This window comes from Actinoplanes siamensis, from assembly GCF_016862395.1.
Lineage (GTDB): Bacteria > Actinomycetota > Actinomycetes > Mycobacteriales > Micromonosporaceae > Actinoplanes > Actinoplanes siamensis.
Genome location: NZ_BOMW01000020.1, coordinates 57,672 through 115,342, shown reverse-complemented (window position 1 = coordinate 115,342; position 57,671 = coordinate 57,672). Strand labels below are relative to the sequence as shown.

50 protein-coding genes and 3 pseudogenes (2 of these 53 cut by a window edge) are annotated in these 57,671 nt (G+C 66.4%); 16 read left to right on the top strand and 37 right to left on the bottom strand.

The features are described from left to right. The 3 genes and pseudogenes from Asi03nite_RS10815 to Asi03nite_RS10805 all read left to right on the top strand — a co-directional run. A protein-coding gene (locus Asi03nite_RS10815) for an RHS repeat-associated core domain-containing protein (RefSeq protein WP_203678581.1) crosses the window boundary here: on the top strand, nucleotides 1–735 show its 3' end. Its footprint begins 5,361 nt before the window's first position; the window shows 735 of its 6,096 coding nt (coding positions 5,362–6,096); its start codon lies beyond the left edge, outside the window; the stop codon is at nucleotides 733–735. Nucleotides 736–979: 244 nt separating this feature from the next. Continuing rightward, nucleotides 980–1,207 (top strand): hypothetical protein, encoded by a 228-nt coding sequence (locus Asi03nite_RS10810; protein ID WP_203678574.1) that lies wholly within the window; start codon nucleotides 980–982, stop codon nucleotides 1,205–1,207. A 506-nt stretch (nucleotides 1,208–1,713) separates the two neighbouring features. Beyond that, nucleotides 1,714–1,977, top strand: a pseudogene (locus tag Asi03nite_RS10805) (transposase family protein); the annotation flags it as partial. 84 nt (nucleotides 1,978–2,061) lie between these two features. Here the strand turns inward: Asi03nite_RS10805 and Asi03nite_RS10800 are convergent. From Asi03nite_RS10800 to Asi03nite_RS10740, 13 genes are all read right to left on the bottom strand, one after another. Next, nucleotides 2,062–3,267: a hypothetical protein gene (locus tag Asi03nite_RS10800; protein WP_373872102.1), complete on the bottom strand. Its 1,206-nt coding sequence runs from the start codon at nucleotides 3,265–3,267 to the stop codon at nucleotides 2,062–2,064. A gap of 62 nt (nucleotides 3,268–3,329) precedes the next feature. Beyond that, nucleotides 3,330–6,194 carry a BTAD domain-containing putative transcriptional regulator gene (locus Asi03nite_RS10795; protein ID WP_203678570.1) on the bottom strand — a complete coding sequence of 955 codons (2,865 nt, stop codon included), beginning with the start codon at nucleotides 6,192–6,194 and terminating at the stop codon, nucleotides 3,330–3,332. Between the two features lie 23 nt (nucleotides 6,195–6,217). Beyond that, nucleotides 6,218–6,676: a pilus assembly protein TadG-related protein gene (locus Asi03nite_RS10790; protein ID WP_203678733.1), complete on the bottom strand. Its 459-nt coding sequence runs from the start codon at nucleotides 6,674–6,676 to the stop codon at nucleotides 6,218–6,220. Next, nucleotides 6,673–7,116 (bottom strand): TadE/TadG family type IV pilus assembly protein, encoded by a 444-nt coding sequence (locus tag Asi03nite_RS10785; protein WP_239102607.1) that lies wholly within the window; start codon nucleotides 7,114–7,116, stop codon nucleotides 6,673–6,675. The genes Asi03nite_RS10790 and Asi03nite_RS10785 overlap by 4 nt, the downstream gene beginning before the upstream one ends. Beyond that, nucleotides 7,116–7,598, bottom strand: coding sequence for a TadE family protein (locus tag Asi03nite_RS10780; protein ID WP_203678731.1), 483 nt, complete (start codon nucleotides 7,596–7,598; stop codon nucleotides 7,116–7,118). The genes Asi03nite_RS10785 and Asi03nite_RS10780 overlap by 1 nt, the downstream gene beginning before the upstream one ends. 10 nt (nucleotides 7,599–7,608) lie before the next feature. After that, nucleotides 7,609–7,800 (bottom strand): hypothetical protein, encoded by a 192-nt coding sequence (locus Asi03nite_RS10775; RefSeq protein WP_203678566.1) that lies wholly within the window; start codon nucleotides 7,798–7,800, stop codon nucleotides 7,609–7,611. A 47-nt stretch (nucleotides 7,801–7,847) separates the two neighbouring features. Next, nucleotides 7,848–8,741: a type II secretion system F family protein gene (locus tag Asi03nite_RS10770; RefSeq protein ID WP_203678564.1), complete on the bottom strand. Its 894-nt coding sequence runs from the start codon at nucleotides 8,739–8,741 to the stop codon at nucleotides 7,848–7,850. Then, a complete protein-coding gene (locus Asi03nite_RS10765; protein WP_203678560.1) occupies nucleotides 8,738–9,640 on the bottom strand; it encodes a type II secretion system F family protein in 903 nt (300 codons plus the stop codon). Before Asi03nite_RS10765 ends, Asi03nite_RS10770 begins: the two co-directional genes overlap by 4 nt. Continuing rightward, on the bottom strand, nucleotides 9,628–11,016 hold the full coding sequence (locus Asi03nite_RS10760; protein WP_203678729.1) for a TadA family conjugal transfer-associated ATPase: 1,389 nt from the start codon (nucleotides 11,014–11,016) through the stop codon (nucleotides 9,628–9,630). The genes Asi03nite_RS10765 and Asi03nite_RS10760 overlap by 13 nt, the downstream gene beginning before the upstream one ends. A gap of 14 nt (nucleotides 11,017–11,030) precedes the next feature. After that, nucleotides 11,031–11,843: a hypothetical protein gene (locus tag Asi03nite_RS10755; RefSeq protein WP_203678555.1), complete on the bottom strand. Its 813-nt coding sequence runs from the start codon at nucleotides 11,841–11,843 to the stop codon at nucleotides 11,031–11,033. A gap of 1 nt (nucleotide 11,844) precedes the next feature. Then, nucleotides 11,845–12,438: an SAF domain-containing protein gene (locus Asi03nite_RS10750; RefSeq protein ID WP_203678554.1), complete on the bottom strand. Its 594-nt coding sequence runs from the start codon at nucleotides 12,436–12,438 to the stop codon at nucleotides 11,845–11,847. A gap of 167 nt (nucleotides 12,439–12,605) precedes the next feature. Then, complete coding sequence (locus Asi03nite_RS10745; protein ID WP_203678553.1) at nucleotides 12,606–13,511, bottom strand: PKD domain-containing protein; 906 nt, start codon at nucleotides 13,509–13,511, stop codon at nucleotides 12,606–12,608. Continuing rightward, a complete protein-coding gene (locus Asi03nite_RS10740) occupies nucleotides 13,505–14,047 on the bottom strand; it encodes a hypothetical protein (RefSeq protein ID WP_239102594.1) in 543 nt (180 codons plus the stop codon). The genes Asi03nite_RS10745 and Asi03nite_RS10740 overlap by 7 nt, the downstream gene beginning before the upstream one ends. A gap of 562 nt (nucleotides 14,048–14,609) precedes the next feature. On the opposite strand from Asi03nite_RS10740, the gene Asi03nite_RS10735 reads away from it, so the two are divergent. After that, the gene (locus Asi03nite_RS10735; RefSeq protein ID WP_307833995.1) at nucleotides 14,610–15,764 is read left to right on the top strand and encodes an SAM-dependent methyltransferase; all 1,155 of its coding nucleotides are present in this window, start codon (nucleotides 14,610–14,612) and stop codon (nucleotides 15,762–15,764) included. Between the two features lie 47 nt (nucleotides 15,765–15,811). Next, complete coding sequence (locus Asi03nite_RS10730) at nucleotides 15,812–16,477, top strand: prepilin peptidase (RefSeq protein WP_203678552.1); 666 nt, start codon at nucleotides 15,812–15,814, stop codon at nucleotides 16,475–16,477. A gap of 381 nt (nucleotides 16,478–16,858) precedes the next feature. Here Asi03nite_RS10730 and Asi03nite_RS10725 read toward each other — a convergent pair whose 3' ends face one another. Next, nucleotides 16,859–17,089: a GntR family transcriptional regulator gene (locus Asi03nite_RS10725; protein WP_203678550.1), complete on the bottom strand. Its 231-nt coding sequence runs from the start codon at nucleotides 17,087–17,089 to the stop codon at nucleotides 16,859–16,861. Between the two features lie 239 nt (nucleotides 17,090–17,328). Between Asi03nite_RS10725 and Asi03nite_RS38780 the strand changes: the two genes are divergently transcribed. Further along, complete coding sequence (locus tag Asi03nite_RS38780; protein WP_307833994.1) at nucleotides 17,329–17,772, top strand: helix-turn-helix transcriptional regulator; 444 nt, start codon at nucleotides 17,329–17,331, stop codon at nucleotides 17,770–17,772. Nucleotides 17,773–17,810: 38 nt separating this feature from the next. Continuing rightward, a complete protein-coding gene (locus Asi03nite_RS10715; RefSeq protein ID WP_203678548.1) occupies nucleotides 17,811–17,999 on the top strand; it encodes a hypothetical protein in 189 nt (62 codons plus the stop codon). A gap of 14 nt (nucleotides 18,000–18,013) precedes the next feature. On the opposite strand, the gene Asi03nite_RS10710 is transcribed toward Asi03nite_RS10715, so the two are convergent. The 3 genes from Asi03nite_RS10710 to Asi03nite_RS10700 form a co-directional block, all read right to left on the bottom strand. Beyond that, nucleotides 18,014–18,403: a hypothetical protein gene (locus Asi03nite_RS10710; protein WP_239102593.1), complete on the bottom strand. Its 390-nt coding sequence runs from the start codon at nucleotides 18,401–18,403 to the stop codon at nucleotides 18,014–18,016. Nucleotides 18,404–18,483: 80 nt separating this feature from the next. Further along, nucleotides 18,484–20,115, bottom strand: coding sequence for an alpha/beta hydrolase (locus tag Asi03nite_RS10705; protein WP_239102592.1), 1,632 nt, complete (start codon nucleotides 20,113–20,115; stop codon nucleotides 18,484–18,486). Continuing rightward, nucleotides 20,112–20,456: a hypothetical protein gene (locus Asi03nite_RS10700; RefSeq protein ID WP_203678544.1), complete on the bottom strand. Its 345-nt coding sequence runs from the start codon at nucleotides 20,454–20,456 to the stop codon at nucleotides 20,112–20,114. Before Asi03nite_RS10700 ends, Asi03nite_RS10705 begins: the two co-directional genes overlap by 4 nt. 877 nt (nucleotides 20,457–21,333) lie before the next feature. Between Asi03nite_RS10700 and Asi03nite_RS10695 the strand changes: the two genes are divergently transcribed. Both Asi03nite_RS10695 and Asi03nite_RS10690 read left to right on the top strand, forming a co-directional pair. Next, nucleotides 21,334–25,377, top strand: coding sequence for a hypothetical protein (locus tag Asi03nite_RS10695; RefSeq protein ID WP_203678542.1), 4,044 nt, complete (start codon nucleotides 21,334–21,336; stop codon nucleotides 25,375–25,377). Next, nucleotides 25,356–28,763 carry a helicase-related protein gene (locus Asi03nite_RS10690; RefSeq protein WP_203678540.1) on the top strand — a complete coding sequence of 1,136 codons (3,408 nt, stop codon included), beginning with the start codon at nucleotides 25,356–25,358 and terminating at the stop codon, nucleotides 28,761–28,763. The genes Asi03nite_RS10695 and Asi03nite_RS10690 overlap by 22 nt, the downstream gene beginning before the upstream one ends. 329 nt (nucleotides 28,764–29,092) lie before the next feature. Here the strand turns inward: Asi03nite_RS10690 and Asi03nite_RS10685 are convergent, their stop codons facing one another. The 3 genes and pseudogenes from Asi03nite_RS10685 to Asi03nite_RS10675 all read right to left on the bottom strand — a co-directional run bounded on the left by Asi03nite_RS10685 (nucleotide 29,093) and on the right by Asi03nite_RS10675 (nucleotide 32,578). After that, nucleotides 29,093–29,410 (bottom strand): hypothetical protein, encoded by a 318-nt coding sequence (locus tag Asi03nite_RS10685; RefSeq protein ID WP_203678538.1) that lies wholly within the window; start codon nucleotides 29,408–29,410, stop codon nucleotides 29,093–29,095. Nucleotides 29,411–29,578: 168 nt separating this feature from the next. After that, a pseudogene (locus Asi03nite_RS39085) lies at nucleotides 29,579–29,725 on the bottom strand (helix-turn-helix domain-containing protein); the annotation flags it as partial. Between the two features lie 141 nt (nucleotides 29,726–29,866). Further along, nucleotides 29,867–32,578, bottom strand: a complete 2,712-nt coding sequence (locus Asi03nite_RS10675) for an N-6 DNA methylase (RefSeq protein ID WP_203678529.1) — start codon at nucleotides 32,576–32,578, stop codon at nucleotides 29,867–29,869. A gap of 437 nt (nucleotides 32,579–33,015) precedes the next feature. On the opposite strand from Asi03nite_RS10675, the gene Asi03nite_RS10670 reads away from it, so the two are divergent. Next, complete coding sequence (locus Asi03nite_RS10670) at nucleotides 33,016–33,222, top strand: hypothetical protein (protein WP_203678527.1); 207 nt, start codon at nucleotides 33,016–33,018, stop codon at nucleotides 33,220–33,222. A 199-nt stretch (nucleotides 33,223–33,421) separates the two neighbouring features. Here Asi03nite_RS10670 and Asi03nite_RS10665 read toward each other — a convergent pair whose 3' ends face one another. From Asi03nite_RS10665 to Asi03nite_RS10625, 9 genes are all read right to left on the bottom strand, one after another. Continuing rightward, the gene (locus tag Asi03nite_RS10665; RefSeq protein WP_203678526.1) at nucleotides 33,422–34,642 is read right to left on the bottom strand and encodes a restriction endonuclease FokI C-terminal domain-containing protein; all 1,221 of its coding nucleotides are present in this window, start codon (nucleotides 34,640–34,642) and stop codon (nucleotides 33,422–33,424) included. 45 nt (nucleotides 34,643–34,687) lie between these two features. After that, nucleotides 34,688–35,017, bottom strand: a complete 330-nt coding sequence (locus Asi03nite_RS10660) for a transposase (protein WP_239102591.1) — start codon at nucleotides 35,015–35,017, stop codon at nucleotides 34,688–34,690. 256 nt (nucleotides 35,018–35,273) lie between these two features. Then, nucleotides 35,274–36,740: a restriction endonuclease gene (locus Asi03nite_RS10655; RefSeq protein ID WP_203678525.1), complete on the bottom strand. Its 1,467-nt coding sequence runs from the start codon at nucleotides 36,738–36,740 to the stop codon at nucleotides 35,274–35,276. A 49-nt stretch (nucleotides 36,741–36,789) separates the two neighbouring features. Further along, nucleotides 36,790–39,465, bottom strand: coding sequence for an HsdM family class I SAM-dependent methyltransferase (locus Asi03nite_RS10650; RefSeq protein WP_203678524.1), 2,676 nt, complete (start codon nucleotides 39,463–39,465; stop codon nucleotides 36,790–36,792). A 1,162-nt stretch (nucleotides 39,466–40,627) separates the two neighbouring features. After that, on the bottom strand, nucleotides 40,628–41,635 hold the full coding sequence (locus Asi03nite_RS10645) for an amidohydrolase family protein (RefSeq protein ID WP_203678523.1): 1,008 nt from the start codon (nucleotides 41,633–41,635) through the stop codon (nucleotides 40,628–40,630). Beyond that, nucleotides 41,632–42,411: an NAD(P)-dependent oxidoreductase gene (locus Asi03nite_RS10640; RefSeq protein ID WP_239102590.1), complete on the bottom strand. Its 780-nt coding sequence runs from the start codon at nucleotides 42,409–42,411 to the stop codon at nucleotides 41,632–41,634. The genes Asi03nite_RS10645 and Asi03nite_RS10640 overlap by 4 nt, the downstream gene beginning before the upstream one ends. Continuing rightward, nucleotides 42,408–43,403 (bottom strand): VOC family protein, encoded by a 996-nt coding sequence (locus Asi03nite_RS10635; protein ID WP_203678515.1) that lies wholly within the window; start codon nucleotides 43,401–43,403, stop codon nucleotides 42,408–42,410. Before Asi03nite_RS10635 ends, Asi03nite_RS10640 begins: the two co-directional genes overlap by 4 nt. Next, entirely contained in the window at nucleotides 43,400–44,461 is a 1,062-nt protein-coding gene (locus Asi03nite_RS10630; protein WP_203678513.1) for a PrpF domain-containing protein, read from the bottom strand. The genes Asi03nite_RS10635 and Asi03nite_RS10630 overlap by 4 nt, the downstream gene beginning before the upstream one ends. Then, nucleotides 44,458–45,300: a 4-carboxy-4-hydroxy-2-oxoadipate aldolase/oxaloacetate decarboxylase gene (locus Asi03nite_RS10625; protein ID WP_239102589.1), complete on the bottom strand. Its 843-nt coding sequence runs from the start codon at nucleotides 45,298–45,300 to the stop codon at nucleotides 44,458–44,460. Before Asi03nite_RS10625 ends, Asi03nite_RS10630 begins: the two co-directional genes overlap by 4 nt. 32 nt (nucleotides 45,301–45,332) lie before the next feature. Between Asi03nite_RS10625 and Asi03nite_RS10620 the strand changes: the two genes are divergently transcribed. The 6 genes from Asi03nite_RS10620 to Asi03nite_RS10595 all read left to right on the top strand — a co-directional run bounded on the left by Asi03nite_RS10620 (nucleotide 45,333) and on the right by Asi03nite_RS10595 (nucleotide 50,633). Then, nucleotides 45,333–46,295 carry an ABC transporter substrate-binding protein gene (locus Asi03nite_RS10620; RefSeq protein WP_203678511.1) on the top strand — a complete coding sequence of 321 codons (963 nt, stop codon included), beginning with the start codon at nucleotides 45,333–45,335 and terminating at the stop codon, nucleotides 46,293–46,295. Further along, nucleotides 46,295–47,089: an ABC transporter permease gene (locus Asi03nite_RS10615; RefSeq protein WP_203678509.1), complete on the top strand. Its 795-nt coding sequence runs from the start codon at nucleotides 46,295–46,297 to the stop codon at nucleotides 47,087–47,089. Before Asi03nite_RS10620 ends, Asi03nite_RS10615 begins: the two co-directional genes overlap by 1 nt. Continuing rightward, a complete protein-coding gene (locus tag Asi03nite_RS10610) occupies nucleotides 47,086–47,853 on the top strand; it encodes an ABC transporter permease (RefSeq protein WP_203678507.1) in 768 nt (255 codons plus the stop codon). The genes Asi03nite_RS10615 and Asi03nite_RS10610 overlap by 4 nt, the downstream gene beginning before the upstream one ends. A 1-nt stretch (nucleotide 47,854) precedes the next feature. Then, nucleotides 47,855–48,649: an ABC transporter ATP-binding protein gene (locus tag Asi03nite_RS10605; RefSeq protein WP_203678506.1), complete on the top strand. Its 795-nt coding sequence runs from the start codon at nucleotides 47,855–47,857 to the stop codon at nucleotides 48,647–48,649. Between the two features lie 88 nt (nucleotides 48,650–48,737). Beyond that, on the top strand, nucleotides 48,738–49,430 hold the full coding sequence (locus Asi03nite_RS10600; RefSeq protein WP_203678504.1) for a GntR family transcriptional regulator: 693 nt from the start codon (nucleotides 48,738–48,740) through the stop codon (nucleotides 49,428–49,430). Nucleotides 49,431–49,535: 105 nt separating this feature from the next. After that, a complete protein-coding gene (locus tag Asi03nite_RS10595; protein WP_203678720.1) occupies nucleotides 49,536–50,633 on the top strand; it encodes an IS701 family transposase in 1,098 nt (365 codons plus the stop codon). A gap of 21 nt (nucleotides 50,634–50,654) precedes the next feature. On the opposite strand, the gene Asi03nite_RS10590 is transcribed toward Asi03nite_RS10595, so the two are convergent. From Asi03nite_RS10590 to Asi03nite_RS10560, 8 genes and pseudogenes are all read right to left on the bottom strand, one after another. Beyond that, nucleotides 50,655–51,065, bottom strand: a complete 411-nt coding sequence (locus Asi03nite_RS10590; protein ID WP_203678502.1) for a hypothetical protein — start codon at nucleotides 51,063–51,065, stop codon at nucleotides 50,655–50,657. Then, nucleotides 51,062–51,598, bottom strand: a complete 537-nt coding sequence (locus Asi03nite_RS10585; protein WP_203678500.1) for a hypothetical protein — start codon at nucleotides 51,596–51,598, stop codon at nucleotides 51,062–51,064. The genes Asi03nite_RS10590 and Asi03nite_RS10585 overlap by 4 nt, the downstream gene beginning before the upstream one ends. 191 nt (nucleotides 51,599–51,789) lie before the next feature. Further along, the gene (locus Asi03nite_RS10580) at nucleotides 51,790–54,696 is read right to left on the bottom strand and encodes a glycosyl hydrolase family 95 catalytic domain-containing protein (protein ID WP_203678498.1); all 2,907 of its coding nucleotides are present in this window, start codon (nucleotides 54,694–54,696) and stop codon (nucleotides 51,790–51,792) included. 871 nt (nucleotides 54,697–55,567) lie between these two features. After that, a complete protein-coding gene (locus Asi03nite_RS38475; RefSeq protein ID WP_275409358.1) occupies nucleotides 55,568–56,008 on the bottom strand; it encodes a glycoside hydrolase family 30 protein in 441 nt (146 codons plus the stop codon). Between the two features lie 94 nt (nucleotides 56,009–56,102). Then, a pseudogene (locus tag Asi03nite_RS38470) lies at nucleotides 56,103–56,363 on the bottom strand (galactosylceramidase); the annotation flags it as partial. Between the two features lie 286 nt (nucleotides 56,364–56,649). Next, on the bottom strand, nucleotides 56,650–56,931 hold the full coding sequence (locus tag Asi03nite_RS10570) for a hypothetical protein (RefSeq protein ID WP_203678496.1): 282 nt from the start codon (nucleotides 56,929–56,931) through the stop codon (nucleotides 56,650–56,652). 252 nt (nucleotides 56,932–57,183) lie between these two features. Beyond that, on the bottom strand, nucleotides 57,184–57,510 hold the full coding sequence (locus tag Asi03nite_RS10565) for a hypothetical protein (RefSeq protein WP_239102587.1): 327 nt from the start codon (nucleotides 57,508–57,510) through the stop codon (nucleotides 57,184–57,186). Continuing rightward, nucleotides 57,468–57,671, bottom strand: the 3' end of a protein-coding gene (locus Asi03nite_RS10560) for a WXG100 family type VII secretion target (protein ID WP_203678494.1). It continues 945 nt past the right edge of the window; 204 of the gene's 1,149 nt are visible here — the last part of the coding sequence; the start codon falls outside the window, past its right edge; the stop codon is at nucleotides 57,468–57,470. Before Asi03nite_RS10560 ends, Asi03nite_RS10565 begins: the two co-directional genes overlap by 43 nt.

Here is a 57,671-nt window from a genome sequence, read left to right as displayed (position 1 = left end):
ATCAGCGGCCTAGACGGTCTTGCAGCCATCTACAACAGCGCCGGCTCGACCGTCCTGTGGCAGATCACGAACCTGCACGGCGATGTCGTGGCCACGCGTGTCAACGGGACAGTCGGACTCACCGCAACTTACGTGACCGACGATTACGGAGTGCCGGTTACCGGAACCTCGCCCAAGTACGGTTACCTCGGCAACGAGCAGCGAGCGGCCGATAACACCGGGGGCTTCATCTCCATGGGCGTCCGGACCTACAATCCGACGACTGGAAGATTCCTTTCAGTTGACCCCATCTACGGCGGAAACGCCAATCCGTATGACTACTGTTCTGGCGACCCCGCCAACTGCAGCGATATCTCGGGTCAATGGTCGGTGCAGTGCAAGTGGCAGAAAAAGAGGTACGCTCATGTTCCTGCTGGCTGGGCCTACAACTTTCAGGCTCGCTGCGATGTCGGGCACAGAACCATTAGAGCCATCACAAGTGCTGGTAATGTCCTCCTGGCCGGCCTGGTTGGAAGTGCCATTGCAGCTCTGTTCGGCGGTGTGACCATCCCGGTTGCAATTGAACTAGGTTTCATGGCCACATTCGTTTACATTATTAATGAAGAAATTAAAGGAAGTTACGGTGATTATTGCAAGAGGAATCGGGGCGCCTACATCGTCAGTCACATCTGGAATAACACCAACGGGCATACCCTATTTAAGCGAAAGAGGGTAACCTTCTGGGGCTGTCGATAACCTTGGGGGTCTCCCGCGCTGTGCGTCGGGCACTCTTTCGGAACTGATGTAGCCTGGGAGCCGCGACGGTAGATATTGCCGCCGTCGCGGCTCCTCGGCCTCGCTTAGTCAAATATTTCTACCGGCGGCAGAGCTGCTAAGCCACTGATGCTTCGGCAACAGGCGCGCCGCAAAATCATTGCCGGTAAACTTCACTGCGCTACTATTGATGATTTAGCTGACCTAAGAAGGTGAGGGCACCCGAATGAGTCAAATGCCATCCTTGAGCCCCTCAGGGCGGCCAATTAAAAATAAGCTGAAAGCAATTATTCTTATACTTGCCTCCTTGGCCTGGATGGGAATTTTGGTAGTGATTGTGTTTCTGGCGGACGCGGATGATGATTTATTCCCGGCGATCCTGGCGGCCCCTGCAGGGTATATCATTTTTGTGCAGCTTCATAAAATCCGGAAAGGTTCGACGACAAAGCACTGATCCAATACTTGGTAGTAGGGTAGCCGTACTTCGGCCGGCCACCACCTGCGTTGGTCAGGCTGGCACCAGATGCGAGTGGCCGGGTTGAATAGTCGTTTGATCTCAGCTCAGGCAAGTTCAGCGGATCAGTTCGGGATGCTCAACGCGGTACGCGCTGTCGCCCACGGCCTTGACGTGCGGGGTGCTGTTGATCGGGGTGCAGCCGATCTTCCTGATATCGCAGACAAGGGACGCATCGCGTTGTGGAGAGCGATCACGAGTTGGGGATGCTCCCTGCAAAGAACCAGGCTATTGCGTAGTGGGGTAGCGAGGCTGTGACCAGGGAATTTGATGGGCGACCGGCCTCTATGGAGGCGAAAGAAAGCGGGTGAGGTCACATCGGTGATCATGGAGTTGCGACGCTTCCCGACACCGAGGAAGACCCCACCCGCCGATGGCGTCATCTCTCATCCCCGTACTCGCTGTAACAGCACCCACCTCGCTCACTCCGGCTGTGCCGGTCACCGATGGTGAACACGGTGGTTTGCTGGACGTCCTCACCGCCGGTTCCTGACCCGCGCGGTGTGCGCTATCCGCTGTCCACGCTGCTGGCGGTGGCCGTATGCGTGGTCATGGCCGGCGCCTCATCGTTTGCCGCGATCACCGACTGGCTGCATGACCTCGACGAACACACTAAAGTCGAGCTCGGTTTCACCCGCGGCGTGCCGGTGGGCAGCACCGTCTGGCCGCTGTTGGCCCTCCTCGACAACAGTTTGCTCACCACCGTTCTCGCCGCCTGGCTGCATGCCCGCACCCCGGGCCGCCGCCGGAGCTCATCATGCGCGTGCCTAGCGCTCGCGGACTGGCAAGCTCCGTTACGCCGGGGCCTTCAGGTGGTCGCCGCTGCCTGTGTTCGCCTCCCTGCGCAGGGCGATGAGCAGCTCGGATACGCGGTTGTTGCGGATGGCGTAGCCGTTGCCGCGCATCTGCTGGGCCAGGGCGTCCCGACTGACAGTGCGCCCTGTCTCGACCAGCTGGTCTCGGGCGGCGCGTGCCGCAGGCAGGAGCGGCACCAGGTCCTCGGACAGGGCAGCATCGTCGTCCTCGTCCGGTTCCTCGGTTGTGCAGGCCTCGGGCCGCCGGTCCGATTCCGGGTCGTTGGCCTGATCCGGCAATGCGGACTCAGCCTCGGGCGATCCGGGCTCCTCGGTCTTAGGATCGGCGTCCGGCGGCGCGGAATTGTGGTGCGTGCCGGCACGGGTGGAGGGCACCGTGGGTGGCGTGATTGCAGGCGTCAGCCGGTCGGCCCACGACTTGTAATCGACGCGAGCGGCCAGTTCCTCGGCGAGGCGGTCCACGTCGAGGGTGCTCACCGCGACGTCGGCCATGTATGGGTCGCGCTGGTCGGTGCGGACGACTCGTTTGACGGCGTGTGCGATGGCGGGACGGCGTTTCTCGTCGCCGAGCATGAGCTCGGCGGCGCGCAGCGATTCGTACAGTTTCAGGGGTCGCCACTGGCCGGTGTCGTCGGTGCGGCCTTCGCGGGCCAGTTCGGCGGCACGGGCTGTCCAGACGGGATGGCGGATGCGCCGCCAGATCCCGTAGTCCGGGGCGGTGTCTCGCAGTTTGCCCGAGGCCCGCAGGGCGTCGCGGCGGCGGGCGGCGGCGTGTAGCAGCCACAGCAGGTACGCCGAGCTGGACAGCAGCCCGAACACGCTGGACCAGTAGAGGTCGGGCCAGTGTCCGGCGATCTGGATGCCGACCGCGACAACCGCCACGATGGCGGAGAAGACGCGGAAGCCGTAGGCGTGCTCGCCGAGGCGCATCCGTTCGTCGGCCATCGCGGCGAGCACCATGGCCAGCAGTTCCAGGCATATGGCGAAGGGCAGCACGAGTAGCACGCGGGTCCAGACCGGCATGTGGGCTGGCCACGGCATGTGGTCGAGGGCTACCCAGCTCTGGCCGATCACCGCGCCGGTGGCCGCGACGGCATAGAACGAGTACGCCCACCGCGCCGGCGACCACGAGCCCGGCCGGTCTCGGTTCGGCTCGTGCGCCGCGCCGGCAGGTTGGGGGAGCAGCGGCGCGAGGCGATGCTCGACGGTGGCGTGGACGTTGGCCGTGCCGTTGCTCAAGGGTCCGGTCATCGGTGACCTCCGCTGGTGACGGGCCGCAACTGCCGTTCCGCGACGCGGCGGGTGGCGTCCGAGGGTTCGGCATCGAGGTCGACCAGGCGTTCCTCCAGACGGCGCAGCGTCTGCCGGACCGCGTCCGGGCGGTGCGCGCGGCCGTGGATGCGCATGATCCGCTGGTAGAGCTCCTCGTTGATCGGGTCGAGATCGATAGCGTGTTGCAGGGCGGCGATGGCCTGCTCCGGCTGATCCATCTCGATGATCTCGGCGATCCGCGCGTACACGGCGAGGATCTGGTGCCGGTAGCTGCCCGCGTAGTCGGTGATCCAGGCCCGGTCCTGGCCCTCGGCGAAGTCACCGCCGTACAGGTCGGCGGCCTCGCGCAGCGCGGCCAGGGCGGCGGCGTCGTCGGGCGCGGTGCTGGCGCGCTCGATCGCGGTCAGCATCTGCCACAAGTCGACGGCGAACAGCTGCGCGTCGAGCTGATACCGGCCGGTCGCCGGGTCGTAGACCACGAACATTTCCTCGGCGCTGCCGGTGGCGGAGCGCAGCACGCGGCGAGTGGTGTTGATGTCAGTGCGGATGCGTTTGACTGCGGTCGCCGGGTCGGTGTCCGGGTGCAGGTCGGCGGCAAGCTGTTCGAGGCTGCGCCCCGCCGGGTGCACGGCGAGCGACGCGAGCACGGTGTACGAGCCGCTGCGCATCCCCGTCGTGATCGGCCCGGAGCCGGTGGTGATCCGGACCGGGCCGAGCACCTGTAGCCGTACCGGTGCGCTGATCTCAACGGTCTGAGCCGGTACGGACTCCGCCTGGTCGGCGGCTGTCTCGGCCGATGTCGTGGTGGGGTATTCGTCGGTGCCGGCTGGGTCGTCGAGGTCGTGCCCAGGCTCGGGCCGGGGTGTGATGTCGGCCAGCGCGGCGAGTACGGCGGCGAGGTCGGTAGCGGCGAGGGTGGACAGCCGGCGCAGTCCGAGAGGCTGCTCGTCGCCGGTGGTGCCGTCGGCGGCGACCTCGACAGCGGTCATGCCCTCCGACTCGCCGAGGACGACCGGGTGGAAGTGCAGGGCCGTGCGGTGCGCGCCGACGGCAAGCAGGCGGGCCGCGTGCCGGGGGCTCGCCTCGATGAGCAGCACGTACGCCGGTTGGGCTTCGGCGTGGTCGCTGCGGGCGTTGAGGTCGGTGACGCTGTCGGCGTCGAAGGCGTCGAGCAAACGACGGCGCAGGATCATTTCCTCTTCGGCATGGGTGACGGCCGCCGCGGCGTCGGCGAGCACGACGAGCCGTTCTCCGTCGTAACTGGTCCCGTCGGGGTCCAGCCCCACCAGCGGGGCACCATCGGGCAGCAGGCGCGCGAGAGTCTGCGCCGTGGTGATCACGATGGGGCGGCCCTCGGTGCTCGGGGCGGCGGTGGCGAGCACAGCGCTTAGCAGGGCACGAGCCGCCGCATCCATGCCTTCGCCGTGCAGGGCGAGGCCGCGGCCGGGCACCTCGAACAGGCTCACCTCTACCCCGGCGGCATCCACCCCGATGGGCGCGGCGATAGCAGGCGCGATCGGCTGCCGCTGGGCATCCTCAGAGCGCGGCAGCCGGTCGGCTACGCCTTCAATCGGGGCCAGAGACTCAGGAAGTGGGGCCGGTTGCGGCTCGATCCGGGCCGGGGTGCGCACGGCGAGCCGGGCACGGCGGCGGCGTTGCAGCCGGACGAGGGAAGCGACGGCGGCCAGCAGCGCGGCCAGGCCGAGGCTGACCCACCCCCGTGCCGGGAGGACGATCCCGATCTCCTCGCGGTCTCGACCATCGTCGTCAGCCACCGAGGAGGCACTGGCTTGCGGTGCGGCGGTCGCGGGACTGCTGGTCTGTGCTGGAGCCGGGGTCGCCGACGTCGTCGCAGAGGTGGGCGCGGCCGGCGCGGTGCTCGCGCCGCCGCTCGGTGCTGGGGCGCTCGGAGCCGGGGAGCCAGTGTTTTTCGGCGCGTCGGTGGTGGGCTGCTCGGTGGCGGTCGGGCCGGGCGTGGTGGCGGGCTTGGCTGGTGGTGTGGCGGGCTTGGTGTGGGCTGGCGCGTTGTCGCGGGCGGGAAGAGCCAGCACCCAGCCCACGTGGATCTCATCGGGGTCTCGCAGCGCGTAGCCGTTGGCCTGCGTATGGCCTCGGTTGAGCTTGTAGATCTCGCGCCACCGGTGCGGGTCGCCGAGCTTGTGCTCGGCCAGGTCCCACAGGTTGTCGCCCTCGACGACGTGGTGCACGCCGCCCGGTGCGTCACGCGCCCATCCCGGAATGCCGGTATCGGTGTGCGCGGTCACCGGCCGGGCGGTGGCGGCGGCAACGGTGATCGCGGGGCGGGGGCGCGAAACCGTCGCTGTGATAGGAGCGGGGTGTGCCGGGGCGACGGCGACAGCGGGCCGGTGCGCGGCAACATCGGCGGCGGCTGCGGAGGCGCTGGCCCCGCCGACCGTAGCGGTCCGGGTGACGTCGAACAGCAGGCCGCCGATGATCGCGCCGACGAGCACGGCCGCGACCCATCGGATCGGGCCGCGCCCGGAGACCGGCGGCCGGAGCTTTCCGTGCCGGTTGGCCGTCGCGGCGGCTGACGCCTCGATCACTTCGATGACGGTGTCGCGGACGAACTGGGCCCACAGGACCCAGCCGATCGAGGCGAGCAGCGCCACGATCATCTGATCCGACCAGAGACTCGTGATCGCCGTCATCAGCTCGGAAACCCCGGGCGCTGCGCCGAACTGCGCCCAGCCGAGCCAGTCCAAGGGCCATCCGGCCGAGGCGATCAGCAGCCACGGCACTCCGGCGACGAAGCCGAGTAACACGGCGGCGGCGACCAGGACGCGCAGCAGGCGGCCCAGGGCGGCGAAGGCGCGGAACATACCCGGTGCTCCTCGAAAGGGCTCTAGGCGTTGGGGCCGTTGATGCCCTGCACCGCGACCGCGGTCGCGGTAGCCGAGACCCGCAGGCTTCGCACCCCGACCAGTTGCAGGAGCTGGGTGCGGCTCGTGCGGCGCACGGTCACGGTGACGGTGGTGGTCGTGGCGGACGCCTCGCCGACGACGCCAGCACGAGCGAGCCACGACCGAGCCGCCGACGCCGCTCGACCCGGGTCGAGCTGGGCCCGGCCCTGCGTGCGGTACAGGAACAGGTCGAGCTGTTGCGCTCCGGCACGGGCTGCGGCCTGCGCGGTGTCGAGCGCGGCCACCTTCACCGACAGCGCGAAACCGAAATCCAGGACGAGACCCGCGACAGCGAACAAGGCGACGCTGAACAGCAACGCGAAGGCAGTGACGTGTCCGGCATCCCGCCCCCCGGCACGGCGGCGAACCCAGGCCGCTACGACATGCAGCCTCCGGATCATGATCCCGCCCACCTGTCCACCGGCGAGGTCGCACTCGCCTCCACCGTCCGACTGCCGGGGATACCGAGCATGACCAAGTCCGACAGTCTGACGCGGCACGAGACCCGGACGGTTACCGAGCCGCCAGGCCGCTGGTCGCCGGAGACCGAAACTCTGGCCCGGCGGCAGGTCGCGCCGTGGGCGGCGAGCGTCGCACGAGCATTTCGTTCAGCCTCGGCGATGCCGCCACCATGACCGAGCAGCGACGCAGACCGGGCACCGCTGCTGGCGGCAACCTGCACATCGATCTGTGCGGAAACGAGTCGGCCGCACATCACGACGAACAACAGGATCGCGACCAACAGAGGCGTTGCCAACGTCAACTGCGCAGTGCTGGACCCAGCGTCGGGTGCAGCGGCTACCTGCCGGAATCGAGCGGCGACTGCGCGGCGAAGTCGCATCATGAGGCACCGGCCCCCGGATCTGTGACCCATCGCTCCACCGGACGCACAACAACAGCCCGCACACCCCAACTCATGCCAGGGACCACGGTCGCGGCCCGGCCGCGAACCTCGACGCGAACCTCAGTGGCGGTTCGGGTCACCGACACCGAGGGATTCCTCAGTACGCCGCTGCCGATTGCAGTGAGGGCGTCGCTGCCTGCGCCTTGGCCGGCCCCGGCACTCGACTGGTAGGCGGCGGCGGTGTTCGCGGCCCGGCTCGCGGCGGCCTGCGCGACGTGGGTCGCGTGCATCCACACTCCCGCCTGGAAAATCATCATGATCATGAACAGCAGCAGCGGCATCCCGACAGTCAGCTCCGCCGTCGCCGCGCCCTCATCCGGGCGGGCGGCGGCCCGCCGCCACCGGGCTCGCAGCCATCCCACCGTGCCGACCGCTGTCTTCGATGGGCGCTCGGCACGGCGGGTCCGTACAGCGGTCATCAGCACGGCCTCAGCCGAGGTTGATGTTGTTGGCCTTGCCGGACACCTTGGAGTAAATGATCCCGATGGCCAGGATCGCCAGGGTGACCAGCACGGCCGTCGCCACCACGGCCTCCGTGGTGTAGCCGCCGTCCTTGGTGGCGCGCACCACCTGCCAGCGGTGCCGCATCTCGGCGGCAATGTAGGTCAGTAGAGCCGTCACTTCTTCCCTCCTTCGCAGAGACGACGATCGGGTTCGTCGCCGGACTTCTAGAGACCGGTCATCACGGCCGCCATCGCCGGATAGCCGAGGAAGATCAGGAATCCGGCGAAGAGGAACACGATGGGCAGCGCCATGCGTTCGGTCGCGGCGTTCGCCTCGCCTTCGGCATCGGTGAGCTGCCGGTCCCGCAGCGCCACCGCCCGTGAGCGCAGTGACGCCCGGACGCGGGCACCCTCGGTGCCCGCGAGCCCGACGGTCGCGGCGAGCTGTTGCAATTCCGCGACGGTGACCCGCCGCCCCAGCGCGCCGAGCACCTCCCACGGCGGCACCCGGGCCAGCCGCGCCTCCGCGAGGGCGTAGCGCAGCTCGGTGTACGCCGGCCCGGAACCGACCTTCGCGGCGTCGTCGAGGGCCTGGTCCACCCCGGCGCCGGACGCGAGGCTGATCACCACCAGATCCAGGAACGAGGACAGCGCGTCGCGGAAGGCCGCCCGGTACTTGGCCGCGTCCGTCCGTACGGACAGCTCGGGCGCCAGGAACCCGGCCGCGCCGAGAACCAGCGACGCAAAGACCGGCATCGTTGCGCCGGTGGCGATGCCCGCGCAGCCGAGCAGCGTCGCGGCAGCCGGAGACAGCAGCAACCCCACCACGGTGGCAGTCGCTTGCTCGGCCAGGTGCACGTCGACTGGCTTGTCCAGCGCCGCGAGGTCGCGGCGGGTACTGGCCACCGGCAGCCCGGTCGCCCGAAGCCACCGCACCGCCGGACGGCCCCACCGCCCGGTCCACCCGGACGGCGCGTCCCTCGTCTCGGCGGCCAGAGACATCATCTGTGGGGCGTCGAGGGCCTTGTCCAGGCGCGGCGGCCGGGGGAACCAGCCGATGATGATCAGCCATAATCCCAGGCCGGTGCCGAGCCCGGCCAACAGCACCATCCCGGTCATGACCGCACCAACTCCGTCTCCGACGGTGCGGCCACACCCGCGAGCACCCGCGTGGTGTCGCGGTCGCGCATGAGCCGGGCAAGCCACCAGAACGCGAAAGCGAAGCAGGCCCCGGACGCCAGCAGCATGAGTTGCCCGAATGAGGGGTCGAACGGCGCCAGATAGCCTCGGTTGAGCAGAGTGAGTACGCCAGCCATGGTCAGGGTCGCGCCGACGATCACCCGCGCGGAGGTGCGATTGCGTTTGCGTCCGGCCGCGATGCGCTGCCGGGAAGCGACTTTCGCCCGTGCCGAATCCGCCAGCTCGCCCAGTACCTCGCCGAGCTGCCCGGCGCTGCCGCGCGCCGCCATCAGCAGCCCGGCGACGACTAGGTCAGCGGTCGGGTCGGCCAGCTCGGCGGCGAACGCGCGCAGCGCATCGGTCAGCCGCCAGCTTCGCCGCAGCCGGGTCGCCAGGCGGGTCACCTCGTCGCGGATCCGCTCCGGGGCCTCGATCGCGCTGGCGGCGATGGCCTGTTCCAGCCCGGCCGCGCCGGACAGGTTGTCGCGCAGCGACTCCGTCCAGGTGGCGATGGCCTCGATCCGGGCCACCCGGCGGGCATGGTCGCGGTCCGGGCCGATGACCGCCGGAAGTACCCATGCCCCCACGGCCGCCAGCCCGGCGGCGACCGGCCAGCGGGTCAGCACCGCCACGACCAGCGCCGCGGCCACGCACGACCCGAGCCGCCGCCGGTCGATCGGTGCACGGTTGGAGGTGAGCCTCGACCACCATGAAGGTGCATCGAGTTCTGCGGGGCCATCCTGACGGCCGGAATGTCCGATCCCTACCAGCACCAGCCCGAACGCGGTTCCTAGCCCCAGCAGCGCGGCCAGGGGCACCGTCATGGTCATGACGACCACCCGCCACGTGGTGCGGACCGGGCCTGATTGATCAGCCAGGGGTCGAACCCGGCCGCCGCAAGCGCCTGTACCAGTGCGGTTGAGGGCGGCGCACCGGGTACCGCCCACCCGTCCGGGCCGGGCCGGAAGATCTCGTTGGAGGAGACCCCGGTTCCGTCGCTGTCGATCACCTCCCGGACCGAGGTCACGACCCGGCGGCCGGTGTCGGCCAGCGCGAGATGCACGATCAGGTGCACTGACCCCGCGACCAGGAGATTTGTGGTGGCCGGGTCCAACCCGGCCTGTGCCGCGTAGAGCACCAGCTTCTTGAACACGCCGGCCGATGAGGAGGCGTGAATGGTGCCGAGGGAGCCGTCGTTGCCTTGGCTCATGGCGTTGAGCATGGGGATGACCTCGTTGCCCCGGACCTCGCCGACGATGACGCGGTCCGGCGACATCCGTAGACCCGACCGGAACAGCTGCGACATGGTGAAGGCGCCCGCACCCTCGACGTTGGCCTCCCGCGCCTGCATCGGCACCACGTCGGGGTGTAGATCCTCGTTCGCGTCCAGGGCGAGCTCGTAGGTGTCCTCGATCGTGACGATCCGCTCGTCCGGTGGGATCACGGAGGCGAGGGCCCGGAGCATGGTGGTCTTGCCCGCGCCGGTCTGCCCGGCCACGAGAACGTTGAGCCTGGCTCGCACCGCGGCTGTCAGCAGGCTGCGCAGCGCCGGGTTGAGGGTGGCGAGCTGCTCCAGTTCCGTCAGGGTGACGCTGACGTAGCGGTGCCGGCGGATGGAGAGCGCCGGGCGCCGGGTCACCGACATGATCGCGTGCAGGCGGGAACCGTCCGGCAGCTGGAGATTCAGCTCTGGCGATGCCCGGTCCCAGCGTCGTTCCTCCGCGCCTTCGCCGTCGGCTTCAGCGCGGCCGGCGTCGGCGGCGAGTCGCCTGATCAGCGCCACCATCTCCGCGTCCGAGTCGGCGATCGGGCCGACCCGTTTACGGGTGCCGTCGGCATAGCGCACGAAGACCCGATCACAGCCGTTGGCGGTAATGCCCTCGATACTCTCGTCGGCCAGCAGCGGCTGAAGACCACCGGCCCCCAGCAGCATGTCCGCCACCGCCCGCGACACCCGCGACTCGACCTCGGGACGCAGCGGCGGCCGGCCGGCGCGCATCTCCTCCGTGGCAAACGCGTCCAACGCCTCAGTGATCAGGCTCTTCGTTGCTTCCTGCTGCTCGACGGCCGACATCGGCGTACCGGTCTCGGCCTCGTGAGCACGGGTGACGCGGGTAAGCCGCTCGGCCACATCCCGGCGGATACGCCGGACCACCGTGATCTCACTGACCTCGCCAGCCGGTTGCAGCACCCCCGCGGGGCGGTGCCCGTTCATCGCAAGTGGTGAAGTCATCCAAGGGCCTCCTCACAAATCGGGTCGGGACTGGCAGGCAACGCAACCGTCAGACCGGCAGCAAGGTCGTCGAGCACGCGGGCGTACGCACGCATCAGCGGAAGCCGCCGCCACCGGCTCCCGGCCAGCAACTCCCCGCCCAGCACCGCCGCCCCCTTCCGGTCCTCCGGCAACGGGCCCAGCACCTCCACCGCGCCGGGGTCACGCGCGAGCTCCTCCGACACGTGGGTTCGCAGCACGTGCGCGACCTCGCCGGCTGGGTACACGCCTCCAGCGGCGAGCACCACCACCAGCCGACCCGTCCCGACATCCACCAGCTCCGCCAGCGCCTCCCGCAGATGAGCCAGCTCGTCCGCGCGGGCACGCACCATCACCAGCACCACATCGGCCAGCCGCAGCACCGGCCACGCCGCCGACCCGGCAGACAGCCGTCCGCAGTCGGCCACCACAAGCCGGTCGGAGGCCATCAGCACCGCCCGGCCGGTCCCGGCCAGCTCCGGCAGCGCGGCCCGGGTCTGCGCCCCACCGGCCGGAGCCGCCACCACCGGCACCACCACATCGCCCACGGTCACCGGCTGCACCCCGGAGGCGAAGGCGGTATCCGCATCGGCGGCACCGCGTGCGGCGGCAGCCACGTCCACCAGACTCGGAGTAGCGGCCAGATCGAGGCGGCGCATCAGATCCCCGCCGGCCGGATCGCACTCCACCACCGTGGCTCGGGCGTCGGCCGGGGCTGACGCCGCCAGCCCGAGCGCGGTCGTGGTCGCGCCGGGACGGCCCTTGATATAGGTCACGGTCAGCAACGGCATCTCAGTTACCTCCCGGCGCGGTCTGCATCAGCACCACCGCGCCCTCCGGAGCAGCGGCCAGCCGCGGCCCGTCCGAGGCGTCCAGCAGGAGCGTGACCACCGTGGAACCCTGGCCGTCGCCAGAGAGGTCCACGCCGAGCACCACGGCCCGCAGCCGGGTCGGCGCCGCCGTGGCCTTGGCCGCCGAGGCTGCCCGGCCATCTGCCCCCGTGCCGGCCGCTGAGACGAACACCGCCACCTTCGCCCCCCTGGTCAAACCCTGCGGGTACTGGCCGGGCTTGAGGGCCAGCGACGCGGTGACTTTCCCCGCGGGCGGAAACGCCGCATCACCGATCAATGACGGAGTCAGCAGCGTGCCGGCCACCAGAGGCACCACCGCCGTACGGCCGATCACCTCATCGGCCTGGACGACCGGGATGAGCAACACCTCGGGATCCTCAGCGGCCGAAACCTGGGTGAGGTCCGCGGCGGTGATGCTCTGCCCCGCCGCGACCGGCCGCGCGACCGCGAGAACCTGAATCCGATCGCCGAGCCGGACCGTGCCCCAGGCGTACGCCAGGACACACACGATGACCAGCAGCGAACCCAACACCACGAACGGCAGCCTGCGGCGACGCCGGGCCGCCCGCCACGGGCCGCGCCCCGCACGCGGCGCGGCAGCCGCCGGACGATCGTCCGAACCTGTTTTTGGGCGCACGGAACCAAGCGCCATGACCAACGTCCTCCCCCGAAGCGGCTGCTACGACTGAATGAACTCGCTGGTTAGCGATTGATGAGGGTCTTCGACTCCTGTACGCGAGCCTGTACCTGGCCGGTCGTGGTGAGCCCCGGCACCGTGCCGGACTGTCCTGCTCCAGCCCAGGTCACCTCCCACTCCACCGTGGCGGTCACAGTGAAGACACCGGGCGCTCGATAGGTGTGGCCGCAGTCAGGTGAGGGCTTCTCCGGATCGATGCCAGGAGTCCACGGCGTGCCCGGACCGGCACAGGTCACGTCCGAACCGTCCCCCATTGACCACGTCACCTTCACCGGCCGCGCAGTCGCGGTAACGCTTACCCCTGGGACGGAAGCCGTCGCCGACTCGGTGGTCCACGAACGGCGATCCAGCGCCATCCAGACTGGGAGATACCGCAGCTGGTCACCCGGCGGGTTCAACTCGATCACGACCTCGGGCAACTCCAGCTTCGACCGCGCTTGACGAGCTAGTACCTCCGGCGACACCACGGGGGCCGCACCGGCGATCCACACGGGGCCACCGAAACCGGTGTTCGCCTGGCCGTCCGGCCCGTAACAAACCTGCTGGTACCAGCCGCCTTCGCCGTCCGGCTGGCCACCGAGGTTGCCGATCAGCTCGGGGGATAGGTCGACTGGCTTGTAGTAGCAGCCGTCCGACCCGGCCCAACCTCCGTCACGCTCGCACGGGATCTCCTTGCCCGATGGATCGTGGCACTTGCCGTCGCCGTCCTGGCCGCCGTTGTCTCCCTCTTCGCCGCTGCCGGGCCTATGCGGAAGACCGACGTGTACGTCGCACCCCGGCCGCGTGTCGCTCCTCGTGCATACCACTCCGCCAACGCCGTCACCTGCATGAACGGGTGTTGATATGAAGCCGGATGCCACGGCGCCGCAAGTGATGGCCGTGAGAAGGACGAAGGCTCGTCTTCCTAGCATGTTCCTGATTCCTCCAAGGTGAACGACTCGACCCTCCAGGTGCCGTTCGTGTTCTTCACCGTGGCGGTGTTCCGATGCCTGCCGCCCGGCTCGTCGTCCGCGAGCCCGCCGTTGACCTTGTACTTCAGCCACTTGGTCGAGTCGACGCAGTCCACGATCGTTACCTCGGTAGGCGCATCCGGCGGCTTCATCAACGTCACCTTGGGATTCAGCGTGAGGTCACCCTTCGTCACCCTCTTCTGGTCGTGATCCGTGTAGAGAGAGCTGGTGATCAGGCGTAATGCTTGGCCGGCGGCGTGCTCGCGTAAGCCCGCGAATTCCGGATCGGACGTCGTAGCAGCTTCCACGAACGAAGCCCACATGCCGCGGTAGGCGGCAAGCGCAGCGCTCTCGCCGGCTGACTCGGGGGATGCAGCCACCGAACGAGTTGGTGATGGTTGCCTTATCGGACTGTCGGCCGGCTTCTCGGAGCCGCATCCGGTCGTGAGGAGCACGAACGTTGCGGTCAAACCGACCATTACCGGGCGGGCGATCACCGCGGGTGCCTCCCAACTTGTCACCGGAACGTACTTGAGATCCGCAGCAGTGCGGTCGTCAGGACAGGCGAACGCTTCACCCTCGTCGTCGACTGCACATGCCGATCTTCAGATTGATCTGCGTCGTCTGGTCTACCGCATAGCTCCGGTAGTCCGCTACAGCGTTTGAAATGCGCTTCGCCTGAAGCGTCGCGAAGAATGCGCATTCCGACCGATGTATTTGCCGCAAGGTGAAACGCGGCAGGCTGCCCTCGGTGGGAATGCTCGGTGCGGGACGTCGAGCTGGCCGCGAGTCCGATCGAAAGGACGGCGCCGCCAACGTTTCCAGCGGTGTCGGCGCCTTTCTAACTGCCGGGGCGGGCGCCGTAGCGATGCCTCCCTACCTGGACAGATGCATCGCATCATGATCGAAATCGGCGAAGAGGCAGTGGAGGCGCCCTACCCGGACAACGTCCCATCTATCGTGAGCTATGTATCATGTTGCCTAGTGCTGGAGAGGTGCTGCGTACGGTGGCCGTCGGCCACGAACAGCGCAGGCCTCATGCGGGGGATGGGATCGTTCGTGACGCTCGCTCTTCAGGATCTGATCAAGGAGACCCTTACTCGCGTCTGGCATGTGCCGATCCTGCGCGTTATCAGTGCCGGTCCTACCCGGTACGCCGATATCCGGGACGGCCTGATCAAGCAGAAGGGGCACTCACCCGGGGACGGCACCATAAGCACGGAGTTGCGCGCACTTCGTGACAAGAGCCTGATCGAGCAGCGACCACTACCGGACACGCGGAGGAAGGCTTGGGTGCTAACGGACCTGGGCAGAACCGCCCTACGTCTCGTAGATGAATTCGAAGGCCTGACCAACCCCGACAAGATCCAAGCTGAGGAACGGCGGTTCGGAATGTCGATCGAGGATCTCCAGGAGCGCGCCGCCGCGATAGATCCGACCGTGCCGCATCCCGCGCGGCGCTACGACTACCTGCTCGGCGGGAAGGACAACTTCGCTGCGGACCGCGAGTCCGCACACGAAATCGAGGCGGTGATGCCGACCGTCAGGCTCGCCGCAATGGAGAACCGGGGGTTCCTTCAGCGCGCCGTCGAGTTCCTGGCCCACCAGGGCATCAACCAGTTCCTGGATATTGGCACCGGCATCCCGACTTCCCCGAACACACACGAGGTCGCACAGGCCGTCGATCCCACGGCACGAGTCGTGTACGTCGACAACGACCCGATCGTCCTCTCGCATGCCCGCGCACTGCTCACCAGCGCGCCCGAGGGAAAGACCGCCTACATCGACGCGGACCTTCGCCAGCCGAGCAGCATCCTCGCTAACCCACAACTCCTCAGCACGCTGGACTTCTCACAACCCGTAGGCCTGTTGCTCGTGGCAGTTCTGCACTTCATCCGCGACGATGAAGACCCGAAGGGCATCGTCGCCGCGCTCATTGAAGCACTACCCCCGGGCAGCTGGGTTGTGGTGTCACACTCCACCTTCGACTATGTTCCCGTAAAGATGCTGCCCAAGCTCCAAATGCCCAACCGCGACGGTCGCTTCCGAGCCCGCTCGCGTGACGAACTAGCGGCCTTACTGAGCGGCCTCGACCTGGTCGAGCCCGGCATCCAGTCCGTTTCGCAGTGGTGGGCCGAAGAAGCACCTCAACCGCGGCCGGCCATCGAAGACGTTGCCATCCACGGTGCCGTCGGGCGGGTGGTCGACTCGTGATCCGACGTGCCGGGCTCCAGCGCCGGGGCAAGTAGCGAGGGCGCGCCATGGAGGTCTCGACCGTGCTCGCCGCCGGACTGGCCGCCGGAGCGGCAGGTGTCCCCGCCGCCGCGCTCGCCTACGCGGCCAGTCCCGAAGGACCGATCCGCCTGTCCCGCCGGTGGTGGCGGGGAGAACCCGCGACTTTCTCCGCGGTCGCACTGGTAGCGGCCTTGACGGCGGCCACCGCCGGGTTCGTATGTGCCGCCGTGCCGCTGTCACCTGTCCTTCCGGCGTACTGGCTCTTCGCGGTAGTTGCCGTCGTACTCCTGATCATCGATCTACGACAGCGACGGCTGCCCCATGTGCTGACAAGCGTGCTCTGGTTCGCATTCATCACCGGCTTCGCGGCGGAGTCCCTGGCCGGCGGTGAACCCCGCCGCTTCGTCGAGGCCGTGATCGCCGGAGCCGTCGTGACCATGCTGGCACTCGTTACGGCAATCGGGTTTCCCGGACAACTCGGCCTCGGAGACGTGAACCTTGCTGGGGCGGTAGCGATGTCGCTCGGATGGTTCGGTCCGTCAACCGCCGTGCGGGGCCTCGTCACCGCTGTAATCATCCAGGCGCTTGTCGGCATCGTCTCGATCTGGAGTACGGGGAACCGTCAGATCGCCGTACCATTCGGACCGGCCTTGCTCATCGGGTGGCTTCTGGCGATCGGCCTGAACATCTGATAGACCGGAGCCTGAGGACGTTCATCCGTGCGAGCACCTGCGAGATCCGCAGGTCTCAACATGTCGTCAGCGCTGCGTCACGAACGTCGGAAGACCCTTGCGCCGGTGCGGGTGCTCGGCGCTTTCACAGGACTGCCGTGCATTGCGCGGTCACTGGGATTGCCGGGCATCCCGGCCTACCATGTCTCGGTGGCGGTCTCGTTGAGCCTGTTCATGACCGGGTTCGTCGCCGTGTCCCGGCGCGTCTCCGACGTGGGCGCGTTCTGCACGTACTTAGCCGTAGGTTGATTCAGTCGGGTTCGGGGGCGCTACTGCCTTCACTGTGACGCAGGCCTACCACGCTGGTCCATGAACGGACACGTCGGAAGCCGATTCCGCTCGTCAGCGCCGAGTGACGAACCGACCTCGGCCCTGGCGTCCGATCACATCCCCGGCATCTATCAAGATCTTCATGGCTCGGTGGATCGTGGTGATAGAGGTTCCGTACATGTCCGACAGCTCCGAAGCCGAAGGGAGCTGCGTGCCGTAGGGCCATGTCCCCTTGTCGATCTCGGCACGGATCAGCTCGGCGACCTCTTTGTATGTCGGCGGCAGCCGGAATTCCTCCTCCACTCCATAAGTGGATCATGTGCAAAATTGCCACTTGTCCACTACTGCATAATTGCCTATGGTCAGGTGATCGACCGCGCGTGAGCGATGAAGGGGATTCAGATGGCGGCCACCGACAACGTGCTACGGAACGTGAGCAGGTTTCGTATCGCCGTGTTGCATCCGGCCAGACGGTATGACTATGGGCTAGGAGAAAGGACAACTCCGAGGCAGGCGGCTACTGCGGACTGTAGGCGTGCACGGTGAAGCGCTCGCGTGCAGACGCTTCGCTGAGCGGCATTCTGCGGTTGGTAGGGGCTCGGGAGATTGCGGTCCGGCTTGGGCTGTCGCGGCAGCGGATCCAGCAGCTGGCCGATCGTGACGACTTCCCGGTGCCCTTCCAGGAGTTGACGATGGGGCGTGTCTGGTGGGCGCATGAGGTCGAGGAATGGATCCGTAGACGGCAGACGGGTCAGTCATCGTGCGGAATCGCTGGTCATGGCAGCAAGCACGCTGCCCGGCAGTCGGCCGAACGGGTCGCTGACCATCTCGCCGAGCGGAGTCATGTCTTCCTTGAAGAGGAGCAGGTCGACGCGCTCGCGAAATTACTTTGCCTGTTCCTCGGTAACAACGGACATGCTGCAGGTTCAGAAGGGCCGTATCGTCCTGCTCAGGTGCACACCGACACCGCGGACGGCATCCGATGAATGGGCGGGCGCGGACGCGGCGCTGGACATTTCACCGGGTGCGGACTTCGCCCGGGGCCCTGAGCCTGTTACTGAATCAGTTGCGTGGTATCAGCCTGCGCAATTCAGCCCATGCCGCCGAGCATCTGCTGTCCCTGCTCGCCGCCGGGCCGCATCCCGACCTCGGGATGGAGCCCGAGCTATGGATTTTGCTGGCCGAGTTCCTTAACCAGCGGTCCTCTGCATAGCTGAGGACGTGCAATTAGGGCCGCTCAAAGCAGGGCGAGTGGATGAGAATCGCGAAGCCGTCCGGGATGGCGCGCTCGATGTCCAGGTCGTAGCCGTCCGGGGTCTTGGCCGCGACCACACCGTCATCCGGGCCGACCGTGCGGTCGTCGGTGATCGTATAGCCCTTGGCCACCCAGTCGGCCTTGACCCTGTCCAGCGATGCGAGGTGCTGGTCCTTCTGCGGCGGGTCGACGTTATAGGCACCCTGCACGGTGAAGATCTTGTCGCTGGTCTCGCCTCCTCGGCCTGTGCACCCGCGGGAGGTCAGGCTTGGGTTGACCAGCGGGTTGCCCACGAGCGAGGCGATCCTCTCCGCGTGCTGCTGAACCTTAGTCTTCACGTCGTTCTCGGACCTGGTTTGCACGTCGTCTCCTGAGCAACTGGAAAGGAGCAGCGCCGAAGCGGCTAGCAAGAGGACCGCTGCCTGAACCCTGCTACGAATAGTCATCGCCAGTCCTCCGGAACCTGACCGCTGTCGGCGAAGGTGACCTTGTTGTAGGCGCCGGCGAGGACGCGAGCCTGGTTGTTCAGGCTCTCGCTGCCGTTGTCCCAATAGTGGGTGTGGCCGGGGGTGTCCGCCTTCCACACGTTGCCGCCGAAGGTTGAGTCGCTGGGCGCCAGACCGTGCGTGGCATCGGCCTTGTTCTCCGCGAACTCGATCAACGGCGAGCTGTCCATCACCTCGTTGTTGGAATCCAACCATGCACCAGCACGCGCGACCGGATCGCTGTCGGAGGCGCCAGCCCAGACGTGCCGTGGGTCGTTCATGAGCTGACTCGCCGAGTCGACATGCATCCCGGGGCTGCCGGCTACGACGATGTCGTCGACCGGAAGGCTGCCCGTCTTCGCTGCCTCGCCAACGACGGTGGAGCCGTACGAGTGGCCCATCGCCACCAAGTGACCGACGTCGCTTTCATGGGTGATCCGCAGGCTTTGCATGAAATTCAGGTATGGGTCCCGGCCGGCCACGGAGCGCGCGTTCCCGAGCACGGAGAGGTTGTCAACGTCGGGAGCGTCGTAGCCGAGCCAGTAGACGGTTGAGACATCGTCGGTCTGGTAGCGGGTGAGTTTGTCGGCCGCTATGTTCATGTCGACTATCCGATCGACGTTCCCTGCTGTGCTGCCCAAGGTGGTGCTGAGGCCCGGTACCCAAACACCGGTGTTGCGCGCTGTGTCCGGGTTGCCCATAGCGATGATCACTTTGCCGTCGTCGTTGTAGGCCGTCTCGTCGAAGCCGAGCAGCAGGCCGCGTTCACCCAGCCGGCCCAGGGCCTGCTCGATACCAACGAGGTGTTCGAGTTGAGAATCCACCACCGCCCGCTCGGTCCAGGTAAGCGTGGTTCCCAGCCGATCCTGTAGATACTGCTTCTCCTGAGCCAGCCCGATGCGATTCGCCTTATCCCGATCGAGCGAGGGCACCCCGTCCATCCAGCCCACCACCCGCGGGAAGTCATGGATGGCCTGGTCCTGCTGTCCCCGGGTAAGGCTCTGCCACCAGTCGTGGACCTGCGCAGGGGTCTTGCCCTTCATCGCAGCCAGATCATCCGCGGTGAGTTTCGGCCCCGTCTTCCCGGAGCCTGGCGCCGGCGGCAGTTGGCCGAGAGCTTCGACGGTCTCCGAGTTCAGCGAGTTCGCCCGGGTCAGCAGCTCGCCCAGCTCGCGGTTGTAACTCGACACTAGACCAGCCACTCTGGCCGCCTGCGCCGTGTCGGCCAGTTGGTCCTTCGACGAAACAGTGCCGGTGGCCAGGTCAACGGCGAGTCCTTCCGCGGCACACTCGCGCTGGATGTCGGCGAGCATGGATTGCAGGCTGAGGATGGTGTCGGCGTGGGTGCGCAGGGCTCGGCTGATCTTCAGGCACGGCTCGTGGGTGTCACCCAGCTCCGTTTGCAGCGCGGCAACCTTGTCCTGAGCGGCATCGCCGGTCGGCCAGACCGCCGGTAGGTAGTGCGTTGCGGTGATGAGCTGATCCCGGCTGGCGTCCAGTTGGGCGGCCATCCGCCCCCAGGCATCGGACGCCTGCGTGAAACTGCTCGCGTTCGTGTCGGCCAGCAGCTGCAGGGTGATGCCGCTCATTCGGCGGCACCCATGTGCGGCCCGTGGTACGACCGCGGCGTCGGAAGAATGGCCGTGATCGAGTCGGCGGACTCCTGATCGGTGAGCTGATAGGTGATGGCAGCGCCGATCATGCCAGCGCCGCACAGACGAATCCGCTCGGCCAAATCTTGCAGATACACCGACCAACTGTCGGCCTGCTTCCCGATCACCGGACCCGCAGCCCACTGCGCGGCGACGCCTGCAACGGTGAGCTGCGTTCTCTCCTTGGCGACGATGTCACGGACCGAGGCTGATGAGTCCTGCACCTGAGTACCTGTACGCCTCAAACCCTCAACGTCAATCTCCACGTCCGGTCGCATCCAGAAACTCCCCGTCGTCGATGCCTATACAGGAGACTACGTCCCGTCGGCCTCTCTGGTTCGCCCTGATCAACGGCCACGTCTTCAAAGGCTTCTGGCTCGTGCACATCGCCGGACCGAGCGTGACAGCGGAATCGGGTCGGACTTGGTTGTCGTGCGGGGGCGCTGCTCGGCCCCATGAGTGGTCGCGCCCACGCTGCTTGAACTAGCACTCGCGCGCCGAACAGCGCCACGAACACCGCTTTTGGCGGCAAGCCGCGAAGCGGTGCGGCAGCGATCGCTGGAACCATCGTCGGAGTTTGCCACGCTCAGCGATCGTTACGGCCCTGAATACCGAAGTGGCCGGCGCGCCGGCCGATGCCGGGGGGCGAAGCCCGCCAGGAGGCCGAGCGCGGACGGCCGTACGGAACATCCAAGGGGTCTGTACGGGTCTGCTGCACCCGGTGGATGGCCTGGGTGGGCTGTTGTTAAGTACGTCGCAGGCGGTCTGTTCGACGAAGCCGGCGCTGCAGGACGTGAGCATTCCCGCGAGCCGTGCATGCCGTGCCTTCAGGCGTACGACCTCGGCCCGGCACATCGTTTTTGCTCACTCGGCAGCCGCAGCAAGCGTACTTCTAGTGACTGCTCCTTGGTGGTGTGGCGTTGCGAGCAGCGTTAATAGCTGCTCATCGGACGCAATGCGCAAAGGTGTCTACTTGCCTTTAGCGGTCTAATGCGGTCAATGTGAGCGATGCTCGGGTATCGAAACTGGGCATGATCGCGTAACCTGTGGCCCGCAGCTTGGCTGCACCCCTTGGATATCGGATTCGCCTCCTGCTGGACTCGCCCCGCGGTTGCGCACGGAGACAGTCCACAATGGAAGTGAGTTGTGCTCGGTATGCCCGACGTCACCATAGATCAATTTCTCGGCGACTCGGACGCAACCGAAATTCCCTGGACCCGGCCTACCGGCACGCCCGCCTCATTGACTCCGGACCGGGTTCTTATAGCCCCCGGCCAGGACGCCCTCGAGATTGCCGTCGCCGCAGCCGATGCCCGCCCCCGCGTGGACGATGTCCGCCGCCTGTGGTCCCTGCGGTGGAACCGCCGCGCGGCCCCGGTCGTGCTGGTCGTCGCCTACCTTCAGAACGGGGCCTGGCAGGCGGCTGTCTGCGGGACCAAGGACGACCCCGCAGTGATCGCCGACCTAAACCTCTCTCAGGTCGAACGGATCTGCGCCGCCGCTCTTGCCGCCGGGGATGCGGTCACCGCAGAACGAACCCTGCACCGGCTGCTTGCCAGTCAGAAGGACAACCTGGTCGCCGGGCTCACCAACTCCGGCCTATTCGCCTCCCACGAGCTGCGTACCGGCGTACCGATGCGCGCTGACTGGAACAACGCCCGCATGCTCGGCGTGGGCATGCTCCGTGACCGTGGTGCAAATCTCATCCGCAGCCTCGGCTACACGATCACCCCGCACGGGTCCACCGCGCATGTGCTGGCCGCGGGCGGCACCAACCGGGCCGTCGCGGTGCTGCTCGACGACTTGGAGATGTTCGACCGGCCCAGCGCCCGGTTCGGGGCGGTGTCTCCCGTTGCGCTCGGTCAGAGCATCGCCCAACAGCAAGGCTTGCCCTGGCTGCTGAGCACTCATGGAAGCCAGATCAGGCTTTACCCTACGAAGCCGGATGTCGGCGTGGGCCGTAAAGGCCACGCGGAGACGTTCGTCGAACTCGACCTCGCGCTGCTGTCTGACGACGAGGCCGCCTACCTGCCGCTGATATGCGGAGCCGGTGCTCTCATCGAAGGCGGTAGCACGCAGCAGATTCTGGCTGCGTCCACCGACCATGCGGCAGCGCTCGGCCAGCGGCTGCGGGAACGAGTCTACGTCGAGGTCGTTCCCGACCTGGCCAAGGCCGTCGCCGCGCAGATGGACGCGGCCACCGACGCCGACCTCGACGAGGCGTACCACCGCACCTTGATCATCCTGTTCCGGCTGTTGTTCGTCTCCTACGCCGAGGATCGGGGCCTGCTGCCGTACCAGCGCAACCCTCGTTACACCCGCAAGGCGCTCAAAACTCTCGCCCGGGAACTCGCCGAGACACCGGACTTAACCTTCGACCCCTCCGCGACCGACCGGTGGGACGATCTGCTGGCCGTCTGGCGGGCCGTCGACGACGGCAACGCCGAATGGTCGGTGCCCGCCTACAACGGCGGTCTGTTCGCCGCCGACGACGCCCACCCGTCCGGGCAGGCGATCGCCGCCATGCGTCTATCCAACACCGACATCGGGCCTGCCCTGCGAGCCCTGCTGATCGACACCGGCGAGGACGGCACACGCGGCCCAGTCGACTTCCGATCGTTGTCGGTCCGTGAGTTCGGCACCATCTACGAGGGCCTACTGGAATCGTCGTTGTCGTTCGCGACCGGTGATCTGACCGTCGATCGGAAGACCGGCGCTTACCTGCCGGCCAAGACCGGTGACGAGGTCGTCGTGCGGGCCGGGGAGGTGTATTTCCACAACGCATCTGGCGCTCGTAAGTCCACCGGCTCCTACTTCACCAAGGCGTTCGCGGTCGAGCACCTGCTCGACACCGCGCTGGAGCCGGCCATCACCGGGCACCTCGCCGCCGTCCGGGCTCTGCTGGACGCGGGCGACGATGCAGCCGCTGCTGAGAAGTTCTTCGACTTCCGTATCGCGGACCTGGCCATGGGCTCCGCGCATTTCCTCGTCGCGGCTATCGACCGGATCGAAGCCCGGTTCAGTACCTTCCTCGCCACGAACACCATCCCGGCGGTTGCCGACGAACTCGCTCGTCTCGCGGAGGTCGCCCGTACCGCTCTGGCGGACAGCGCCCCAGGCATCGAGGTGGAACCATCGAGCTTGCTCCGCCGGCAGATCGCCCGGCGGTGCGTCTACGGGCTCGACCTGAATCTGATCGCCGTCGAACTGGCCCGGCTAGCGATCTGGATCCACACGTTCGTTCCCGGCCTGCCGATGAGCAGCCTCGACCACAACCTGGTTGTCGGGAACAGCCTCACCGGTATCGGCACAGTCGACGAGGTGTTCGACATCCTCGAGCCGCAGCGAGCGCCCGGCCAGATGAGCATCTTCTCCGACGGAATCGAGACCGCCCTCGCTTCAGCCCGGGACCGGCTGTCGCGGGTCGCCCGTACCGCGGAGGCGACCAAGGCCGAGGTTCGTGAAGCCGCTCGCGCGTTCGCAGCTGCAATGGCGGCGGCCGCTGACGCGAAAGCGCTCTTCGACGCTGCCGTTGCGGTCCGGCTCGGACTCATCGGATTGCCCAACGGCCCGGCCGACGCAATCCAGGCCGCGGCCCGTGAGGATGTCCACGCAGTGCTTAGTGACCTCAAGGTGTCACACCTGCCTTACTTGTTCCCGGAGGTGTTCCTGCGCGACCGGCCCGGTTTCGACGTGCTGCTCGGCAACCCGCCGTGGGAAGAAATCACGGTCGAACGGCTGGCGTTTTGGGCGCTGCGGTATCCGGGTCTCCGGGGTCTGGCACAGAAGGAGCAGAACGCCCGAATCATCGAGCTGGAAGCCGAGCGTCCTGATCTGGTCGCCATGTACGAGAAACAGATCACTCGGACTGACCAGTTGCGTGACGCATTGCTGCGGGGCCCGTTCCCGGGCATGGGGACCGGTGACCCGGACCTCTACAAGGCATTCACGTGGCGAGTCTGGCAGACCCTGCGCCCGGACGGGATTGTCGGGGTTGTCCTTCCGCGCAGTGCGCTCGCCGCGGCTGGCAGCGCGCCCTGGCGGGAGGCTGTGCTCGCTGAGGGCACGTTCACTGATGTGACCCTGCTGGTGAACAACCGGAAATGGGTGTTCGACGAAGTGCACCCGCAGTACACCATCGGGCTCATCGCTATCCGTAAGGGGCCCGAGCACGTCGGTTCGCTGTTTCTGCGGGGGCCGTTCGCGTCTCTGGCGGAGTACCAGGCTAGGCGACTGTCCGGCACGGCAATCGAAACAGCCGACTTTCTTGCGTGGTCAGACTCCGCTGCGTTCCCGGCTCTTCCTGATGTGCAGGCCACATCAATTTTCGTCAAGATGCGCCTGCAGCCGCGTTTGGGCATCCCTGACGGGACTTGGCGTGCCCGGCCGACGGCCGAATTCCATGCGACCGCTGACCGGAAGAAGGGGCACTTCTCCGTCGACTTGGCGAATCCTGTCGGCTGGCCGGTGTACAAGGGTGCGTCGTTCGACATCTGGGAACCCGACACCGGTATCTACTTCGGCTGGGCTGACCCCGAACACGTTACCCAGGAGCTGCGGGCCCGGCGAGTGCGGCAGTCAAGGTTGTCCAAGTCGGCGTTCTCCGAGATCGACAAGGACGTCATCCGCGATCCCAGCACTCTCCCGTGCCTGCACCCACGGATCATGTTCCGTGACATCAGCCGCGCGCTCGACACGCGTACCGTCCGCGCCGCACTGGTGCCCGCCAATGTCGTTGCGCAGAACACGGCCCCCTATCTGCTGTTTGCCCGCGGCGACGAACGCGACCAGGCATACCTGCTGGGAGTGCTGTGCAGCATCCCCCTGGACTGGGTTGCTCGCACCGTCGCCGAGGTGCACATGAACTTCCACGTATTCAACGGGCTTCCCGTCCCGCGCCCGAAGCCGGGCTCACTACTCAGTGAACGGGTGATCGAGATCGCGGGCCGGCTCGCCGCGGTGGACGGCCGGTACGCCGCCTGGGCGGCCAGGGTGGGAGTGCCGGTCGGTTCGGCCAACGATGAGGCAACCAAAACTGACCTGATCGCCGAACTCGATGCGGTCGTCGCACTGCTGTACGGCCTGGACCGTGGCGAGGTGGGACACATCTTCTCGACGTTCCACCGGGGCTGGGACTATCAACCGCGCCTGACGCGGGTTCTTGAGCACTACGACACGTGGAAGGCCGCGACTCGGTGACAGCTCCCATTCCGCACTCTCGCCCGGAATTCGCCACCAACCGGCCAGAGGCCGGGGAGACGGTTGCGGAGGCGATCAACACACTGCTCGGCGGGATCCGCACGCTGTGGGTGTCTCCACCGCACGTTGCTATCGCGACGGCGTACTTCAACCCGGGTGGGTTTAACCTGCTCGCCGACGAGTTGGAGAAGGTCGCCGGTGTACGGCTGCTGCTCGGCGCGGAACCGACCAGGGCGGCGGACCGGCCGGCTGTTCGGCGGCTGAGTGAGCCGCGCCGCCGTCGCCAGCGCGGCCCAGCCCCTGAGGTGCAGCGAGCGCTGGAGGGTCACCGCCGGTCGTTGGAAGAGGACCGGGATTTGCTGGGGTTCACCCGCGAAGCCGACGTTCAGGCACGCCGGCTGGTCGCGTGGTTGCGGGCGAACCCGGATACGGTGCAGGTGCGCCGGTACGAGTCGGCGTTCCTGCACGGGAAGGCGTTCATCGTCACGACGAACGCCACCGGTGTCGTGGCAGGCTCGTCGAACTTCACCTACGCCGGCCTGTCCCGGAACAAGGAGCTGAACCTCGGTCATTACCAGCCGTCGACCGTTGCGCAGGTGATCGGCTGGTTCGACGAGCACTGGAACGACGCGGTTCCGTACGATCTGGCCGCCTTGTACGAAGCGCGGTGGACGGCACATCAACCGTGGGACGTGTTTCTGCGGATGTTGTACGAGCTGTACGGCACGGACCTGGAGGCCGAGCAGCCGCCCCGGTCTCATCTGCGGCTGACCGCGTTCCAGGCGGACGGGGTGTGGCGGGCGCAGCGGATCCTGGCCCGCCGTAAAGGGGTGATCATCGCTGACGAGGTCGGTCTCGGCAAGACGTTCCTCGCCGGTGAACTGCTGTATGAGGCGACGATCGAACGGCGTCAGAAAGCGCTGGTGATCGCGCCGGCGACGTTGCGGGACTCCACGTGGGAGCCGTTCCTACGGGAACGGAACCTGCGTGCCGACGTCGTCTCCTACGAACAGCTGGTCGCCGGCATCGACGACGCCGGAGCCCGAACTGCCGCGTTGCAGAACCCGGACGAGTACGCGCTCGTGGTCGTCGACGAAGCCCACGCGATGCGTAACGACAAGACCCAGCGGGCAGAGGCGCTGCGGCGGGTGCTGGAAGGACCGGTCCCCAAGGATCTGGTGCTGCTGACCGCGACACCGGTCAACAACACCCTCGCCGACTTATACAACCTGATCGGCTACTTCACCACCAACGACGCCGCCTTCAGTTACATTGGCATCCCGAGCCTGCGTACCTATTTCCAACGGGCGATGGCGATGAATCCCGACGATCTGTCGCCGGAGCATCTGTTCGACGTGCTCGACGAGGTGGCGGTCCGACGGACCCGCCGGTTCGTCCGTAACCACTACGTCGGAGACCGGGTCGTCATCAACGGTGTCGAACGGGAGATCTCCTTCCCGACGTGCCGGGTCGTACGCGTCGACTACAACCTCAACGCGGTGCTGCCCGGCGTGTTCGACGACCTTGCCGTCGCATTGGGCGCGGACGTCACCGACGAATCCCTCAATGACAGCCTCGCCGCCGGGGTACTGCTTGACGACCCCGGCGAAGTGCTCACCATGGCCCGGTACGTGCCGTCGAGGTTCCTGCTGCACGGCGACACCGAACAGTACGAGGCGCAGAACGCCGGCCTTCTGCGGTCCGGACTGCTGAAACGGTTCGAGTCGTCGGCATACGCGTTCGAATGCACGATCACGAAGATGATCAACTCCCACGACCGGTTCCTGGACGCGCTCGGCTCCGGGCTGGTCCTCACCGGCGGTGCGCTCCGCGACTGGGCGGGATCCGACACCGAAGACGTCAGTGAGTGGCTGACCGGCCTGGACGACGACATCGTCGACGGGGTCGCCGACGCCGCTGACTACGACGTGCAAGCCCTGTCGGAAGCGGTGCAAGCGGACCGAACGCTGCTGGAACAGCTCCGACAGCGGGTGCAGACGCTGCACGCCACCACCGACCCGAAGATCACCGCGCTCATCGACGACCTGGCGGCGATCGCCCATGACGCAGAAGCCGAAGGCATCGGCGAGCAGGACACCCGCAACAAACGCAAGGTCCTGATCTTCACCTACTTCGCCGACACCGCCGCCTACATCAACGAGGCGCTGGCGACCCTCCTGCTCACCGACGACCGGCTCGCCCCCTACCGCGGCCGGACAGCGCTCGTCTCCGGCCCCGACCGAGCCCACCGCACCGACATCATCACCGGGTTCGCGCCGCAGACCGCCGGCACCGGCGTCGAAGACGACCTGTACGACCTGATCGTCACCACCGACGTGCTCGCCGAAGGGGTGAACCTGCAGCAAGGCCGCCACATCATCAACTACGACCTGCCATGGAATCCAATGCGGCTCGTGCAACGCCACGGCCGTATCGACCGGATCGGGTCCCCGCATGCCGAAGTGTTCATGCGTTGCTTCTTCCCCGATGAGGACCTGGACCGTGTCCTGAGGCTAGAAGAACGGCTGCAACGGAAACTCAAGCAGGCCGCCGCGTCCGTCGGCATCGGCGAGGTCCTACCCGGCGTCGACCCCGTCGAACGGAACCTGTCGGAAACCCGCGACCAGATCGACCGGATCCGCCGGCAAGAGGCGGCCCTGTTCACCGACGGTGGTAACGCCGCCCTGTCCGGTGAGGAATATCGGCGCAGACTCGCCAACGCGTTCGCTGATCAGCCCACTCGCCAACGGGTCCTCGACCTGCCGTGGGGTGCAGGGACCGGGTTCACCCGTGAAGGCGCGACCCCGGGATTCGTGTTTTGCGCCCGCATCGGAGACCACTCGAAACCCTGGTACCGGTATGTGCCGCTCAACTCGGACCTGACGCTGCAGACCGGCGGACCGGACTGCCAGCCGTTGGTCATCGACGACACCCTCGCGTGCCTCGCTCACGCCGACCCTCAGACTGACACGGTTCCCGCCGTCCTGGACGACCACATGTACAACGCGGCGTTCGACGCGTGGACAGCGGCGCAGGAACACATCCACCGACAGTGGATGTACCAGACTGACCCGGCCAACCTCGCACCGCAGGTACCCCGCGTGATGCGCGATGCATCCGCGTTCGTTCGCGAACACGGCCGGTTCCTCGGCGAGCGGCAGGATGAGCTAGCAGCCCTGCTCAACGCCCCGTACACGCTGCGGGTGCAACGCGACGTCCGCCAGATCCTCACCGACGCGGCCGGCCACGATCGCGGCAAGGTGCAACGGCTTGCCAGTCTCGCCGAGCAGCACGGTTTGAAGCCACCGGCACCACCCCCAGTGCTCCCCGTAATTGAACTATCCGACATCCACCTCGTCACCTGGTGCACGATCCAACCAGCATAAGTTCATACACTGAGCGATTTTAATCCTGCGTAGCGGTCCGCTTGGGACTGTAAAGATGGTGGCGCATGTCATATCTCCTTTGTCGGCTCCACCGTCATGCCATGTTGGTGGCGCTGGGCCCATCGGTCCTTGGAATGCGTAAGAGACGTAGTAACGGAACACGGTAGTTCCTTTCAGGTAGAAGAGAATTGGCCGGGTAGAACGGCCGGAGGCCGGAACGGAATTCGTCCCGGCCAGCCAGGATGAGCAGGGGTTCAGCAGCGGTAAGGCTGCTCAGATCAGATGTGCCCCGGACACGTGGGCGGCAGTACGGATGGGATGCGAAGCGCCTACTTCGCCGAAGTGTTCGAGAGCGGCTTCAGCGACACCGCGCGGAACGCGACGCCGTTACGCCCGTTGGTCGCCCACGGGATGGCCTCCAACTGCTCGAGGGTGACGAGCTGCCCCACCGTGACGTTCGGCTTCTCTCCCGCCGTCGTCACGCTGATGACCTCGCCGCCGGTCTCGTCGAGCACGAAGACCTGGGTCGACCACATCAGCCGGCCAGTTCCCTTCTCGGAACGCTGGTTGCCGTTCTGGTCATTCTTCGGCTCCGGCTGCTTCGACACCGTCACCTGCTTGCCGGTCGTGTCCACGTACAGCTTCACGAGGAAACCTCCTTGTCTTGAGCGCGTCCTCTGCGGACGACTGCTCGCAAACAAATGAAACGCGGTTTTCGTGTGATCGAGCAGAGGTCGCTGTCCAGGGTCATTGCGTTGTTGGGTAACTGCTGATCACCGCCGTGACCAGCAGTTACCCAACAACGCAATGACCCTGGCCCGGTAGGCGGCGCGACCACCGTGGCGGGCGACGTCCCGCGAGATGATCGACGGGTTCCGGTCGATCAGCCGGGCGATTTCCTTGTACTCCAGGCCTTCAGCAAGACCACGCGATATCTCTTCGCGATCAGCCAAGGTCAACATTTTGCGCACGGCGGACATCCTGTCCCACCGAACGGTCAAGATCAAATGCTACGACCGGCTGAACTCGCCGAGCACTTTGCGCGAACGATCATGTGAGGAAGTTGCGAGCTAGCCGAAGAGCTTGGCATGCTAAATGGGAAGTCACTCGCCTTCGATGCCGGCCAGCATGCGGATCACCTCGTCGACCTCCGGCAACTTCTCGGCCATCTCGCTCGCCGCGCCTAGGTGATAGGAGATCATCCGGGTCTTGCCGGACTCCTGCTTGCTGTAGAAGAAGCAGGTGTCCTGGGCGCTGCCGGACTGCCTACGCACCTGGACCAGGGGAAGCAGGGGCAGCGGTCGGGCCGTGTTGTCCACGCAAAGATAAAGCGCGTCCTGTTCCATCATCTCGCCGACGGTCAGCTCGATGGGCCGAAACGGCACGCTCACTCCGGTGACGAGCTCTGCGTGTTGCTTGACTACGCCCTTTTTCCGGTACGCACCGGCGGCTCGCACGAAGAGCAGCTCCGCCCAGGCGCTGCCGGTAATTTCCCGCAGCGCCTTAAGCTTTTGAGTCAGGTAGTCGATGTGCTCGTTCAGCTCTGCCTCGTTAATTGTGCCGGGGTGCCCCTTCCACATGTTGCGCTTGCTGTTGGCGTCCGCGACCAGCTTGACTACCTCGGCGCTGAGTAACTGTTCGAGGGCCGCAGCTGAGGCCCCGCCGAAGAGGTCGACCGCGCCCTGCCGCTCGGCGGAGTCGGCTGAGCGTAGTCGCTTGCGGAACTGACTGCTCAGTCGTTGCACGACGTGGCTCCAGGTGCCAAGGGTCGACAGCTCGAAGGAGAGCCGGCCGCGGGAGAGGCTCTCCCGCAGCGCGGGCAGTTCCTCGCTCAGCAAGTGCGGATCCTGCGCCAACGCGGAGAGCAGTACCGTGGCGAAAAACGCGGCGTATGCCTCCCAGACAAGCATGAGTTGTTCGTGCGCGGCGTGCCGGTTCAACCGCTGAGTCTCGAAGGTCCACAACGCTGAGGCAACCGGGTACGGCAGGTCGGCCGCCCAGCCTGCCAGCGAACGATCGAAGAGGGGGTCGAACCGCTGCTTCACCTCGCCGATTCTAGTGGGGTTGTCCCAAACGTCCCGCCGGACGGCATCGACCAGCTCGGACACTGCGGATAATCGAGCCTCGGCGGTCGCCAGCGCGCGCTGCACGGGCAGCGGCGGCAGGGGTACGACTAACTCGTCGCAGAACCGCAGCAGGGCGCGCGGCTGGCTCCGGATTGCGTTGATGACGGCGCCCGAGCTGGCCGCAGCGTTGGCTCGGACCCGGGCATCCCGGCCGTGAGGGCTGTTCAGCCAGCTCACCAGGTAGTCGGGGAGGATGTACGAGGTGTCGACCTCAATCCGTAGGTAGCGGGTCTTGCCCGCAGCCTCCGCGGTGATCACACCCGCCACCGCGTCTGGGAGGGGAGTGACGGCCAGCGAGACGACATCGGCGGGTTCGCCGACCGGATCGGCGGAGGACACCGTAGTCGGAGCGTTGAGCAACAGCGCGGACAGCCGGGTGGCGGGCCACTTGGTGCGGTCGAACCAGTCGGTGGTGGCGGAGGCGGCCGGGTCGAACAGCCGGTCGAACTCAATGCGGCAGCTGATCCGCTTGGGTTCGCCCACGTTGATCGGCAGCGGACCGTAGCGCTTACGTACCTCCTTCTCGGCACTGTGGCGTCCGACGTCCATGGTCCACGACAGGTGCGGACCGGTACTGATCGTGCGGTGCTCCTGGATGAAGAATTCGGTGGGCACGACCCGGCTCATCGGGCCGTTCCGTGCTCCCTGAAGAGCGTCGCGCAGAGCGGCCAGCGACTGGGCGCGAATCCCTCTCGGCGACTCGCCCGAGTCCGGCTCTGCCTGTCGTGAGGCGGTTCGCACATCGATGATTTGAACCTTGCTGCGCAGCGCTGGGACTTTGGCGCTGGCCAGAACCAGTGCGGCGAGCGGCGTGTTGGTGTCCGGAGAGATCCTGCTGGGTAGCGCGATCACCGATTCCAGCAGATCAGACGTGAGTACTTGCTGGCGTACCGCATCACTGTCGCCCGACGTCAGTGCCTGCCTGGTCAGAAGGATTACCGCACGTCCACCGTCGGCCAGCTTTTCCACCTGGTGTCCGGCGAAGAGCCAACTCGTATCCGACGTGCCGGGCAGTCCAACGGCAAACCTGCCCGCTTTGTGCGCATCACGGACGGCGGTTGCCTCTTTGCCCCAATGCTGGCCGAACGGCGGGTGCGAGAGAGTCAGGTCCACGGCCAAGGATGGGAAAGGATCATGGGTGAGCGTGTTCGCGACGTGGATATCGGCGTCGAAGCCCGCAATAAACAGGACCGCAGTGGCGAGCACTGCGGCGTCCCGACTGATCTCCACGCCACGCAGCACCGGACGGTAGCCGAGCTTCGCTGCCTCGCGGGCGGCGTCGAGCAGCAACGCTCCTGAGCCCGCGGCGGGGTCAAGAATGGTGAGGTCTCCGCTGCCCGGCTTCAGCCGCGCGAACGCGGCGGTGTGCATGACCTGCCGAATTGAGTTGTCGGACAGGAAAGAGCTGTAGTTTTGTCCGCTCCGGGCAAGGGTAAGTAAACGGAAAGTGTTCAGTAGCGCGTCTGCCTTCTCGCCGTCATTTAACTGGGTGAACCAATCCGGGGGCTGGCTGTCGCTGTTCTTGATCGATTCATGCAGCAACGCTGGCAACGGCCGCTGATCCCGCTCTGCCGCCCAACTGGCCATGTTGGATGCCATATGACCGATTGCACCCAAGGGGTTACGGCCTGTCGCTTTGAGGCGGTCCAGCAAGCTCAAGATCGCCTGCACGACATTGGACGATCCCATGGATCTATCTCCTCTGGGTGTGATGGTGGCAATGAGCAGATTAGAGGGTCTCCAGTTGGATAGCTCAGTAGATGCCGCTGCAGCGGACGACGGCGGCGACCGTCAGGTTGAGGCGGTTGATGTGTGATGGCACCGGTTCAACGAGAGGGGTAGGGCCTGCCTGGACCTCAGTGGGCGGATCGCTGTCCACGCCAGGTCACTAGCGATGGCGAGCAGTTCATCGTCATGAGCACCGAACCGTCGAGCGGCGGCCACGGCGACCAAACCGCGACCGTAACCTGACCATTTCACGTTGATCACATTCGGCAACGTGCCTGGCTGAGGCCAGTCGACGGGTTCCTCGGCCGGTATGGCCACGTCGGACCGTGGAAGCCGGCAACTTCGAGTCCGCGCGGAACCCTGACCGATATCCGAGGGTGGCGATCAGTGTGGGGATCGTGCAGGATCTGCTGGACGCCGATCGTGTCCTGACGGACTTGCGCACGGTGGTCGTCGAGGTGCTCGGAGATTCCAACGATCCGCTGCTGACGGCGCTCAGCGACATCGACGATGCAGCGGACCTGGCGTCTGCGATCGATCTGGTCACGACAGCCGCCGGCAGTCTGCCGGACGACAAAGTCCGGTTCGGTACGCTCAGCTCATAAAACTGATCGAAAATCGCGAGGTCGGACGGCCCTGACCCACCGCAATGCCGAACCGCACCGCATCACCACCGTGACCGCTGGCCCCCAGCCGTAGCTCGCTGTCAGGCGTCAGTGGTCCGTTGGGGTTACTGCGCCTCCGGCGGGCGGGCGCCGGCAGAGTCCGCTCCCACATGGGCGGGTCGAACGTGACGGGATGACATTATTCGCCAGCCTTCAGCAACGCTGTGACGAAGTCGGTATGTATCTTACGATGACTCTTGTCGGCGTCACGAAGCTTGTTTATGACTTCTCTATCAACAACGTGCATTGAGAGATTTAGCTCACGTAGGAAATCCTGGAATGAAAGTGGCCCTGATATCGAGTCTCGAAGAGAACCCAAGAAAGCTGCTTCGCAATATCTGATCGGCACGGAAGTCGCAACTTCCAATGATTTCAACTTCGCATCAATCGTTGACGCGGGAGCGGGGCCAACAATAAGGACCATGCGTAGTGGCGGAATGGTGGTTAGAGTTGATGTCCTCTGAATGTATTCTTCTAGAGCTCGCGAATCCTTGGTGGGCAGGCTATAGCTTCCCTTCGTGCTTTTGGCTTCCACAAATATCGAATAGGATGGTCCTCCGTGCGCGGGAGCGAGACAGATCAAATCCACACGCCGTTCGCCCTTAGCCGTGCTAACCACGTAAAATCCAAATGACTGAAAAAGCAGGCTAAGTTGCTGTTCGAACCGAGATTCGACCTGTTTCTCTCCGTAGCGCTGCACCATGCTGTCAGAACGGTTCGCTAGTTGACGCAATTCACGAGTTCGCACAACCGATCCGGTGAATAGTTCATCCATCTTCCGATTGAGTTTGTCTCTGGCCTCGGAGGCTGCCCGCGCTCGACGGCTCAGAAATGCCGTCATCTGAGACGAAAGCTGTAAGTGTTCCAGCCTTCCTCCCATTGCCGCCGCTTCAGATAGATGCTGCATTCCCCAATATATGAATCTGTCCCAGCTCTCATCCACTATACGATTGCTGGATCCCATATTCTCCAGTAGATAGCAGTGCCAGAGACCCGACAAATATTCACTCTTTAGTCGCCTCTCTATGGCCGAGTCAACATTTCCGGGTGCGAATTTGGAGTTCAAAAAGTTGCTTTGGAGAAAGGGGGTCCACCCGCGGTATCCACTCCGAAGGATCACTTCTTCGGCCTTCTCCATCGCCCACACAAAACGGCTGCCGAGTCGAACGCTCAAAAGTCGCCAATCTGCATCGTTCTCAATATCAGCATTCGGCGACTTGTGTCGAATGAATTGCGAGTCTCGGAGGATCGCTGCATTCCAGTCCCTGAACAAGGCCTCAGCTTCTTTTAGTGCCTCCGCAGGCGTGAGAGCCAAGTAGTGGCTCGCTGGTTCCAATGGATTCCACGGTGACTTACTCATAGTCCACGAGTGAACCACATAGGCGGTCACACGACTAGTGCCGCGTCATGCGACCTTGAACGGGTAATCCGGGTGGCGGATCTTGGACTTGGTCGCGTACCCGGTTTTCGGACGGGCACGCTGGTTGTGCCAGCGGATGTAGTCACCGATCGCCGCGTCCTGCTCGGCGTGAGAGCGGTGGTCGGTGCCGTTGAGTGCGAAGTAACGCAGAGCGGCGAACTCGGCTTCGATCCAGTTCAGCCACGAGCTGTAGGTCGGCAGGAAGACGAGCTCGATCTGGTTGGCCTGGCACCAGGCCCGGACGCTGGGGTGCTTGTGCGGGGAGAAGTTGTCCAGGATCAGATGCAACGTCTCGCCTGGCCAGCGCCGGCGCAAGCTCTTGAGGAAGTCGAGGAACTCGCCCGCTGACCAGGATCCATATGCTCAGGTGCGCCGGGGGGACGCGGAGTGCGTCCCCCGTTCATGGTTAAGAGCGCTGTTTGCGACCCGCCGCGGTGACGCAAAGCCGGCGCCGTCCGTGTCACGAATGAACATCGCCGTCCGAGCTCGGACCGGGAGGGCCGGTCGCTGCGTGAGTGGTACAGCATGTGGCCATGATGAAGACGGGGTCCGCATGCAGAGGTGCGGGCTACTATGCCCGCAAGAGCGGGATAGCTTCCTGCTGGTTGTCCTCGTTCTCGTCGGCGTATTCCCAGTGCGCTTTGGGTAGGACGATGCGCCCTTCGGAGGTGCGAGCCGTCTCCACGTATTTGAGGCGGTACGTGTAAGTTCGATCATCTGCAAGGTGGAAGTCGCTCAGGCTACAGATCAGGTATTCGAGTTCTTCGAGGCCGTACAGGCCGTCCAAAGGCCCCAGATCAGGATCGTGTCCCTGGCGTTTGTCACGCCAGCGCGGGTCGCGCAGCGGATTGGGAATTACCAACCCGCTGACGAAGTCCCTACCGAGGATCGGGTCGGGGACGGTCACGAGTGCATGCACCGCTTCGATCGGTCGCGTCCACGCGGGCAGCTGGATCCGGTTCACCGATTTTTCGTCGCGTGGCCGGAAGTAGACCTCGTCGTGCACGCCGATAGCGTGGCAAAGCTGCAGCAGAGGGCTGGTGTCCAAGGGAATTCCCTGGAACTGGAAGCTCAGTACGACGCTGCGTGCCCACCGGTACTCGTGTGCCGGCAGCGTGGCCGTCAGCGAATAGAACCCACCTGCGCAGCGGTCGATGTAGCAGAACTCCTCACTGTCGTGAGCCTCGTCGGCCGCAGCTCGCGTTGACCAGTCGGGAAGTGCGTCGGCGAACGCGGCGGCACCGAAACCGTGCCAGACGGCATGTGTCTGCTGAATGCTCCAGTAGGCGTCAGGTGATGCCCAGCCGAGGTCGGCGAGCTTGGCCAACACGTCCAGGATGCCGTCCTCGGTCAGGGCTGGCAGCGACACGTCGAGGGTGACGCCGTTACCCGAGGCGGGCACCCAGTCGATGTCATGCAACTCGCGGGCGAAGGCAACCTGTCCGTAATGACCAGCGAAACCAATCGTGGAGGCCGGCTCGCCGCCACCGATCACAAACCGTACGGGTGACTCCGGTAGCGCGGGCCGTTGAACTGTGCGTCGGTGCTGGTCTGGCTCGTCGACGATTGCTCGGCCGTCGGTGAGAAGTGCCTCCCGTTTGCGCCAGAGCATGTCGAGCAGGCTGCTGTGCCGCATTCCCAGGCTACGTAGTTCGGCTCCCGACATCAGCAGGATCGGCTGGTCGCGGTGGATCGACACGTCAGAGATCGCAGTCCCTGAGAAGCCTTCCATGCTGATCATCAGGCCGGTGGCACCGAACGTGCGCCGTAGTCGTGCTCGAAGGCCGTCGATGTCGTCCATGTCAGCCTTCGAGGAGCGCCACTTGCACTCGATGAGGTACCGGTCGCTACCACGGACGGCGAGCAGATCCGTCTGCCGGGGTCGCGCTATCCCCGGACTCGCCCTCACCTCGAACCGGTTCGCGCGAAACAGATCCGCGATCACACCCTCGAATCGCAGTCCGCGCCCGTGCGCATCGGCAACTTGATCCAGTGCCTTGAGCTGCTCGCCCAGATCCCAATCAGAGCCAAATGTCACCGTTGGCCTCCAACCTTTCCACCAGCGCTAGCGCAGGTTACCGGTGCTATCAGGTCAGCTGGCGGTCGATCTCGTGGTCACGGCCGCTTCGCAGGGTCGCCGTGCGCCGGTGGACCTCATTGATGACGAAGAACTCCCACTGGCGGCACTTGGGGCACAGTTCGGCGCTGGCGGTTGGCCACAGCTCGATGGCCGCTGCATTAGAGGGGCCATTGACGTAGACGCGGTGTGGGGTGACCGGGTCGGAGACCAGGCGTTCGAACGGCTCCCAGTCGGGGTGGCTGCCGCGCAGCCGCCGGCCGATCAGGCGGAAGCCGGTGCCGGTGTACTCACAGCGGTCGACCAGGTCGTACTGAAGTTGAGCAAGCCAGCTGGCGGACTCGAGGGTGAGCTGGACGACCGGCTCGATTTGGGCGATCTCTTCCTCCAGCTCATGCGCGGGCTGGACGCCGAAGGAGTGCCCGGAGTCGTTGCGGAACTTGAGGGCTTGGATGAGGAGGTTGTGGGTGCCGTTATCGTCAAGGATGCTGTCGAGTTCGGGAAGCTCGGGCACCGGGCCAGGCGTTCGCAAGTTCTTGATCATCCAGTTCCAGGTGCCCCAGGTCGCGGCGCGATTGAACTGGTCGCGCAGCGCGCCCGACATCCGGTTGTCGTTGCGGCCGACCAGGACGGCAAGAGCAAGACCCCCGATCGTGCGGGCGACCGACTCACCCAATTTCAGCAAGGCTTCCTTGCGCTGGGCCGGTGAGGCGGCGATCCGGTAGTGCCGGGCAAGAGCGGCGATGGGGAACGGGTATGCGTACTCAGCGCGCCAGATCGGGTCCTCCAGCGGTTGCAGCAGTTCCGTGGTGAGGACCGCCTCGGCGAGCGCGACCCTGACCACGCGCCGGGTCTCCGCCAGGTCGGCGCGGGTGCCCTCGAACACATTGGGCAGGATGCCGGTGGTGATCCGGGCGAGGTCGGTCCGGGACCGCCGGAGGTCCTCAAGGTCGTCGCTGAACCGCTCGTCGTTGAGGACTTCGGCCGGCACCGGCAGGTCGGTGGGTGGGTGGAGGCCATAGCTGTACCCGGTGTTCTGCGGTGCGTTAAGGAACTCGCATAGCGCGCGGCCGGTGCGGCGAAGCGGCCGGAGCACGAACATGCGGGTGAAGGCCTCACCGAATTCGGGTGGCAGCAGGTGCCAGCCGCCGGGACCGCCGACGACGTCGCCAGCGGTGCACGGGGTGACCGGCGACTTGCCCCCAACGGTGTCGAGATCAGCTGCGGAAAGGTCGGGCCGGTCGAGATCCTTGGCGGTGAGCAGCGGCCAGTTCGCACCAGCGGGACGGAGGGGCCGAATGACTTGCACAACCGAGGAGAGCGGCGCGAAACCGTCGCCGAGCGCGATGGAGAAGAAGTCGAACGGGCGGATCTGATAGCCGACGCGAGGGACACCACCGACGATCCGTTCGTGGCGAAAGTCGGCGACCGGAACGACTTTGGCGACGTTGGGCGCGCCGGTGTCGGTCGCGGTGGCCGACCGTCGGATCGCGGTGATCTCGGAGATCTGCTCGGTCGTCAGATATCTGCTCTTGCCGGCGAGCGAGCGGCGCATCGCCGCAAAGTGCCGACGGCAGTCCATCAGGATGACATTGCCGGCGCGGCTGGGCTCCTTGCGATTGGTCAACACCCAGATGTACGTCGGAATGTTCGTGTTGTAGAGGAGCCGCTCCGGCAGAGCCACCACGGTTTCGAGGAGATCATTCTCGAAGATCCAACGGCGGATCTCTGACTCGCCACTGCCTAGCGCCCCCGCGAACAGCGGGCGGCCGTGGAAGAGGACGGCGAGGCGGCTACCGCCGTCCTCTGGCGGGCGCATTTTGGCCAGCATGTGCTGGAGGAACAGCAGCGATCCGTCGTTGATGCGCGGCAGGCCGGCGCCGAAGCGGCCGGCATCGCCGAGCGCGGCCTCGTTTTTGACCTGCTCCTCGGCCATCTTCCACTCCACGCCGAAGGGCGGGGCAGCGACCATGTAGTCGAAGGTGGTGTCGGGATGGGCGTCGTTGCTGAGGGTGTCACCGAAGGCTATGCCGCCGGGGTCGAGCCCGTGCATCAGCAGGGTAGCGGAGGTCAACGCGGACGAAGCGCGGTTGATATCTTGGCCGAACAACTCCACTGGGCTCATCTGACCGGCGGCGGCCCAAAGAGCCATGAGCGAGCCGCCGCCCCCGCAGACCGGGTCGTAGATCCGGATCAGGGCGGTGCGGCGTGCCAGCCGAGCAGCATCAGGCGCGAGGATCAGTTTGGCGAGCAGGGCAGTCAAATCCGGCGCGGTGAAGTGCTCTCCGCTTAGGTCAGCCATGGTCTCGGCCAAACGACGGACCAGCTCGTCGAAGATCGAGCCCATCTCGATGTCCGAGACGGCCTGTTCGCCCAGGTTGAGCATGGCGAACCGAGCGATGACCTGGGGCAGGAGACCAAGATCGGAAAGTCGCGAGGCAATCGCATACAGGTCGAGCTGGTCCAGCAGGCCGGCCAGCTCCGCCGGGGCGTTGTCGTGCATGGCGCGGAGCGCATCGAGTGGGTCGGTGCCGGCGTGCACCTGGAAGACGAGGCTCTGCCCGCGGAGCAGATTGCGGCACTCGAGACGGCGGAGCACAGTGAAGGGGAGGAGAACCGAACCGTACTCACTTGCGCGGAAGTGGCCTCGCAGAAGGTCGGCTGTGGACCAGATGAGGTTGGCCATGTCTTGCGAGCCGTCTCTCACTGCCGCACTCCCTGGTGGCCGAAGTCAGCGTGGATCGCTGGACTTGTCCGACAGTCTTACCACCGGAGTTCGACACATGCGCGGGCGGAGCCTCAGGCGGGCTTTCACTGGGATCGCGGCCGACGAAGCGGAGCAACCTGGTCTGCGGGTCGGTGCAGGCAGAGAGACGGGGACCGTAGTGACCCGGGTTGCGGATGCTCCTCCATGGGCTCTATATCGGCGAGCAGGACGGAGTTGGAAGCAGGGGAGAGCCGTGTGTTGTCCGATCGGCAGCGCGATGCGGGCGCCCGGGTGGCACCGGCCCCCGTTTATCCCCCGAAAACTCATGCTTGAGGCTCACGACTAGTGACAAGTGATTATCACCGCCGGACAGCGTTTGTGCAGTTCACTGGCGATGCGCGACAGTCGATGACAATCTCGGTTTGGTCGCGGTTGGTAACAAGGGGTCGCAGGTTCAAATCCTGTCAGCCCGACTTAACAAAAGGCCAGCGTAGCTGGCCTTTTGCATGTCTAGGAATCGATGCAACGGTGGCGGCGTGACACGTGTTTTTGCACGTACGCGCGTACGGTTGACGCCCGGATTTCGGATGATCTTCGTGGCCGGTTCGTACTCAGCAGCTCTTGAGCCCTCTCTCTGTGCCTGCCTCGCTGCTGGGGCGTCTGGTTTAGCAGGGCGTTCATGGTTGGAGTGATCGAATATCGACGTGACAGGTCGCCTTGTCGGTGATGTCGAACGTCGATGCACTGGTTTCTCCTATGTGGATGATCACGACACTTCGATGACACGAACGCCCGTACGGTGATCTTCGCTTGGGTTCGCCGGCCCTATCCGGGCCGGTGATTCCATGATCGTGGTTGCTCGTGGGGTTCGGAAGTTGGCTGCGGTTGTCCCTGGTTGTCCGCGGTAGTCTCGGCCCTGGTTGATCGGCCTGTCGGAGCGGCTCCAGAGCCGTTGGCTGGAGTCGTTGCTCACGAAGGTTTAGCGGCTACTCGTCATTGCCGGTTCCCGCGGCGAAGGTGCCGTTGGTGGAGGCCGGTGTGCACCTGCAGCGGATCGTGGCGGGGCCTGGACCGGCGGTGATCGTCGGGCGGGGATCGCCGTCGTCGCTTGTAGATAATCGAGTAGCGATCCCGCCGTCGATCAAGCCAGGGTGGCGTTGAGCCGGGGATACACCCGGCGCGCGTTGCGCTCGTATACCTTCTGCCTGTCCTCGGGGGAGAGCTGCACCTTGTCGACGTAGCGGCGGGTGTGGTCGAAGTATTCGCCGGTCTGCGGGTCGATGCCGCGCACCGCGCCCACCATCTCGGAGCCGAACAGGATGTTGTCCACTCCGATCACCTCGAACAACAGGTCGATGCCGGGCTGGTGGTAGACGCAGGTGTCGAAGAAGACGTTGCCCAGCACCGACTCCTGCAGCGGTGGCCGGTCGAGCATGTCGGCGAGCCCGCGGAAGCGTCCCCAGTGAAACGGCACCGCGCCGCCGCCGTGCGGGATCACGAAGCGCAGCCCGGGGAACCGCTGGAACAGGTCTGACTGCAGGAATTGCATGAAGGCTGTGGTGTCGGCGTTCAGGTAGTGCGAACCGGTGGCGTGGAAGTTCGGGTTGGTCACCGCGGAGACGTGCACCATGGCGGGCACATCCAGCTCGACCATCGCCTCGTAGAGCGGGAACCAGCTCGGGTCGGTCAGGGGCGGGGAACTCCACTGCCCGCCACTCGGGTCAGGATTCAGGTTGCAGCCGACGAAGCCTAGGTCCTCGACGCAGCGGCGTAGCTCAGCGACCGCGTTCCCGATCGGCACGCCGGGGGACTGCGGTAGCTGGCAGACGCCGATGAAGCTTCGTGGGTAAAGCTGCACCACCCGGGCGATCAGGTCGTTGCATGCTCGAGTCCAGGCGGCACTGATCTGCTCATCGCCGAAATGGTGACCCATGGCGGAGGCACGCGGCGAGAAGACGGTCAGATCGATCCCGCGTTCGCGCATCAGCCGCAACTGGCTGCCTTCGATCGACTCGCGGATCTCGTCATCGCCGATCCGGGGGTACGCCGGTGCGGCGCGCCCGGCGCGGAAGGCCGCCTGCTGCGCCTCTCGCCACGCGGTGTGCGCCTGCGGCGCGGTCGTGTAATGACCGTGACAGTCGATGATCATGAAGGGAACTCCTGGTCTCGGATGGCGGCGAGCAGATCGCGGGCGGCGGTCGCGACGCGCGGGGTCAAGCCGAGCGAGGCCACCTGCTCGGCGGCCGCGGTCATCTCGTCGGCACGCCGCCGGGCGTGCTGGTGGGTGCCGTCGACCAACCGGTCGATGGCGTGCGCGTCGAAGCCGGCGAGCTCGGCGCTGATGTTGTCGTGCAGCCAGTCGCCGCAGCCGGCCGCCTCGGCGGCGGCCAGTGCCTCGACCACGGCGGCGGCCAGGCCCTTGTAGAAGATGCTGCGCAGCAGCTTGCGGGAGATCGCCGTTCCGGCGGGGCCCGGCTGTACCGTCACGTCGGCGCCGAGCCCACCGAGCAGTTCGGCATACAGCGCCGCGCCGTCGCCGGAGACGACCATCGGAGTGCGCAGCCCTTTGCCGGGCACCGGCGCCATCAGGGCGACGTCCACGACCGGCACAGGGAGCAGCTCGACCAACTGCTCTTTCACGGCGGGTGCGGCGGTGTTCAGATCCGCCCAGAGGGTCTGCGCCGCGAGCGCGGGTAGCGCCGCCCGCGCGGCGGGTACCGCGTCGTGCGAGCTGTTGACGCTCAGCACCAACTCCGCGTCACGGACCGCATCGGCCTCCGACGTGCGCTCCTCGACGCCTGCAGGGGCCGCCACCCGCGGGTCGTAGCCGCGAACATCAGCGGCAGCGTCCACCAGATCCCGGGCGATCTCGCCGCCTGCCTCGCCGAGACCGAGTACCGCGATGCGTACGCGCGGCGCGCTCATAGGTTCGCCGGTAGCACCGGGGTGCCGTGGGTGTGGAAGGTGTCGATCGTTTTCAGGCCCCATGCCTGGCCCTTGGCGCGTTCTTCCTTCGTCCAGCTGATCGTCTTCCAGTCCGGGGCGAGTATGAGGCGGGCGCCGGCGTTGCAGATCTCGATGCGGTTGCCGCCGGGCTCCCACACGTACAGGAAGAAGGTCTGCTGGATGGCGTGCTTGTGCGGCCCGGTCTCGATGTGCACGCCGGCCTCGAGGCACACGTCGGCGGCCCGCAGGATCTCCTCCCGGGTGTCGGTCGCGAAGGCGACGTGGTGCAGGCGGCCTCGGGTGCCGGTCCAGTCCTCGGTGTAGACCAAGTCGTAGGACTTGTTGCCGACCGAATACCAGATGGCGGCCGGGGTGACGTGGTCGTCCTTGACGATCTGCTCGGTGCAGCGGGCGCCGAGCACGTCGCGCAGAAACGCCGAGGTCCCTGGCACGTCGGCGGTCAGGAAGTTGACGTGATCAAGGCGGCGCAGGTTGGCACCCCGTCCGGGGTAGGCGGCGGCCTGGTTCTTCAGCGCCGGCCGGTCCTCGTCGTCGGCTTGGTACCACTCGACGTCCCAGTACAGGCCCATCTCGTGGCCGTCCGGGTCGGTGAACAGATAGACCTCGCCGAGGCCGCGCACGTCGGTGACCCGGCCGAGGCCGAGGCCGGTGGCCTCGATGGTTTCGATGAGGCGTTCCCGCGCCTGCGGGCTTGCCGCACGTAGATAGGTGCGTCCCATGCCGGCGTGTTCGCGCTGGACCAGCCGTATTGTCCAGGACTGGTAGTCGTCCCAGGTGTGCAGGTAGATCGACTGCTCGTCGCGGTGGACTTCGCGCAGGCCCATCACCCGTACGAAGAAGTCGCGTGACTGCTCCAGGACCGGCGTGTACAGCTCGATCGGGCCGAGGTGGGCGATCTCGCGGCGGCGTTCCGGATCGTGGGTCAACTGAGGTGCGGGTGCGTCGCTCATGCGGCTGCCTCTCCACTACGCGGCCAGACGAGGCCGTCGGACAACTTACGGGCGGTACGGACTATCGAACTGGCGCTGAGCGTGGTCTGCGCTGCGGTGCCATCCAGGGTGACCCGCACCTGCAGCGTTCCGGTGGGATGTTCGATGCCGACCAGCGGACCGCCCGGCTGGTACGCGACGGTTCCGCCCGTGCGAACGGCAGTGGCGACCGAGACGGCGCCGAGCACCCCGATCGCGGCGTGCACCCGGTGCGGGATGAACGTCCGGGTGGTCACCGTGCCGTCGCGGCGCGGCGGCGACACGATGGTGATCTTCGGGACCGTGGTGTCGCGGACCTCGCCGAGACCCATCGCCGACCCGGCAGCCAGACGCAAACGCTCGATCGTGTCACGCAGCCCGGCGTTGGTCTCCAAGTCCTGCGGTGACTCGTCGCCCTCGAGGCCGAGATCCCGCGCCCGGACCAGCACGACCGGCATGCCCGCGTGCACACAGGTGACGTCGAGGCCGGCGAGCCGGTCCACGAGCCGCCCGGTGGGCAGGATCGGCCGGTCATCGCCCGGGAAGGTGATCTCGATCGGCGCGGCGGGAAACGGGGTACCTGCCATGATGGTGTCGCCGTCGTAGCGGACCCGCCCGTCTGGGGTTTGCACCAGGGCCTCGGCGAAGCTGACCGACGGATTCATGATCCGGATGCGTACCGTGGTGGTGTCCCCGCCGGTGCTGACCAGTCCGCGCTCGATGGCGAACGGGCCCACCCCGGCCAGCAGATTGCCGCAGGTCTGCGCGTCGGTGACGACCGCCCGGTCCGGTACCACCTGCAGGAACAGGTACTCGACGTCGGCGCGCTCGTCGCCGGAGCGGCTGATCACGGCCACCTTGCTGGTCAGCGGATGCCCGCCGCCGAGACCGTCGATCTGTCGTTCGTCCGGCGAGCCCATGATGCGCAGCAGCAGGTCGTCGCGTTCACCCGGGTCGGTGGGCAGGTCCGAGGCGAGGAAGTAGACGCCTTTGGAACTACCGCCGCGCATCTGCATGCAGGGGATGCCGTCGACGGTCATGACGGGAGCCGGTCGACGTACTGCACGCCCAGCGACGCCAGCAGCGGGCGCAGCCGGTAGAGGTCGACGCCGAGCGTGCCGGCGGCCAGCTGCTCGCGTTTGCCGGTCTCGGCTGCCAGGCGTTGCGCGGCGGCGGCGGCGATCTCGGGTCCTCTGGCGGCCGGTACGGCCAGGACCCCGTCGTCGTCGGCGACGACGATGTCGCCGGGCCGCACGATCTGACCGTCGGCGACCACAGGGACGTTCACCGAGCCAGGACTGGCCTTCACCGTGGCCTGGGCGTGGATCGCGCGGGACCACACCGGGAATGCCATCTCGCGCAGAGTGGCGATGTCACGGACGCCGGCGTCGATGATCAGCCCAGCCACCCCGCGGGCCTGCAGAGAGGTGGCGAGCAGGTCGCCGAACATGCCGTCGGTGGACGGTGAGGTGGTGGTGACGACCAGAACATCGCCGGGCCTGCACACCTCCACAGCAGCGTGAATCATCAGATTGTCGCCGGGGTGGCAGGAAACCGTGATCGCCGAGCCGGCGATCGTGATGCCGTTCTGTCGTGCCTGGACCGCCGGACCCAGCAGCCCGGTGCGTCCGGCGGCTTCGTGGGCGGTGGCGACACCGGCGTCGCGTAGAGCGACGACGGTTTCCGGTGCGGCGCGGTCGACGCAGCGTACGACGTAGTGCGATGCCATGGGGTCAGCTCCGATATGGATGGTCAACAGCCCGATCGCCAACAACTTTGTCAGCAATATGACGCTCAGATCAAGATCGTGGCCAATTTTGCCTTCACAATTGTTGACAATATCTGTAACGTCCGCCACGTCGGCCTCTCCGGCGGTCACCGATTGGACCACCCCGTCCCCTAGGAGGACACGTGCACCGGCGTACTTTCTCCGTTCTTGCTCTTAGTTCCGTCGCCGCGCTCCTCGCCGCCTGCGGCGCCAGCGGTGACGGTGGCACCACCACCGCCGACGGGACCACCAATGTCAAGATCGGGGTGATCCCGATCGTCGACGTGGCTCCCATCTACCTCGGCATCAAGCAGGGCTTCTTCACCCAGGAGAAGATCAACGTGACCCTGGAGACGGCCCAGGGCGGTGCGGCCATCGTGCCCGGCGTGGTCAGCGGCCAGTACCAGTTCGGCTTCAGCAACACCACATCGCTGCTGCTCGCCAGCTCTCAGGGTCTGCCGCTGAAGGCGGTCACGTCGGGCGTCGCATCCACCGGCGACCCCAGCAAGGACTTCGGCGCCGTCGTGGTCAAGGCGGACAGCCCGATCAAGACCGCCAAAGACCTCGCCGGCAAGCGGGTCGCGGTGAATACCCTCAAGAACGTCAACACCACCACCGTCAACAACGTCGTCAAGAAGGACGGCGGCGACCCCTCCACGATCAGCTACGTCGAGCTGCCGTTCCCCGACATCGCCGCAGCCATCGCCAAGGGCGACGTGGACGCCGGCCAGCTGGTCGAACCGTTCCTCACCATCGCCACCGGCCAGGGCAACCGCCAAGTCGTGTCGAACTACGCGGGCACGAGCCCGACCCTGCCGGTCGGCATGTACTTCACCTCGAAGAACTACGCCGGGCAGAACCCCCAGGTGGTCACCGCGTTCACCACCGCGATGAACAAGTCGATGGAGTACGCGAACGCCCACCCCGACGAGGTGCGCGCGGTCCTCAACGAGTACACCAAGATCGACCCGGCCGTGCAGAAGACCCTGGTGCTGCCGAAGTGGCCGACCACCGTCGACCGGGCCGCCGTGCAGCAGCTCGCCGACCTGGCCGAGCAGGACGGCCTGATCACCAAGAAGCCCGACCTCGACGGCCTGCTGCCCTGATGAGCGTCCTTGCCATACCAGTCGACCGGTGGCGGCGGCCGGCGCTCGGTTTACTCGGGGTAGTCCTCGCCGCCGCCGTCGTGGAGGCCCTGCCCCGGCTGGGCCTCGTCGATGAACGATTCCTGCCGCCGTTCAGCCGAATGGTCACCGGTCTGACGGAGCAACTCGCCCTCGCCGAATTCTGGACCGCACTGGGCCAGACACTGGGCGGGTGGGCGCTGGGCCTGGCGATCGCGATGATTGCCGGAGTGCTCGCCGGCGTGGTGATCGGCAGCGTTCCGCTGCTACGTGCGATCACCTCCTCGACCATCGAGTTCCTCCGGCCCATCCCCTCGGTCGCGCTGATCCCCCTGGTTGTCCTGATCTACGGCAGCCGCCTGCCGTCAGCGCTGATCCTCATCGTCTACGCCGCGTTCTGGCAGGTCCTCGTCCAAGTGCTCTACGGGGTGGCCGACGTGGACCCGGTGGTCCGCGACACCGCACGCTCCTATCGCTTCTCTCGATGGGGTGTCATCCGCAGCGTCGTCTGGCCCACCACCCTGCCGTATGTCGTGACCGGATTCCGGCTCGCCGCCGCTGTCGCCCTGATCCTGGAGATCACCGCCGAGCTGATCATCGGCGTGCCCGGCCTGGGCCGGTCGATCGGCGTGGCACAGAGCTCGGGTGCGGTCACCGAGACTTACGCCTTGGTCCTGTTCGTCGGCATCATCGGCGTCGCCGTCAACGGCTTCGCCCGCGCGGTCGAGAAGCGGACGCTGCGCTGGCACACCTCGGTACGGAGGGACCTGGCATGAAACGCGTACTGCTCGCTCTGGGCCTGCCCGTCGTTCTCGTCGCCCTGTGGTGGGTGACTTCAGCAGGCAGCACCAGCTTCTTCTGGCCGCCGTTGTCGGCGATCGTGGAGGCTTTCCCGCAGACCTGGACCGCCGACCCGATTCTGCATGATGTGCTGCCGAGCCTCGCCCGGCTCACCCTTGGCTACGGGATAGCCCTGTTCGCCGGCGTGGCCCTGGGTACGGCGGTCGGTTCGTCACCGACCTTGCGGGCGTTGTTCGAACCGGTCCTGGAGTTCTTCCGGGCGCTGCCCCCGCCGGTGCTCATCCCGGTCATCGCGTTGTTCGCCGGGTACACCGGCTGGACCGCAAAGGTGATCACCATTGCGCTCGGCTGCCTCTGGCCGATTCTGCTCAACACCGTCGAAGGGGTGCGCTCGGTCGACGAGGTGCTGCGCGACACGGCGCGCTCGTATCGGCTCGGCGGGCTCGCGACCCTGCACCACGTGGTGCTACGGGCGTCCAGCCCGCGCATCGCCACGGGCGCCCGCCAGGCGCTGTCGATCGGCGTGATCCTCATGGTGATCAGCGAGCTGTTCGGCGCCAACCGGGGACTCGGTGCCTCGATCGTGCAGTTCCAGCGTGGATTCGCCATCCCGCAGATGTGGACCGGCATCATCCTGCTCGGCCTCATCGGCGTCGCCCTGTCCGGGCTGTTCCGCCTCATCGAACACCGCACCCTGGCGTGGTACCGCGGCCTGCGCCAGGCCGAACGTGGAGCCTGACATGACTGTGATCCTCGATGTCAACGGGCTCGCCAAGACGTACACCGGCCACGGCCGCAGCGTCGAGGCGGTCCGTGACCTGACCTTCCAGATCCGCAAGGGTGAGCTGGTCTGCATCGTCGGCCCGTCCGGGGCCGGCAAGACCACCCTGCTGCGCTGCATCTCTGGGCTGCTGGACACCTCCGGTGGCCGGATCAGCCTCGACGGCACCGCGGTCACCGGGCCGCCGGCCGGCATGGCGGTGGTGTTCCAGGAGTACGGGCGCAGCCTGTTCCCCTGGCTCACGGTCCGTCAGAACATCGAGTTGCCACTGAAGGAGAAGGGACTCGGCCGCTCTGAACGCGCTGCCAAGATCGACGCGGCGCTGGAGGCAGTCGGGCTGCGCGACAGCGCTGACGCCCACCCGTGGCAACTTTCCGGCGGCATGCAGCAGCGCGTCGCCATCGCCCGTGCCGTCGCGTATGAGCCGAGCGTGCTGCTGATGGACGAGCCGTTCGCTGCCGTCGACGCGCAGACCCGTGCCGACCTCGAGGATCTGGTACGCCGGTTGTGGCACCAACTCGGGGTGACGGTGCTTTTCGTGACGCACGACATCGACGAGTCGGTGTACCTGGGGCAGCGCGTTCTCGTACTGTCCAACCGGCCGACCGTGATACTCGAAGACGTCCCGGTCGACCTTCCCGACGAACGCGATCAGCTCGGGACCCGGTCGTCGGCCGCCTTCACCGAGATCCGTACGCACGTCTACGAGCTGGTCCAGAAGGCCAAGCAGGGCCACCGACCCGGCGGCCGCTGAGTTCAATACGATAAGTTGCGATCCCTCCGGCCACGGGCATGCACGGGGCCGGGGGACGGGAGAGACCATGACGAGGAGCGCCGACGGGATGAGCGACCTGCTGACCGAGCTACGCGCCGCCATCCTGCGCGGCGAGTATGCACCACGGCAGCGGCTGATCGAGGCTGATCTGACCGAGCGCTACGCGACCAGCCGGTTCCTGCTGCGCAACGCGCTCACCAGGCTCTCCAACGAGGGCTTGGTGGAGCTGCAACCGAACCGGGGTGCCCGGGTCCGTGAGGTCACCGTCGAAGAGGCCATTGAGATCACCGAGATCCGGCGAGCCGTCGAAGGAATCGTCGCCGGGCGAGCCGCCCAACGAGCCACCGACGCCGAGATCGAACATTTGCGCGAGATCGGCGCGCAGATGACACAGGCGGTAAAGGTCGCCGACATGATCCGCTACTCGGAACTCAACACCGAACTGCACGGCACGGTACGTGCGGTCGCCCGGCACGAGACCGCCACGAAGATCATCGAACAGCTGCACGCGCAGATGGTGCGCCACCAGTTCCGGCTGGCCCTCGTTCCCGGACGGCCTCACGTGTCCCTGCCTGAACACCTCGCCATCATCGACGCCATCTGTGCTCGCAACGCGGAGAAGGCGGAGGCCGCGATGCGTGCTCATCTCAGCAGTGTGCTCGACACGCTGGCGACTTTCCCGTCCAACACTGATTACGCCGAGCTGTCAGGCGGTCTGGTAGCCGTTCGTCCTCACCCTAGGACCGATTCGAGCGATTAGTACTGCTACGGCGGGTCGCCACTTCGTGTGGTTCTGGGTCGTTTGTCGGGTGTGGTGACGGCTGAGCAGGTAGAGGGTTGGGGCGATGACTTCTGGGAGTTCTTCCTGGGGTTCTCGCACTATTTCAGTCGGGCGGATGTTCGGTGGCAGGCGTGGAAGTATCTGCGTGGCCTGATGGCGACGATCGAGCGTCGTAGCGGCTGGAGCCTGGCCGAGCACGCCGGTGACGCGACTCTGGACGCTATGCAGGGTTTGCTGGTCAGCCGGTGTTTCAACCGTGACAAGGTGCGAGATCAGGTGCGGTCCGCGCTGGTGACTGCGATCGGGGATGCGGCCGGGGTGCTGATTGCCGACGAGACCGGCTTCATCAAGAAGGGCAGATCGTCCGCGGGCGTCCAGCGGCAGTACACCGGCACCACAGGCAAGATTGACAACTGTCAGCTCGGGGTGTTCCTGACCTACCACACCCGGCGCGGACGGGCGTTGATCGACCGGGAGTTGTATCTGCCGCAGTCCTGGACCGACGACCGGGACCGCTGCCGGCGCGCGCACATCGGCGACGACGTGGAGTTCGCCACCAAGCCCGAGCAAGCGAAGTCCATGCTGGAACGTGCTGTCGCGGCGAAAGTGCCGTTCGCGTGGTTCACCGGCGACGAGGCGTACGGGCAGAACCGGGCACTGCGCGAGTGGTGCGAAGAGCAGGATATTCACTATGTGCTGGCCACCCGCAAGGACCACGAGGTGCCCTCCGGGCTGCACACCAGCACCCGCGTCGACGAACTGATCGCCACAGTGCGGGCCGGGGCGTGGCGACGGATGTCGTGCGGTGACGGCGCGCACGGGCCGCGCGTCTACGACTGGGCAAGTGTCTCGATCCGCGCCGGGTTCGCGCATGGCCGGCGCGGCTGGGTGCTGGCCCGCCGCAGCATCAGCTCCGGCGAACTGGCGTACTACGTGTGCGTCGGCCCGCGCGGCACCCGGCTGCGCACCCTGGTGTCCACGGCCGGCGCGAGGTGGGCGGTCGAGGAATCGTTCCAGATCGCGAAGAACGAGGCCGGCCTGGACCAGTACCAGTTCCGCCGCTACGACGCCTGGTACGCCCACATCACCCTGTCCATGGCTGCCGCCGCGTTCCTGACCATCGTGCGTGCCGCCGAAGCCCAAAAGGGGGCGCCAGCGACAGCGCGAACGAGAGCAGCCTGATCTGGCCGACCGTCAACGAGATCAGGCGACTGTTCGCCACCCTGATCCTGGCCGTGCAGCACGCGACCAAACAGGTGTTGGCCTGGTCGGACTGCCTGCAACGCGCCCGAGCCGCCCACTACCGCAAACGACTCGAACGCCTCGGAAGCTACGACCCGCCGTAGCAGTACTAACGGGTCCGGCCGTCGTGCCCGGGTAGTAGGAGCGGAACTCTATGGCCGCCTTCCCGTCGAACCCCTGGACGCCGGGGGTGAAGGTGTACGACTTGCCGCCGGGCAGGATGCCCGGGCCGGTGGTGACGGTCAGCGTGACGGTGCGGGCGTCGTTGACCCAGGCGCCGGAGGCGTTGCGCATCGTCACCACGAGCTGGGTGTCGACGGCACCGTCGTCGGTGACCGCCGTCGACGAATACCGCCCGGCCTGCAGCGTCATTGCGGTGGCCGTTCCCGCCGTGGACTGCTCGTGGGCGACGGGCGTGGGGTCGGCGAGGTTGGTGGTGCCGGCCACTTCGACTTGTTGGCCCGGTACCAGTACCACTGGTTCTTCGGCAGCCGGTAGTAGTCGACCATGCCCGTCCGGGCGAAGCCCGGGTCCAAGATCGTGCCGTGGTCGAAGCCGGCCCAGATCGCCAGCCCGGCGCTTCCGGTGGTCAGTTTGAACCTGGACGGATCGTTCGGGTCCTTGACGTCGGCGTACGTCGGGTCGTAGAGGCCGGGCCGGTCGGAGACGTATGACCCGTACTCGGAGACGACGTTCGGCATCCAGGTGTTGGTGATCTTCCCGCCGTCGCCGTTGTAGCCGGCGATGTCACTGACCGACAGTTGGTCGAGCGAGCCGCGCTGGGTACCGCCCACGCCGGCCTTGCGGGTCGGGTGGAGCTGGTGGGAGTAGTCGCGCAGCTTACTTACGAGCGCCTTGGCCTTGTCCGTGGTGGCCGAGGAGGTGAAGAAGACCTCGTTGCCCATGGACCAAGCCCAGCTGGTCGGCTGTCTTCTGCGGGTATCCGTCGGCGGCTGCCGGCGTCCCCGTCATCCCAGCGTTGCCCATCAACAGGGCGATGATGGCGAAGGCGTTTCTCTTCATGGCGTCTCCACGGTCTGGCGGGGATGGTCACTATCGGGAGAGGTTCCGGGACCGGCGCTGCGCTGCTGACGGTCTACAGGCCGACGAGTTGCCATTCCTGGTTGGCGCCGTTGGTGGGAGGCCACTGGATGACACTTGCGCCATCGGCGGTCGAGCCGCCGGACACGTCGGCACACCATCCGTTGTGCACGTTGACGAGCCGGTAGTAGCCGCTGGTGCTGGCCGATACGAGCTTCCACCATTGGGTGTCGCTGTCGGTGTCGGTCGCCTGGTCCAACTCCGCGCCCTGGACGGAGCCGCTCGGGCTGTCGAGTACCTTGCCGCTGTTGACGCTGCGCAGGCGGCACGAACCGTCGGAGTTGGGTACGCGTATCCATTGCTGGTTGGTACCGCCGGTCCACGCCCACTGGATGACGCGTGCGCCGTCCGCCGTCGACGCGCCGTTGACGTCGAGCACCTTGCCGCTGCGGCGGTTGACCAGCCGGTACGTACCGGTGGGCGAGGTGCCGGGGAAGCTGACGGCGATCGTGACCGAGGATCCGGCCGGGAGCGTGACGACGCGGGCGTGCTCACCGAGCGAGGATGCCGCGACGGTCGCGGTGGTGCTGATCGAGGCGATACCGCGCCGGCAGATCAGGGTGATGTCCTGGGTGATCGCCGAGGTGACCGTGACGGTGGCGGTGCGGGCCACGGTGTCCCAGCTCAGGCTCTGGATCAGAACGCGGTTGCGGCCTCGGACTCCGGTGATGGTCCCCCGGGGGATCTGGTCGGGCAGCGCGGGCAGCAGTTCCAGGATTCCCGGCCGGGTGTGGAGGAGAGCCTCGGCCAGCACCGCCGGGATGGCGTTGGCGGCGTCGGCGTTGTAGATGTCCAGGTTCGGGTTGTGGGAGGTCATCAGCGACCGCCAAACCATGTTCCGGCCGAGGATCTTGAGCAGGTTGGCGTAGACCCCGGCGCCGTCCTTGAGGCGTGCCCGGGCCAGGGCGCGGTGCAGGCTGCCGTGAGCCGAGTAGTTCTCGTCACCGCGCACGTCCAGCGCGCGGCGGGCGACGCGGACGAGATCGGGCCGGTCCTCGGGGTTGATCTCATGCAGCGGCCAGGCCCCGTACAGGTGCTGGACGTGCCGGTGGTTGTAGTTGTCGGTCAGCCCGGGCCAGGACCACTCGGCGAGCGCGCCGTCGCCGTTGACCGTGTAGGAGGGGAACCTGGACAGCAGGGACGTCCAGCGTTGCACGCCCTGCCCGCTGCCCTGCTCCACGCCGAGCGTGTTGGCCGCGTCGATCGCGGCTTGCAGGGCGTGCCGGCCGGCCATGATGTCGCCGGTCGCGTTGATCGCGAGGAGCTGGCCGGTGCTGGCCGGCCGGTTCTCCATAGAGAAGGACGGGACGAAGACCACCTTCCCGGCCGAGTCGGTGCGGGCGAGGAAGTCCTCGTAGAACAGGGCGAGCTCGATCAGCGCCGGACCGAGCTGGTTTCGCAGGAAGGCCGTGTCGCCGGTGGTCTGGTAGAACTCCAGCAGCGGGTACAGCAACCAGTCGGCCCCGCCCGTCCAGCAGTGCCCGGGGAAACCGGTGTCGAAGTGCAGCATGTGGCCGTACTCGCCGTCGGTGCGGCTCGGCGCCAGGAAGCCGCGCGCGCCGTACAGTCTGTTGGCGTTGTCCCGCCAATGGGCGAGCTGCCCGAGGATCAGGGTGCGGTAGCCCTGCATGGCGTCACCGAGATCGAGGATGTTGCCGCCGGCGACCTGCAGGTTGATGTTGGCGTCGGTGGTGAAGTCGTCGGCCCAGGAGCCGTTCCAGGTGCCGGTCCAGATCCCGGTCAGCCGCGGCGGCAGAATCCCGCTGGAGCTGACGAACAGGTACCGGCCGGAGTCGTACAGGCGCTCCAGCAGCGCGACGTCAATGGCGGAGGTGTTGGCGTTCTGGCGCGCGATCAGCTGGCTGGTGGACAGCTGCCGGTCGGCGACCGGAACGTTCAGGTCGATCCGGGAGCGGTCGTACATCGCCTGATGCAGCGGGGTGTGGCGGCTCAGCAGGGTGGCGTAATCAGCCGGGAGGGCGGCCAGCGCGGCCTGCAACGGCTGCCCGTCCCAGCCGCCGGCCCTGTCGTACCGGTCGAGCTTGGTCAACAACAGCAGTCGGGCGGCCCGGGCCACGACCAGCGACGAGCCGCTCGCGGTGACCGCCGCCTGACCGCCGTCGGCGACGGCCCGCGTGACGCCCTCAAACCCGTAGGCGCCCCCGGACGGGTAGGTGCCGCGCACGTCGAGGTATCCGGTGTTGCCGGCAGCGGTGGCCGAGACCGCGTACCGGACGCTGTTCGGCGCACCCTCCAGCGCCGTGTTCACGCGCAGCGTGACCTCCAGCGTCTGCCCGGCGGGCGGCAGCAGTTCATGTACGACGACCCGGTCGGCGCGCGAGACGAAGACACGGCGCTGCCAGGTCCCGGACCCGTCGGTCCAAGTGTGGCTGACCTCGCCGGTACGGAAATCGGTGATCCGGGCGTAGTTGTTGGCCGTCGTCATCGCCGGAGCGCTGATCTGCAGCTCAGGGCCCGGGTGGAAGGTCTGCGTCCAGCGCAGCGACCACCCGTTGACGAAGGTGGCCGTGGCGGCCCCGTAGTTGCCGGACAGCGCCTGGTCGCGGGCCCGCGACAGCTGCCCGGAGGTCACCGGGGGCAGAGTGTCGCGGGAGCCATTCGGCAACACGAACCGGTGATGATTGAAGATCACCTTCTCGAGCGTCGGCGTACCGTAGAGCACCGCACCGTACTCACCGTTGCCCGTCAGGAAACCATCGGTCCACGCGGTCGCCGCCGCCGTGTCGTAGATACCCCGCTCGGGAAGCGCGACTTGCGCCGGGACGGCCGCGCGGGCACGTGCGGGCAGCAACCCGTCACGCAATGCCGCAGCCCCCGCCGACAGCGCCGCGGTCGCGAGCAGCCGCCTCCGGTCGAGGGGACGCTCCGGTACGCCACTCATGCGCCGAACCCGCTGTCCGTCACAAAATCCGACACGAGCGTGCCTCCACTCCACCTCGTCGACGATCGGCAGACTCAGTCACGAGCAACATCGAGTCCCGCCAGGGTGAACGTCGTTTCGTTTCCCGGCCCGACGTCCAGGAGCGGACCCCGCATCTCCGGCGCGGGGCGCATCGCGCCTGGTGTCGAATCGATTCGGCGACAGCCTACGAAAGGACATCGGTGACTGTCAATGTATCGGGGGAGGCGACAGGCGGGGATCACCCGGGGGTCGACCGGCCGCTTTCCATCCGGGTGTCGATCAGTGCGGAACCATCTGGCCATCCAGGAAGAGCACAGTGGCCGACACCGGCACTGCGGTCGCGATCCCTCACCGGCAACAACTCCCGCCGCAACGGGGTAGATCACATCACGGGCCTGCTCCAGTCGCCCCTCAGCCTCGACGACCCGTCGCTGCGCACTGCCGCTCCCTCCACCTGCTCTGACAGTCGGCGACATGGGGCTTTACCTGACTGGCTGGGCTGTAGTACGAACCGGTTCGACGCCTATTCGCTAACTGGAAGGCGTCATGTACGGCAGCTAGCAGCGCTCATTGACATCGGTTTGCGTGTATCTTTACCGTCAAAGCGAATCGATTCGACAAGTGAGACCTGGTTGACCATCGAGGAGATCGCCGGCGAGTCGGCGTCATGCAGCACGGTCGCCTGCGCGCTCGGCAGTCGGCGGCCGGTCCGTGCGGAGGCCAACCAGCGCATCCCGGCGATGAGCGACCAGATCAGCTGCCCGTCCGGGACCGCGGTGGGGCACTCCCGGAAGGCACGGTCAGATACCGCAGGGCGTTGGCGCCGGCGTCGTAGTCGTCGGAGCCGTTCTCACTCGCCCAGAGTGCCTTGCCGGAGTTTGATGGCGTTGGTCGAACTCGGGCCGTTGCTCAGGGCGCTGCGGTACCCGCAGACGTAGTGGCTGCCGTACACCGAGATGGCGGCACCGAACGCGGGATCGCGTTGCGCCTCGTCCGCCGGGCCCCAGCCGAAGTCGTCCGAGGCGACGATCTTGACGCTGGAGTGGCCGTGCGAGTTCAGCGCCGACCGCAGGTTCTTGTACCAGTTGAAGGTCGCGGCCCCACCGTTGCTGTTCAGCGCGTTGCGCAGGCTGATCGTCCAGTTGGCGTCGTACTTCTTCTCGTTCTGGCCGGCGGTCAGATAGCCGATGGTGAGGTTGTGCTGCCGGGCGCAGCCCAGCCAGGACAGCAGGTAATTGATCGTGTCGGTGGACAGGATGTTGCCGTTGCCGATCCAGCCGGGCGCACCCACGGCAGCCCCACGGGTTTGATGGCCGGGTGGGCGGGGCCTTGGCCTGCTCCATGATCCACCACTCGTAACCGCGGTTGCAGTTGAGGTCGCCACGGGTGTGCGCGTGGCTGGGCTCGGCGCCGCTGGTGGAGTTGGTGTCGCCGCCGATCTCCACCTTCAGGATCTGCAACGCGGCCCCGTAGTTGGGCTTGAACAGGTAGTCCAGGATCTGACCGCGCTGCGGTTCCGGATAGTCGAACAGCAGCCGGCTGTTGCCGCCGCCGCCACTGACCGCGCCGACACCGTCGAAGGTGCGGCCGCTCGACGATCCGTCGATGGTGATCGCCGTGGCGGCCGCCGCCGGGGTGCTCAGCACCGGCACGCCGACGGCGGCGAGCAGCTGCCCGGCCAGGGCCGCGCCGAGGGTACGGCGTGGCCGTCCAAGCGGCAGGCCGAATCGACGCGGTGCTGGTGAACGTCCACATCACGGCGACGGCGGCAACCGGGCGACCACGGGCGCCTACGCGAGGCAAGACGCCGTCCCGGCGACCTTCCAGTAAGCCGACGGCGCATCGCTACGGTTGCTGATTCACCTGGCGGTCCGGCTTCCACCGAGGACCACCCTCGTTGGCGCGCTACGACCGCGCCGGTCGTCTCCGCATTCAGACCGACGCCGACGGACCGATTTGCTCGGCAACATCGCCGATGGAACCGCGGTGCGCGCCGTCGTCGTCGAAGGGGGAGACTTGCCAGGTTGACGGGGAGTGACCCATGAATACTGGACGTAACGTCGGCGTGGTCCTGATCGCCGCCTTGGTGGTGAGCGGCTGCGCGAGGCAGGATCGCACGGAGGGGCCGGCGGTGATCGCGTCGGAGACCGGGCCGGTGTCAGCCGCGCCATCGCCCTCGGCGACGCCGTACATGATCGACGGGACGCCTGCCACGGACCCCGCCCTGGACGCTGCGACGCGTTCGATGAACGCGGCGGCGACGCGTTTGCCGAGGGTGTTCGTCGATGGCGACCTCACAGTGTCCGCGGCGTAGGTTTTGAACAAACGCGTGTCTGGCGGTCACGGTCTGGGCGGTACGGTTGGTCCGTGATCCGGGCATCGGCCGGAGCCGGTGTTCGAGCCAGCCATGTCAAGCCCCGGGGTTGAGGAGAGGCAGGCTACATCCGGTTATCACGCAAATTTCTATCATTGGATCAGTCGGTAGTTTGGGATCTTCGGTTGCCGATTTTCGCGGGGCTGCCGGATGTCTTGAACGACCGCCTGCTCCGGGATAGCCGTGCGCGAGATGCCAATGCCATGTAGGCAGCGGTCGCACCAAAAATGTGCATACCCGACCATACGGTCGAGGTCGCCGGTGAAAACCAGCCGAAGGCACTGGTGTCCGCAATTCGGACATGGCAGGAGCAGCGGTCCGGGCACCGTGTCGTAGGCGGCGCTGTAAGCGTCCAGCCATTGGTCGTACGCCGCCATCATCGTTTCCTCGGCTCGGGACGGATCGGTTGATTGTTCCACCACTGCTCCTCGTACGCGTATGCCCTGTCCTCGAAGGCGTCGAACTCCTCCTCGTTCTTCGGGAACGGCTTGCCGGCCGCCAACTCGTCGTGGTGGAACCGTTCGTGAGCCAGGGTCTTGGCCAGATCCTCCTCGCTGCGGAAGCCGGTCGGGAACAGCAC

Coding starts and splice junctions, on each gene's coding strand:
- Asi03nite_RS10810 (WP_203678574.1), top strand. CDS start 980: ATGAGTCAAATGCCATCCTTGAGCCCCTCAGGGCGGCCAATTAAAAAT.
- Asi03nite_RS10795 (WP_203678570.1), bottom strand. CDS start 6,194: ATGTTCCGCGCCTTCGCCGCCCTGGGCCGCCTGCTGCGCGTCCTGGTC.
- Asi03nite_RS10790 (WP_203678733.1), bottom strand. CDS start 6,676: ATGATCCGGAGGCTGCATGTCGTAGCGGCCTGGGTTCGCCGCCGTGCC.
- Asi03nite_RS10785 (WP_239102607.1), bottom strand. CDS start 7,116: ATGCGACTTCGCCGCGCAGTCGCCGCTCGATTCCGGCAGGTAGCCGCT.
- Asi03nite_RS10780 (WP_203678731.1), bottom strand. CDS start 7,598: ATGACCGCTGTACGGACCCGCCGTGCCGAGCGCCCATCGAAGACAGCG.
- Asi03nite_RS10770 (WP_203678564.1), bottom strand. CDS start 8,741: ATGACCGGGATGGTGCTGTTGGCCGGGCTCGGCACCGGCCTGGGATTA.
- Asi03nite_RS10760 (WP_203678729.1), bottom strand. CDS start 11,016: ATGAACGGGCACCGCCCCGCGGGGGTGCTGCAACCGGCTGGCGAGGTC.
- Asi03nite_RS10755 (WP_203678555.1), bottom strand. CDS start 11,843: ATGCCGTTGCTGACCGTGACCTATATCAAGGGCCGTCCCGGCGCGACC.
- Asi03nite_RS10745 (WP_203678553.1), bottom strand. CDS start 13,511: ATGCTAGGAAGACGAGCCTTCGTCCTTCTCACGGCCATCACTTGCGGC.
- Asi03nite_RS10730 (WP_203678552.1), top strand. CDS start 15,812: ATGGAGGTCTCGACCGTGCTCGCCGCCGGACTGGCCGCCGGAGCGGCA.
- Asi03nite_RS10705 (WP_239102592.1), bottom strand. CDS start 20,115: ATGAGCGGCATCACCCTGCAGCTGCTGGCCGACACGAACGCGAGCAGT.
- Asi03nite_RS10700 (WP_203678544.1), bottom strand. CDS start 20,456: ATGCGACCGGACGTGGAGATTGACGTTGAGGGTTTGAGGCGTACAGGT.
- Asi03nite_RS10695 (WP_203678542.1), top strand. CDS start 21,334: ATGCCCGACGTCACCATAGATCAATTTCTCGGCGACTCGGACGCAACC.
- Asi03nite_RS10675 (WP_203678529.1), bottom strand. CDS start 32,578: ATGGGATCGTCCAATGTCGTGCAGGCGATCTTGAGCTTGCTGGACCGC.
- Asi03nite_RS10665 (WP_203678526.1), bottom strand. CDS start 34,642: ATGAGTAAGTCACCGTGGAATCCATTGGAACCAGCGAGCCACTACTTG.
- Asi03nite_RS10650 (WP_203678524.1), bottom strand. CDS start 39,465: ATGGCCAACCTCATCTGGTCCACAGCCGACCTTCTGCGAGGCCACTTC.
- Asi03nite_RS10645 (WP_203678523.1), bottom strand. CDS start 41,635: ATGATCATCGACTGTCACGGTCATTACACGACCGCGCCGCAGGCGCAC.
- Asi03nite_RS10640 (WP_239102590.1), bottom strand. CDS start 42,411: ATGAGCGCGCCGCGCGTACGCATCGCGGTACTCGGTCTCGGCGAGGCA.
- Asi03nite_RS10635 (WP_203678515.1), bottom strand. CDS start 43,403: ATGAGCGACGCACCCGCACCTCAGTTGACCCACGATCCGGAACGCCGC.
- Asi03nite_RS10630 (WP_203678513.1), bottom strand. CDS start 44,461: ATGACCGTCGACGGCATCCCCTGCATGCAGATGCGCGGCGGTAGTTCC.
- Asi03nite_RS10615 (WP_203678509.1), top strand. CDS start 46,295: ATGAGCGTCCTTGCCATACCAGTCGACCGGTGGCGGCGGCCGGCGCTC.
- Asi03nite_RS10610 (WP_203678507.1), top strand. CDS start 47,086: ATGAAACGCGTACTGCTCGCTCTGGGCCTGCCCGTCGTTCTCGTCGCC.
- Asi03nite_RS10605 (WP_203678506.1), top strand. CDS start 47,855: ATGACTGTGATCCTCGATGTCAACGGGCTCGCCAAGACGTACACCGGC.
- Asi03nite_RS10600 (WP_203678504.1), top strand. CDS start 48,738: ATGAGCGACCTGCTGACCGAGCTACGCGCCGCCATCCTGCGCGGCGAG.
- Asi03nite_RS10590 (WP_203678502.1), bottom strand. CDS start 51,065: ATGACGCTGCAGGCCGGGCGGTATTCGTCGACGGCGGTCACCGACGAC.
- Asi03nite_RS10585 (WP_203678500.1), bottom strand. CDS start 51,598: ATGGGCAACGAGGTCTTCTTCACCTCCTCGGCCACCACGGACAAGGCC.
- Asi03nite_RS10580 (WP_203678498.1), bottom strand. CDS start 54,696: ATGAGTGGCGTACCGGAGCGTCCCCTCGACCGGAGGCGGCTGCTCGCG.